The following is a 57,671-nucleotide window of genomic DNA, read 5'->3' on the forward strand; positions in this document are numbered from 1 at the left end:
CGATTTGCGCTGGTAAAATCAATGTAATATTGCCAAGGTTGATTTAACTGCTCTTTGCCTTCGAGTGATAAGACCGAAATATCTGTTGTCATCTCAAGTCCATCTATCGAAAGCGAGTAACGATTCAGCGGGGTGGTTCTGGCAAGTGAATCAAGATGACTGGCTAACTGATCTATTATGCCCATAGTTTAATCCTTTTCCTTGTTTTATATTGATAATCTAGGTTATCTAAAATAAATCATAAAATGATCTGTATAATTAAAATACGTATTTTTTTTGAACAGTCAATGATTTTTTATGATCAATAAAACATTTACGAGTTACAACTTTATTTATGCTGCTTGTTGTTTTCGATGGTTTAGATTAGTCATTCATTGGTGTTTTTATTTAAGAACAGGTTGGCATAAAAATGACTTAGTATGATTCGGTGAGGATATATAATTTATTACATTACAAACAAATTTGCTTACGATAATAAAGACGTTTCGATTTTTTTATTAACGTTAATCATTTATTACATTTAAGTTAAAAGACTTTCCACGTGCATAAGTCTATATGTAACACGTGGAAAATCATGTTGTAAAGCGTTATTATTTATATAAGTTAACAAAAACAGTTTGTGCTGTGCTTGCTGAGTTGGATGATACTTCTTTTACATAATAAAAATGTGCGCCATTAGCAATGGCATGTTTTTGTGCTGCAGCACTAATGTCGGCAGTGTTGTTAAATACACCATGGAAGCTAATCATGTTATATGGGGTCATGTTTTTAAACGCTTCACTACTGATTTCGTAGGCATCTTGACCTTCTATTGCAGTTGTGACGATATAATTCCTAACAGGTGCATCTTGTTTGTATAAAGAAACTTCGATATCTTCTGCTTGGTTTTTGATATCAGCAGGCGATATTGAATCAATATAAAACGCATAGGCATTTTTTTCAGCGGCTAATTTACTCGCAGCTTCGGTAATTTCAGAAGTGTTATTGTAATTACCTTTAAATTTAACAATTTCAAATGGTAAATAGTAAAGGGCTTTTGAACGTTCATAAGAAACCACCCCATTATATGTAGTTTCATCTTTCTGTACGGCTATTGGTGCGTTAGATTGATAAATATTGGCATAAACGATAGCGCGATCAGACGAAGTCCCATTAGCCGGGCTTTCCATTGCTGTAATATGATAATATTTAGCACCTGCTTCGTCGGCAGCACGCGAAATATCATCAGCAGCATTATCGGCTTGTAAATAGCTCCCAGTCACCGAGATTTCTTTAAGTGGTACTAAAAGACTGCTTTCTTTAGCTGTTAACGGCTGAGCAGCATAAAGGTTGGCAACAGGTAAAGATAATAATACAGCTAAAGCAATAGATGTTTTGGTAAAACGTTTCATGATTGAGTCCTTCACTTTTTGATTATTAAAATAGAAAATCACTGTTTAACGCTTATTTAATTCACAGATTAGTGGTATTGCTTCGAGATTATTCGAACTTGTGGAGCTCCAGAATGCCTTGTCCTTGTCTACTTGTTAAAAGCGTTAAGACATCATATAGTTGTTTTGGCAGGAATGAATTGTAAAACAACTAACTACCTTTATAAGACGTTCCGTAATAATCCTCAAGAGCTTTTAATCAAATGGCAGATTGTCTAGCACAAATTGCTTAAAATGAAATAAATTGTTAAAAAAAGTGTTAATTTCGTATTGATTAAATCTGTTATCATTTTTTAATTATTTAGTCGATATAATTATTTGCCAATTGTTTCGATAAAACGTTTAAGGATCTGTGCGGTTAATCCCCAAATTACCCAATTATGATACTGATAAAAATAGATGGAATGTTCGGATCTTTTTTGCCAATTTGGTGAACGGTTAGTTATGATATCAAAAGGGAAATCATCGGCAGGTTTATGTCCAACAAACATTGTTGCACATTGTGGTGGATTATGAATAAACCACTCGATAGGCACGGTAAAAATTTGTTCAACTTCGGCATGGTTTAGTTGTAAATCATCCAGTGAGTTGATTGTGCCTACAAATGGATAAATAATCATGCCTAATGTGGCAATGAATTTGGGTAATTGTCCTAAAATTGTTATTTGATTAAGGGCTATACCTAATTCTTCAACGGTTTCACGTTTGGCGGTGTATTCAGGGGTAATATCAGTTAATTCAACTCGCCCTCCAGGGAAACAAATATCTCCCGGTTGCCATTTTAGTTTTTTCGATCTCACTTGGAATAAAAGATGCAATTGATGATCAATATCCACGATAGGCAATAACACAGCCGCTTTATTATCGACAAACTTAGTGCGTTCTTGTTTTTTAATCTGTTTAACTATATTTTCAATTGTGATCATCATTATTCATTTTATTTAGGGTTTAAAATTTTGTTCTATTTACCTTACACTAATAACATGCTAGATTTACCAAAGGCGTTAGTTTAATACGCGTGTTTTACCTAATTGAAGCTATGCAATATTATATCAATAACATTAAAAAAGAACTTGAAGATCTTGCCAATTTAAAACGTGAGCGTGCACTTATTGGAATGCCTGATGAATTTCAACAGGTATTTTTGTTACTTCCTGCTCTTTTTCATTATCATACTCCTGAATTGCCAGGATATATGGAAGGGAATATACCTTCAGGTATTGCTTGTTATCAATTATCTGCTGATGCGAATAAACTGCTTAAAAGCAAATTCAATTTTTTAGCAACTAAAAACGAAACTACAGCCATCACCTCTCCAGCAATATCAGCTTTATATTCGATGGGCAGTACTTGTTCTATTGGGCAATCGGTTCAATCTGATCTTGATATTTGGATATGTATTGAGAACAGTTTAACCGATCAACAAAAAAAAGTCTTACAACAAAAATGTCGTTTAATCGAAAACTGGGCTGCCAATTTGCAAGTCAAATTAACGTTATTTGTGGTCGATGCTGATCGTTTTATTAATAAGCATCATGAGTGTCTAATGGGCGAAAATTGCGGATCTGCGCAGCATATTTTGTTGCTTGAAGAGTTTTACCGTTCAGCAAATTTATTAGCAGGTAAGTTTTTACTGTGGTTTGCGGTACCTTACAATTTCACCGTGAATAACGTCACTTATCCTACTTATGAAAAGTGTGTTAATGCCATGGTTGATCTTAAGTTAATCGAACGAGATCAATGGATTGATTTTGGTCCGCTAACCAGTTTATCGGCTGAAGAGTATTTTGGCGCAAGTTTATGGCAACTTTATAAAAGTATCGATTCACCCTTTAAAGCAGTTCTTAAAACCCTGTTATTAGAAGCGTATTCATGGATTTACCCACAAAATAAACCAGTTGCTTATCAAATGAGAGAACTTATTCAAAACGGTGAAATACATAAAGGCATGTATCTAGATTCGTATTACATGCTGTTAGACAGAATTAGTAAATATCTCATTGAAATTAATGATTTTCAGCGACTTGAGTTAATCCGTAACTGCTTTTATTTAAAAGTGAATGAAAAACTGTCCATTCCAATACAATCACCGTCATGGCGTCGCACTATTTTGAGTGATTTAGTGAAAGAGTGGGGATGGAATGAGCAACAAATTGCAAAATTAGACGCTTGTCAAACGTGGAAAATAGGGCAAGTACGAGAAATACACGAGATCTTATTGCATACCATGATGACAGGTTATCGAAATTTACTCAATTTTGGTCGTCGTAATAATTTAGATTCATTGATTAGTCCTCAAGATCTGGCGATCTTAACGCGTAAGCTCTATGCCGCTTTTGAAGTATTACCAGGCAAGATCACAACGTTAAAGCTTAATATATCTGATAATTTGCAAGAAGATGCATTAACATTTATTCATGTGTCTGAAGATCGCATCAATCGATCGGGGTGGTATGTTTATAATCAAAAACCCATGATGCAAACAATTATTGGTCATCAATATTTAGAATATAGCAAATACTTAGTAAAACTGGTAGGGTGGTGTTATTTTAACGGCTTAATTGCGAATTCTACCGTATTTTATTATCACGCCGGCGAGAATCGTAATAACGCAAAAATTAATCAACTGATCGCAGATCTCAAAAATTACTTTCCTATTGACGTGCCAGCAGCAACTGAAGAACAGTTATATGGTCCATGCGAAATCCGTCACTTAGCCATTATTTTAAATATAGAAGACGATCCGACAGTTAACATTGAATTAGATGATGAAGTGGCCAATAGTGTTCTTAATTATGGCAAATACGAACGAAGTTTGGTAGGATCGATTGATCTTCTGTATCGCAATTCATGGAATGAAATTCGCGTACTCCATTTTAGTGGCACACTATCAGTACTTGAAGCTATTAAGGCATTATTAAATCGCATGCACAAAGATGCAGACTTGCCCAATTCAATCGAAATTTTTTGTTATAGTGAACATTTAAGCGGTGAAATCAAACAGCAAATGAAAAAGCTTATGGATGAATGTATTGATCTACGTTTAACGACGACCGAAAACAACTCAACGCAAGTCAAACCATTAAGAATAGGGGGCTTTTCGTGGTATCTATTTTTTGAGCGATTAGGCGTTTCATGTCATCAATTTGAAAATGCGATCGATTTTTATGGAGCGGTGTCAAATAACAAAGTACAAGGCAGACCGCTGAACATTTTAGACGAAACCAATGAATTACCGACAGAAATTGATAGCATTGCCTATGCAGGGATCATTCAATTCTTTTTTGAAGATACTGAGTCAGGTTTTGATCTTTACATCCTGAATGAACATAACCAAGTCGAAATTTACCGTAACTGCAATGGATCAAAAGACAACATGGTTAAAGATATCAATGAATTTTATGCTTTATCAGACGATCGCTTTACATTTACGACTAGTAGCTCGGTGAATTTTAATCTACCTCAATTTTATCAAATTACTTATAATAGCTGTAACGAACGTGAGATCATTCCGCTCAATTAAAAGATCGAAAACGATCTTATTTGAAAATAATCATGTCAAAAAGTTTCAGGAAAGTATGTGTTTTAGTATAAAAAGAGTAAAAATTTACAATTAATAAGTAAAATAATTAAATTTTTATTAAAATAATGGGAACTTTTTTTTAATTTAAGAATCTAACTGTATGTCAGCGCAAATTTTGGGGGCGATTGACAGTTATTAACATAATAAGGAAAGGCCTTTAATGGGGGAGCAAATAACAGACCAAGTATTAGTTGATCGCGTCCTTAACGGAAATAAAAACGCATTTAATTTGCTTGTGGTTCGTTATCAAAATAAATTGGCTCATTTGGTTTCTCGTTATGTCTTAGCATCTGAAGTCCCCGATGTTGTGCAAGAGACTTTTATTAAGGCCTATCGGTCATTAAGTCTGTTTAAAGGTGAAAGTGTTTTTTACACATGGCTGTATCGAATTGCGGTAAATACGGCAAAAAATTACTTGACCTCTCAAGGACGAAGGCCACCATTATCAGATATTGATGCTAGCGAAGCTGAAAGTTACGAAGGTGCGGATTCATTAAGGGATCTTGATAATCCCGAAAATTTAGCACTTTCAGATGAAGTAAAAAAAACCGTATTTGCAGCGATCGAAGCGCTACCTGATGATTTAAAAACCGCAATTACCTTGCGCGAAATCGACGGTTTAAGTTACGAAGAAATTGCTGAAATTATGGATGTACCCGTTGGAACAGTGCGATCACGTATTTTTAGAGCACGTGATGCGATAGATGAAAAAATTAAACCATTACTCAGTTGATGGCTACAAAATCATTGATAAAGAGTAGTCATAAATTTAAGGTATTTACTATGCAAATAGAACGCAAAGAACAACTTTCATTACTTATGGATGGCGAGTTTACAAACGATCATATTATCGATGAAATATCGCATGATGAAAGTTTGCAATCATACTGGCATCGTTATCATATTGTAAGAGACACAATGCGCGGTCAGTTGCATAGTAGTTCATTAACTATAGATATCACTAATCAAATCGCACAAGCGATCGCAACCGAAGATTTATACAATCAACTTGCTGATCAACCTGATATTAACACAACCACGCCACCAAAAGCTGAAAATCTAATTTGGATTCACGTTAAAGATTTTTTTGCCAAAGTAAGCCAAGTCGGACTTGCAGCGTGTGTAACGCTTGGCATTATTGCAAGTGTACAATACCATCAAGGTCAAACAGATAATACCAGTACAAGCCCTACACTAAATACCGTACCTGTTGGTGTGAATGTGGCTCCGGTGGGGGGGATTCATCAACAAAATGACCAGCAATTACTTGAAAAACGACAATATGACAAAATCAGATTGCTGGTGCAAGATTATGAATTGCAAAAAAGATTAAATGCTCGCTAATTCGAAATGAAATTCCCCAATTATTTCGTTGAACATTTTATAAAACAGAGTAGAAATATTATATTCGCTCTGTTTTTTGCGTTTTTTTCAGTATCCATTTATGCTAACGATACTGAGGATACCTTAGCGTTATTAAACAAAATGAATCATGCAGTACAGACACAAGATTATCGAATTTATTTCTTGTCGCAAGATAAAAATCAGTATGCAACCACATTCGAATATTACCATTTAGGTGCTACCACAAAGGAAAATATTAACGCCTATTTGCGCTATCTTGAAGGTTCTGATAAGGAGATCATTTTGCATAATGGTGCAACTAGTTACTTTCAACCTGACAGTCCTGCATTTTCTATTACTAGTTCGCGCATTGTTGAGGCTTTTCCTGATGTTATTTATAATAATTTTAACGAACTTAAAAAGATTTATGACTTTATTACATTAGGCAAAGCAAGAACCGCTAATCGCAGCGCGCAATTGGTCAAAATCATTGCTAAAGAACAGGATCGTTATAGCTACGTGATTTGGATTGATGATGACACCTATTTACCGATCAGGATCGACTTATTAGATCAAAATAGCGATATTATCAACCAGACAAAAGTGCTCAACCTTGACAAAAATTTTGACAAAAAAGGTCTGATGAACAACATCAATAGCCGAGCGTACCCGATTTTATTATCGATTGAAAAACAAAATAATGTCCTCGACCAATGGCGACTAGCTTGGTTGCCTAAAGGATTTAAAGAAATAGCCGCCTATAATTTAAATTTTTACAGTTCTGACATTGCGACTAAACTATTTTCAGATGGTGTATTTTCGTTTACAGTTAACATCTCGTCTGAACAAGCTAAGCAATCTCACCAAATTATTCAACAAGGTGGGCAGACCATTTATTCAACTAACTTAGGTCACAAAAATATTATCGTCATTGGTAATTTACCACGTAACACGGTTGAACGTATTGCACAAAATATCATCCAGAAATAAGCGCAAACTTCTCGATATCGCTATGCTTAGTTGCGATAAATGTGTAAAATGTTCCTCTTTCTGACTATATAATTATTTGCAATGCTGGTAATAACCAAAAGGCATTTTAGGTAGTTAATTAGATAGTTAACCGTTAATAACCAAGATACTAATTATAATTTATTAATATGAATAAAAATATCCGCAATTTTTCAATCATTGCCCATATTGACCATGGTAAATCAACGCTTTCAGACCGCATAATTCAGATTTGTGGTGGACTGTCAGATCGCGAAATGGAAGCCCAAGTGCTCGACTCAATGGATCTCGAGCGTGAGCGAGGGATCACCATTAAAGCGCAAAGCGTCACGCTTGATTATCATGCTAAAAATGGCGAAACCTATCAGCTCAATTTTATCGACACGCCAGGTCATGTTGATTTTTCGTACGAAGTCTCGCGCTCACTTGCTGCTTGTGAAGGGGCATTATTAGTTGTGGATGCAGGGCAAGGCGTTGAAGCGCAAACACTAGCAAATTGCTATACTGCGTTAGATATGGATCTTGAAGTTGTCCCTGTTCTTAACAAAATTGATTTACCCGCTGCCGAACCAGAGCGGGTAGCGGCCGAAATTGAAGACATTGTTGGCATTGATGCAAGCAATGCCGTTCGCTGTTCGGCTAAAACTGGTGTTGGTGTTATTGATGTGCTTGAACAATTAGTTAGCGACATCCCTCCACCAGAAGGTGACTCAACAGCGCCATTACAAGCCCTCATTATTGATTCATGGTTTGATAACTACTTAGGTGTTGTCTCATTAATTCGCATAAAAAATGGCGAATTAAACAAAGGCGATAAAATCAAAGTTATGAGCACAGGCATGACTTATAACGTTGATCGACTTGGCATTTTCACGCCTAAACAAGTTGACAAACAATGCCTACATTGCGGTGAAGTGGGCTGGGTTGTTTGTGCTATCAAAGATATATTAGGCGCCCCAGTCGGCGATACTTTAACCTTGGCAAAAGCACCTGCACAAACCCCATTACCGGGATTTAAAAAGGTCAAACCGCAAGTTTATGCTGGGTTATTTCCAACCAGTTCTGACGATTATGAAGCTTTTCGTGACGCCCTTGGCAAATTAAGTTTAAACGATGCTTCGTTGTTTTATGAACCTGAAAATTCTGGCGCTTTAGGTTTTGGATTCCGCTGTGGTTTTCTTGGCTTACTGCATATGGAGATCATCCAAGAACGTTTAGAGCGTGAATACAATCTTGATCTCATTACCACTGCACCAACGGTAGTTTATGAAGTGCTAACCACATCGAACGAAACAATTTATGTTGATAGCCCGGCAAAATTACCTGCAGTGAATAACATTCAGGAGTTACGTGAACCGATTGCCGAATGTAACATATTAGTTCCGCAAACTTATTTGGGTAACGTTATCACACTATGCGTTGAAAAACGCGGTGTACAAACCAACATGGTTTATCATGGTAATCAAGTTGCCTTAACGTACGAAATTCCAATGACTGAAGTTGTATTAGACTTTTTTGATAAACTAAAATCGACTTCGCGTGGGTATGCCTCATTAGATTATAGTTTTAAACGATTCCAAGCTGCTGACATGGTAAGATTGGATGTATTAATTAACGGTGAGCGAGTGGATGCATTAGCCTTAATCACCCATAAAGATAACGCACCCTATCGAGGGCGGGAACTAGTTGAAAAGATGAAAGATCTGATCCCTCGTCAACTATTTGATATCGCCATTCAAGCGGCTATCGGTAATCATGTCATAGCACGATCAACCGTAAAACAGCTACGTAAAAACGTATTGGCCAAATGTTATGGTGGTGACGTAAGTCGTAAAAAGAAACTTTTACAGAAGCAAAAAGAAGGTAAAAAACGCATGAAACAAGTGGGTAATGTTGAATTACCACAAGAAGCGTTTTTAGCGATTTTGCATGTAGGAAAAGATTAACTAATTAAAACAAATCCATAAAAAGATTTATATAAAGAGGAAAAAAAATGGCTGGAACATTTGCCATCATATTAACATTAGCAACTTTCATTACGGGTATCTTCTGGTTTTTAGAAAAGTTCAAATGGAAACCAGCAAGACAGCGCAAGGTTGAAGAAATTCGCACCCAAAGTAATGGCGAAGTAGATGGAAAAATACTTGCCGAAGTTGGTAAACCCAAAGGTTGGGTTGAAAACTTAGCGTCGTTTTTTCCCGTTTTGTTTGTGGTATTTGTTATTCGCTCATTTATATATGAACCGTTTCAAATTCCATCGGGGTCAATGATACAAACACTATTAATCGGTGACTTTATTGCGGTTGAAAAATTTTCGTATGGTATGCGTGATCCTATTACCAACACCGTTATCATTCCAACAGGGCACCCAAAACGTGGTGATGTAGCGGTATTTAAACACCCAACTATTCCCCAAATGGATCTGATTAAGCGCGTTGTCGGTCTGCCCGGCGACAAAATCGTCTATCTGATTAAAGAAAAGCAAATTTTAATCTATCCAGCGTGCCAAACAACGGATAGCAATTGTATAGGGCAACAATCACAGCCACTTGATTTACATTACAGTGAACCCAAAGCAAGTAACTGGAAAGAAGTTCACGAACAGTTCAAATCAAATCCAAGTTTTTATACTTTAGACCAATATGCCGACAAAGGCATTGTTGATTCTAACTCTATTGTGACATTGAATATGAACATTCAACAAGAAACCCTAGGCGACACACAGCACGATATTTTAACAACGCAAGGTTCGCAAGAAGATCCAAGATATTATTATCATCAAGAAGGTCAACCTATAGCGACTTGGGTTGTACCACAAGGTCATTACTTTATGATGGGTGATAACCGCGATAACAGTGGCGACAGTCGATACTTTGGTTTTGTGCCCGAAGGTAATTTTGTTGGTAAAGCAACAGCGATTTGGATCAGTTTTGAAAAGCAGCCCAACGAATGGCCAACTGGAATCCGTTTTAGTCGTATTGGCAGCATACATTAATAACTATAATCATGAAAAAATTTAGTCAAATTCAACAATCAATCGGCTATCAGTTTCAAGATATTTCCCTACTTGAATTAGCACTTACTCATCGAAGTGCTAATAAACTACATAACGAACGTTTAGAGTTTTTAGGGGATTCTATTTTAAGCGTTGTCATTGCCGACGAACTCTATCACCGTTTTGTCAAACAAGACGAAGGTGATTTAAGCCAAATGCGAGCAACGTTAGTTTGCGGGCAAACACTTGCCGAAATTGGTAAAGATTTCAAATTAGGCGATCACCTTATTTTAGGGCAAGGTGAGCTAAAAAGTGGCGGATATCGTCGCGAATCAATTATTTCTGATGCCGTTGAGGCCATTATTGGTGCCATTTACTTAGATAGCAACATCGATACTATTCGTCCGCTAATTTTATCGTGGTATCAAAGTCGCTTAAACCAAATCCAACCAGGCATTAAACAAAAAGATGCCAAAACAAGATTGCAAGAATATTTACAAGGAATTCATCGTCCACGCCCATGTTATTTAATTGTCGAAGTAACTGGTGATAACCACGAACAAGAATTCTTAATTCAATGTAAAATCGACAACGATAGCCACGAATATTTAGGTCGTGGTTTAAGTCGCCGAAAAGCAGAACAAGCAGCTGCACAAGAAGCTCTCAACCAATTAGGTATAAAATGACAGAAACAATACAACATTGTGGATTTGTCGCCATTGTTGGGCGACCAAATGTAGGTAAATCAACACTATTAAACCAATTACTTGGTCAAAAGGTCTCGATTACATCACGCAAGGCACAAACGACTCGTCATCGTATCGTCGGTATCGACACACAGAATAACGACCAAATTATCTATATCGACACACCTGGGCTCCATATTGAAGAAAAAAGAGCCATTAACCGCTTAATGAATCGTGCTGCAAGCAGTTCAATTGGCGATGTGGAGCTAGTGATTTTTGTGGTTGAAGGAACTCATTGGAATGACGATGATGAAATGGTCGCCAACAAACTAAAAGACTGCAAAAGTCCAGTTTTGCTAGTCATTAATAAGATTGATAATGTCAGCGACAAAACACAATTATTACCGCATATTCAAGCGATAAGCCAAAAAGTTAACTTTCTAGATGTTGTGCCAATTAGCGCTGAAAAAGGAGAGGGTGTTGAGATTATCAAAGATATCGTCAAAAAACACTTACCTGAAGGCGAACACCATTTTCCTGAAGATTACATAACCGACCGCTCGCAACGCTTTATGGCATCGGAAATCATCCGCGAAAAACTTATGCGTTTTTTAGGCGATGAATTACCTTATTCCGTGACCGTTGAAATTGAACAATTTAAAGTTGACGAACGTAACGGAATGTATCGTATTAATGGATTAATCTTAGTTGAACGCGATGGACAAAAGAAAATGGTCATCGGCAATAAAGGCGAAAAAATCAAAAAAATAGGCATAGAAGCCCGCAAAGATATGCAGTTATTTTTTGACAACAAAGTGCATCTAGAGCTTTGGGTAAAAGTCAAAGCTGGTTGGGCGGATGATGAGCGAGCATTACGGAGTTTAGGTTATAGTGATGATTAAAGATCTTATTTGATCTTTTGTGATTAATCAGGCATGTTTATGCCTGATTTTTTTGATTCTATTTTAAATTTTTATTTAAAAATTAAATAAAATTAATGCTTTGATTTGTTTTTCTATTTTTCTGTTTTTCAAAGCTTTTAAATCTAGCCTATGTTTTGTCGGGAAAAAATCAAAAATGGTGCATTAAAACTGCATTCAAATAGACTTTAAACAAAACATCAAATCCCTGAAAATATCTTATAAGTACTTGATTTTATTAAAAGACTATTAAGAAGAAATTTTAATAAAATCAATACTATAACTCAATTGTTTTGAAGTTTCTTCAGGTTTTTCTACAAAGCTATTTGGGATTCGGTTAGATTTCGGACTTTATTATTGTTGCTATTTATTTCATCAAAAGGTCAAAATCTTTGAAAACCTTCAGCTGCAAAATTAGTTCTATCAAAACAGAAATCTTTCAATCCTTTAAACCTTTGTGCAAAGCTTAACAAGATAACCTTTAAAAAAATTTTTAAAAAATTCCTCCAAAAAACTAGCCAAGCTTTTTTTAAACGGTTATACTTTCACCAATTTAAAATAATAGCTTATTTAATAAGCAATCGGAAACATAAAAGACAAATAAAACAATAATTTACTTGACAGGTGAACCATAATGCATTATCATTTTAAACACCAAACACCAAACACCAAACACCAACGCTGGCAAACCTATGGCTTGAATTTCGTAAATAATCCCATTAGACGAGTTTTTTCTCTCATCTCGTTGATATCCTCGAAGTTATCCCGCAATCTATTTTCAAAATTATCTTCAAAAGTTCCGTTGGTATTGTTCTTGTTATTGTCGTCTTCATGGTATTCACAGGCATTGGTTGGCAAAAAAGGAAATCGTAGTGATGCAATCATATTATCGCCATCACCATTCATAAACTTCGTTAGGCCAAATCTGATTTGGGGCGTAGGTGACAATGCTGGTCCCGGTGACATATGGAACTCACAAAAAGGATTCCTTGTTCAGTCAATCAACCCCTACTCATATGAACTTAATTTTCCGACCACGGGGGCTGACGGATTATATTTTGATTTAGATATAGAAGGGGTTGATACAAGTCAGTTGACTTGGGAACCCGTCACGCATGAGGGTATAACTGCTACAGTACAATTGCAGCATATAACAGCAGCGGAAGGGTGGGATATGTGGATGGATGGTCCAGAAGATGTGACGCGAGTTACTTTAACAGGTCCTAGAGCAGATGGTTATATCGTTGATGCGAATGGTAATTACCTTGATATAAGCGAACATCCAACATATCCAGGTCTCATTTATAAGCCTAAATTACCGCAGACATTCGAGTTAGTGGGTAAAGATAAAAATGGTAATGAGGTTGTAACATATGGATTTGTATTACAGAAATGGTTCCTCGGTCGCGATACAGATAGCAGAGGCCCTGGCGTTCCATCCCACGCAGAGTGGTGTAATGGTTTAGGCTATCGACTTCCGAAAGTAAAAGATCTCACCAATGCAGTCTGTCGTCATAATGATCCAGACAGCGGCGAATGTTATGGTGCTGTTGGCGCTAAACCGTCATCAAGTGGTAATTACTATCAGCGTCGAATCGGGGCTGGATTCTTTACCGAGTGGGGAAAAATGGTGTTTTACTTTGGAAGAACAAGATACAGTGACGACGGCTACCCAGTAAGTGACCCAACAGGTGACAATACGTTCTTTGCTGTGGCTACGTTTGACGGCCAGGTATTTCGCAATCCTTCGCATGCTAGATATGAGGGGCTTTGCGTCACGCCTTAGCTTTTGTTTTTTATTCTTAATTTTTAGTCATGGTGCTAATCAAGAATAATCTATCAAAGATCAAAGCTCCTGCGTTATGCGGGGCGCCGAATAGGTTAGAGCCTGCTAGCCTGCACTTTAATGACAGAAAGTCACAAAATGCTCATGACTTTTAACAGCTCTGATTCAGGGTTACCTTCTATTCTTGATTAAAAAGCCGTTAAATCGGCACTAGTGCATCTTGATAATCTTTTTCGTTCTTAGTTGATTTAATTAGTAGCTTTAGCATACCATCAATACATAAGCAAAATTAACTAGTAAATAATTTAGATTAGCTAGCAAAGTACTATTAGCTGTTTGAATGATATATCATATTATATGGTATGCTAAGAAATATTTATTTTCTATCTTGTGGAGTTTTAATTGATACATAAAGAAGATGGCGGAAGCGCAGAGATTCGAACTCTGGGAGGGTCGCCCCTCGCCGGTTTTCAAGACCGGTGCTTTCAACCGCTCAGCCACACTTCCGCAATGGCTGTGAATATTAAAGGAGACTTGCTGATTTGTAAATAGCTATTTTAAGATTTTTTATCGTTTGCTTTAAATTTCGTCAAATTTTATGGGAATTAAGCAATCGATGAGGTATTTGCCTGCAAAATTAGTGTTGGATTTTGATTAATTGGGTATAATACAACATAAATTAAATAGCGTACTTTGAAAAATGTTAGAACAGATAGAAACCGATGATAAAGGTTATTTAAAAAATTGGCAGGATTGGAGTGTTGATTTGGTTCCTAAATTGGCAGCCAAAGAGTCCATTGAATTAACCGATGCACATTGGGAAGTGATTTTATTTGTTCGTGATTTTTACTTAGAATATAAAACCTCACCAGCTATACGCGCGTTAGTTAAAGCGATGGAAAAAAAGTTTGGTGCAGAAAAGGGTAATAGTCGTTATTTGTATAAGTTATTTCCCGAAGGCCCAGCTAAACAAGCGACTAAACTTGCTGGCTTACCAAAACCAGTTAAATGTATATAGATAAGGGATAAGACTAAATTCATGAGAAGATGGAAGCTCCCTTTATTGCTATTGGTTATACTAGGTTATCTACAGTATTCTTTATGGTATGGAAAAAATAACGTGTACGACTATCAAGGCAATGTAGAAATGTTAGTCAATTTGCGAGCTGATAACGAGAAGTTAAAGGCTCGTAACGAACAGATGTTTGCTGAAATTGATGATTTACAACGTGGCTATGAAGCAATAGAGGAGCGTGCGCGTAGCCATTTAGGGATGGTTAAATCTAATGAATATTTTTATCGAATTATAATTGATTCGGATACAAAAAAACGATAATGCATAACATAAATAATCTTCATGATATCATCGCTATTGTGCCGGCAGCAGGAATTGGTTGCCGTATGAATAGCCAAACCCCCAAACAATACCTAGAAATTGGTTCAAAGACGATTTTAGAACATACACTGAATAAATTATTAACGCACCCTCAAATTGCGAAAGTTATTGTTGTAATCAGCCCGGAAGATAACTTATTTAATACCCTTTCGATCGCCTTACACGATAAGATTAAAGTTACTTTAGGTGGCAAAACTCGCGCTGATTCTGTGTTAGCCGGATTACAACTGTTAAATGATCAGCAGTGGGCTTTAGTTCATGATGCAGCAAGGCCTTGTGTTGATCATGATGATATTACGCGCCTAATTGAAATGGTAACAAATAAAAAACAAGGTGGCATATTAGCCACCCGTATTAGTGATACGATAAAACGAGCGTATCAAAATAATGACACTGTTATTGATTATACTGAAGATCGAACTTATTTATGGGGCGCAGCAACGCCTCAACTATTTAATGCCGGTGAATTAAAATCATGTTTGCAACAAGCTTTAAATCATCATGTTGCCATTACAGATGAAGCTTCAGCGATTGAATATTGTGGCGGGCATCCTTTATTGATTGAATGTCGCCGAGATAATATAAAAATAACGCGTCCTGAAGATTTAGCATTGGCTACTTTTTATTTGACTAAGCAGATTCCAAATAGGTGAAAATATGAGAATAGGTCATGGATTTGATGTTCATAAGTTTGGTGGTGAGGGGCCAATAACTCTTGCTGGCGTAAAAATTCCTTATCAATATGGCCTTGTTGCGCATTCTGATGGAGATGTCGTATTACATGCAATAACCGATGCCTTAATTGGTGCATTAGCATTAGGTGATATTGGTAAGCTATTTCCAGACACTGATCCTAAATATAAAGGCATAGATAGCCGTATATTATTGACAGAAGTATACAGCCTAGTTCAAGCTAAAGGTTATGAACTTGTGAATCTGGATACTACTATCATCGCACAAGAACCCAAAATGCGGCCTCATGTAGATCAAATGCGGGTTAATATCGCTGAAGATCTAAAAGTGCATTTTGATCAAATTAGTGTAAAAGCGACAACGACTGAGCAATTAGGCTTTACAGGACGTAAAGAGGGCATCGCGTGCCAAGCGGTTGTTTTATTAACCAAAAAGTCCAAAGCAGATTAAATTTAAATATAGGCAATACAAGTGTTAGCAAAACTTAATTATTTATATGGAAAACCAACCACGACAGGGCAGTATAAACAGCAACATGAAGATTTTATGGTTACAGAAGATCTTGGTTTTGAGTTGACTGGCGATGGTGAACATGTTTTAGTTTTTTTGCAAAAACGTGATTGTAATACTATTTTTGTGGCTGAGCAGTTAGCTAAATATGTTGGTATTTCAGCCAAGCTTGTGAGTTATGCTGGATTAAAAGATCGTCAAGCGATAACTACGCAGTGGTTTAGCTTACATATGCCTGGTCAGCAAACGCCTGATTTTTCGGCATTTGATTTAGCTGGTTGCCAGATACTAAAAGTCACTCGGCATAATAAGAAATTAAAAATAGGTGCATTAAAGGGTAATTATTTTAAAATTAGATTAAGAAATTTAAATACCCAATCTGAAATCGAATCTAAATTAGTCTTAATCGAACAACATGGCGTGCCTAATTATTTTGGTGAGCAGCGTTTTGGTCGAGATGAAAATAATATTACCCAAGCCATAAAATGGGCTAGTGGCGAGATTTCGGTTAAAGATCGTAAAAAGCGTAGCTTTTATCTTTCTGCTGCACGTAGTGCGATTTTTAATGATATTGTCAGCCAACGAATAGCTCAAAATTTACATCAAATTGTGTTAGATGGCGATATATTACAACTAGCACAGCGTGGTAGCTGGTTTGTTGCACAAGAAGATGAACTCGATTTATTACAGCAACGACTTGAAAATGGTGAAATTAATATTACCGCACCAATGGTGGGTGATTCACCACTCGGAACACGCTTTAAAGCATTTGATTTTGAACAAAAATGTTTAGAAAGTTGGTCTGAATTTAATAATCTATTTAAAAAAGAACGTGTCGAAACAGCAAGACGGTCAATATTATTACGAGCAGATCAGCTTAATTGGCAATGGTTGGATGATAGCACTCTTGAGATCGATTTTTATTTGCCATCAGGTTGTTATGCAACAAGTGTGATACGTGAATTAATAATGGAAAATGAGTAGCCCAAATGCAAAATCTAAAAATGCAATCCCTAATTAAATTCTTGCGTCAGCAAGGAATAAAAGACGAGTATGTTTTAGATGCTATCGCTTCAATTCCACGGGAGCATTTTGTTGATGAAGCCCTTTCGCATCAAGCTTATGATGATCGTCCACTTCCAATAGGCAATGGTCAAACTATTTCTCAACCCTATATTGTAGCGAAGATGACGGAACTATTAAAATTAGAGCCTAATTCTAAAGTGCTTGAAATTGGGACTGGCTCTGGGTATCAAACCGCTGTTTTGGCAAAGTTAGTTGAGCATGTTTGTTCAGTGGAAAGAATTAAAAGCCTACAGTGGAATACGAAACGTCGTTTAAAGCAACTTGATATTCACAACATTTCAACGCGTCATGGTGATGGCTGGTTAGGTTGGCCTGAACGAGGACCCTTTGATGGCATCATCGTTACCGCAGCTGCATCCGAAGTGCCACAAAGCTTGTTAGAACAATTGGCAGATAAAGGACGATTAGTTATTCCTGTTGGTAAAAATACACAGGCTCTACAATTAATTGAGCGTGATGGCAATAACTTTGTAGCCAAAAATATGGGCAAGGTGATATTTGTACCTTTGGTTAAAGGCGATATAGAATAATTGCTGTTGATGTCAAATAAAAAATAGAAAATAAAATACTTATTTTCTATTTTTATACTGAAACATAGTGTTTTCTGAAACTTTTTGACAAAATCTGGTATATTTATTCTTCCTGTTCAGAACGTTTCCATTCACAAATCCCATAAATAGCATTAAACAGATAAATTAAGTACTGTGTTGCGATAATGATATTGTCGGTATAGATATTTAAACCAATCACCAATACGTTTAATATGACCCATAAATACCAGTTGAAATAGTATCTCAACATTAATAATAACTGAGCAACAACGCCTAATCCAAAAATGAAACAGTTAGCCATGAGTTGGTAGCTTGTATTGGTTGCACCTATTTCATTGGTTAAGTAAATATTGAAAAAAGCAGCAACAATCAAAAAGATGAGTGCATATAAAAATGCAGTTTCATTGAGTGAACGGACTTTAACATTTTTATGGTTATCAAGATTTTTTTGCCAAGTGAATAAACCGTAGATGTGTGAACAAAAATAGTAAACAGGCGGTAGTCCTGCACCAATATTGCCTCCAAGAACATTAGCACAACATTCTGCAACTACGGCAAACATACCTAATACATTGCCCATATTTTTACGTTTTGCTAATAAAATGACACAGAGTAGGCCACAAAAAGCGCCTATGTAAGAAGCCGTATAGCGTAAATTAAATTGAGTAAATGGATCGGTATATAAGAATGCTAGCGTGACACATAATATACAAAAAAATGGATAAAATTTATTGCGTCCGATTGAAATGGTAAGATCGTTTAATTTATTCATAATTTATTACTCTTCATCGTTGATAAGTTGATTAACTAGTTCAATACAGCGTAAATAACGCACTTCGTAATCAGGAGAATCTATTTGTATATAGTTAATGTTGTTTTTTTCTAATAATGTTATCAATAACTGTTGAAAATCTTTGCGCTGTTTGGGACTGCCTAAATGGCGTAAACCATCGGCAACCCATGGTGTGTTATTACCTAACAAAATAACCAAATCAAAACGATAATTATTGATCATCGCCTGTAAAAAAGGATGTTCTTTACCCTCGTATTTTTTACAAAAAGCTTGAGTTGTGACAAAATCAGTATCAATAAACGAAACTTTATTGGCATGTTTTATCGCAAAATCAATATATTGAGCATGTCCTAGTGCAATTTTGTCATAGTCGGCATATTGTAAGGCGCGCTCATCACCGCCTAAGTGTGAAAATACATAATCGCGTCCATACTCCCACGCACTAGTAGTATTAAATACGTTCGCTAGTTTATTTACTAACGTCGATTTACCACTGGACTCGCCACCTAAAATGGCGACAGTTCTGACAAAAAATGGTCTAACTTCAGTTGGAATGTACTGCCAGTTTTTCAGTGGTGCTTGGCGAATTTGAGTGCCACTGACTTGCATAAATTGTCGTTTTGGATCAATGAGCATTGTGTCTAAATCAAATAAATCTTTATACATCTTAACGTCTTGTGGTTCACTTGAGTAAACGCAATCTGGCTTGATGCCTTTTTCTTGAAACAGTTTTTTAACTCGTTCACTCCACTCATGCCACCCATTAGGATAAGTAGGAATGCCGTCTTCTTCTAATAATTCAATATGGATATTTTTTTGATATTTAAAGGTTTGCAGTAGCCAGCGAATTCTATCATTGATCGTGGGCTGGCGAGACATTGCACTTTGTTCAAATAATGCCATATCACGAATGGTATCGGAACAAAGCACGACATACAGTTCATCAACTTGGCTAATTGCGCGCTGAATAAGATAGATATGTCCAGTATGTAAAGGATAAAATTTGCCAAAAATGATGCCTACTTTCTTATTTTTGGTGGATTCTTCGATTTGTAAATATTGGTGGAGCGATTGTAATTTTTGTGCGCTAGGGTTTTTAATTTTATCATTAATGAGCTGACTTAAGTAACCCTTAGTCATTTGGCAAGCATCGGCAACTGTCTGCAATGATATATTTTTCCGTTTTATTGCTTTTTTTAGATAACTGAAGCTATTCATAATAGTCTCCTTATTTTGGTGTTTTTTATTTTAAACAAAATATAAACCATTTTAATCTATTGTTCAATATGCTAAACATAAAATAATTTATTTTTATTTAGCTTTATTAAAATTTATAGCAATTAAGCTGAAAATAGTGAATACTCTTTTACCATTAATGATTTTAGGTAGTGGCTGTTTGTTGTTTGCTTATAACCTAAATATATTCCAATAATTAACTTTCTAATTCGATTGAAAAGAAAATATGAAAATTCAAAAATTAGCTTTTTTTATTGCATTTACCTCTAGTAGTGTCTTAGCAAACAATAATGTCACACTCAATAAAGTAACGCTTTTTTTACGAGGAGCTGAATTGCAGGGGCAATCAACGGTATTACTAAGTAAAGGGGAAAGTGAAATTTTATTGACTGGCATTGCCGATGGTGTCAAAGCAAATTCAATTAATGTAGGATTTGGTAATGATGCTAACGTGAAAGTATTATCAACGTCATTAAATGATAACTATGCTGGCGATAATAAACCAAGCGCAGATATTAAACCTTTACTTGACGAGTTAAAGCAATTACAAGAAAAACATGATACCGTCGAAATACAATTAAAAGCCGTATCTGAACAAGTTACCCTTTTACAGGGGAATCGCTTAGATTTGTTAGTTAAAAATTTAAATAACGATTTAGACGGAATGAAAAATGCGTTGGAATTTGTTAAAACAAATTTAGTGACGGCCTTAAATGAACAAAACAAACTACAGAAAGAAGTCGATCAGATTGATGCACAAATCGCACAATGCCAAGATAAGATTGATAAACAAAAAGCGTTGACCAAGCCTTTGACCAATGCAATTACCGTAAAAGTTTATTCTGATAAAGATATTAGCTTGCCAGTAACTTTATCGTACGTCACCAATAAAGCTGGTTGGGCGCCTGTTTATGATGTGCGCGTTGCGGATATCAATTCTCCATTACAACTCACTTATAAAGCAGACATTTATCAAAATAGTGGTTTAGATTGGCAAAATGTGGATTTTAGTTTATCGACATCTAATCCTAGTGATGGAATAACTGCCCCTGATTTAATGCCTTGGTATATCGATTTGTATACCACAAAAGGTGGATTCTTTTTTTCTAAGAGCGAAAAAGATTATGATGAAATAAGTGCAAAAGCGTCAAGATCAGTGCGTCCTGATGATAATGTATTAACTAAAACGTTAGGTATCAATACCCGCTTTGAGGTCAAATTGCCTTATACCATTAAATCCAATAGCCACAGTAATATTCTTACTTTACAAAACAAAGAAGTGGAAGCGAAATATCATTATATTGCTATTCCTAAATTAGATAGCAGTGTGTACTTACAAGCGCAAATTGCTGATTGGGATAAACTTAACCTTTTGCCAGGAAAGTCTACGGTATTTTTTAACGGTAATTATATTGGCGAAAGTTTTATTACTACTAAAGATATAAAAGAAACACTAGATATCTCTTTAGGAAAAGATAACAATATTTTTATTTCACGTAATCGTAATATTAATGAAACATCAAAACCTTCGTTATTTGGCAATGATATTTCACAAAAATATGCCTATACCATTGATGTAAAAAATGCCAAATCGCTACCCATTGATATTGTTGTTTATGATCAGCTACCAAATATTATCAATAAGACAGTAGTACTTGATGAGGCTAAATATGATAGTGCAAACTATAATAAAGAAACCGGTCAATTAATGTGGCAGTTTAAGTTGAATCCAAATGAAAATAAAAATCTTAGTTTAAGCTTTAAACTGACTTATCCAAAAGATAAAGTTAACGATATAATTGGATTATAAATGAGTGAATCACAGAAAATACAGTATGTTAAACGAATGGTTAAACCAATTTAAACAAGACAATCAAATTAGTTTGCTGGATATTCATTTGTCAGTATTTTTAACGAATAAAGCAAAGCTAAATGATGATATTACGATCAAACGATTCAGTTTTTTAGTGATAACGCTAAGTAAAGAAGTAAGATCTGGTCATGTTTGCTTGGATCTTAGTTACCTAAACCAACCTACGATTGAACCGCAGCTTTGGTTAGCCTTAGGCTCGCCAAACGAGCAAGATTGGATAAACGCACTTAAACAAGCACAAAATAGTCAAATTGTGAGTGATGGAACAAATTTATCTCCGCTTATCTTTATTGAAAATAAACTCTATTTTCAAAGAATGTGGATGGATGAAAAAAATGTTGCTCAATATTTCAATCACACAATCCTTAATAAAAAATCAAATTGCGATGCTGATTTAAATACTATACTTAATCAGCTTTTTACCGATAATCACGCTGAAATTGATTGGCAAAAAGTGGCGGTTGCTGCGGCATTAACGCGTAAAGTCGCGATTATTTCGGGCGGACCTGGTACAGGTAAAACAACCACTGTCGCTAAAATTTTAGCCGGAATTTTGTTAACTGCGCCGAATGCGCGAATTATTACGGCGGCCCCGACAGGGAAAGCCGCATCAAGATTAACCGAATCATTGAGTCGCACAATTGAACAACTCGCTTTTGTATCACTCAATATAAAAGCAGAAGCAATCACTTTACACCGTTTATTAGGTGCAAAAGCAGATAATCGTTCATTCAAGCATGATAAAAATAACCCGTTGCATGTTGATGTGTTAGTCATTGATGAAGCCTCAATGGTGGATTTAAATATGATGGCAAGAGTCATTGAAGCCTTACCCACGTCTGCGCGTTTAATTTTGTTGGGCGATAAAGATCAGCTCTCATCGGTCGAAGCTGGTGCGGTATTTGGTGATCTGTGTACCTTTATTACGCATGGTTATAGTGAGCCACGAGCAAAAGAGCTAAGTCAATTAACGGGCTATGTTGTGCCTGCTTGCGAGCAAACAGCGACAATCACTGACAGTATTTGCTTATTACAAAAAAGCTATCGTTTTAACAAATCGTCTGGTATTGGATTGTTGGCTAATGCAGTTAAAGAGGGGCGCTCAACTGTCGTTAAAAAATTATTAAACGATGAGTCATTAAGTGATATCCAATATCATGCACTTTCATCCCAACAAGCTTATGAAGATGTTTTACATGATAGTATTAATCACTATAAACATTATTTAAATGTCATTAAGCAATATGGAACTAATGATATTGCGGCAGTTTTAGCTAAATTTGCCGAATATCGCTTACTTTGTGCCGTAAGAGAAGGATATTTTGGTGTAGAGGGTTTAAACAAGCAAATTGAGTTGCTATTAGCCAAAAATAAATTGATTCACTTAAAAAGCAAAGAAACTTGGTACGTTGGTCGGCCAATTATGATTTTACGCAATAGTGCTTCACTAGGGCTGTATAATGGTGATATTGGCATTACATTAATGGCCGAAAAGGATAGCGCAAAATTACGTGTATATTTCCCGTTTGCTGATGGATCTATTAAAGGATTTTCGCCATTTCGATTACCTGAGCATGAAACAGCTTACGCTATGACAATCCATAAATCGCAAGGTTCAGAATTCGATGATGTGAATATTATCTTACCGACTGATTATTCGCCGTTGCTTAACCGTTCTTTGCTTTATACAGCAATTACCCGCGCTAAAAAAGCCGTTTCAATTTATGCGACTGAAGCAATCTTGTCACAAGCAATTAAATCACAAACACAAAGGCATAGTGGTTTAGTTAGTTTATTGCAGAACAATGGTTGAGTTGATTTTCTAAATGCGCTAATACAGATAATTCTTTATAAAATGATGGATAAATCAAGGAAGAAACACTAAAACAGGGCGATAAGCCCTGTAATAATTAACTTAATGAATAATCTTAGCTAAAAAGTCTTTAGCTCGATCTGATTGTGGATTAGTAAAGAACTGCTCTTTTGACGTATCTTCAATAATTTCACCTGCATCCATAAAGATAACCCGATGTGCAACTTTACGTGCAAAGCCCATTTCGTGCGTAACAACCATCATGGTCATTCCTTCATAAGCAAGCTCAACCATCACATCTAATACTTCATTCACCATTTCAGGATCAAGTGCTGAGGTTGGTTCGTCAAACAACATTACAATCGGATCCATACATAGCGCACGAGCAATGGCAACACGTTGTTGTTGACCGCCTGAAAGCTGTGCAGGGTATTTATCTGCATGAGCAAGTAAACCAACGCGCTCTAACAAGTTAAGCGCTTTTTCGCGAGCTTCTTCATCGGCTCGACCTAACACTTTAATTTGTGCAAGGGTGAGATTTTTTAAAATAGTTAAATGTGGGAATAGTTCAAAATGTTGAAATACCATACCCACTTTAGAGCGTAACTTTGCTAAGTTAGTCGCTTTACTTGTAACTTCAGTTCCATCAATAATAATTTTGCCTTTTTGTACAGGCTCTAAACAATTTACTGTTTTTATCAAAGTTGATTTACCTGAACCTGAAGGACCACAAACCACCACAACTTCGCCTTTACCGACTCGAGTTGTGCAGTTTTTTAATACTTGAAATTGTCCATACCATTTTGATATATTTTCTAAGGAGATCATCGACTTATCCCTTTCTTGAAATAATTAACTAAACATGAAGCAGTGAAACAAATTATAAAATAACTTGCAGCTGCAAAAATAATCATAGAATACTTGACGGTACCACCTTGTGTATTACCGATTTGCGACACACTTGCGCCAAATAGATCAATTAAGCTCATGACATAAACCAAAGAGGTATCTTGAAATAAGATAATACCTTGTGTCAATAACAATGGCACCATAGATCTAAAGGCTTGAGGTAAAATAATCAAACGCATTGCTTGGCTTTTGGTCATACCTAATGCATAAGCTGCATGATATTGACCTTTAGCAACAGCATTGATACCCGCACGAATGATTTCAGAATAATACGCAGCTTCGAACAGCGCAAAAGCAATCATCGCTGATGCAATACGCACATCTGCATATGGTGGCAAGTTAAACAGGTATTTAATGACCTGAGGAAGTGCTAAATAGAACCATAACAACACTAATAATAGTGGAATGGAGCGGAATAAATTGACATAGCATTTAGAAAAAACGTTAAGTACCTTATTATTTGATAAACGCATTAATGCCAGTACTGTTCCCCAAATAATACCGAAAACCACAGCTGTAAGGGTGATTTTAGTTGTTAACCATAATCCACTTAATAATAAGTGATAATTATCTAATACTAGTGAAGGTATATCGGCAATCCAATGAAATAACTGCATTTTATCCTCCGTGATTCATATTAGGTAAACGAGTATGTTTTTCGACAATTCGCATGACAGTAATTACCACATAGTTAATCAGCATAAAGGCAATCGTGACACCGCATAATATTTCGATAATGCTATTGGTTGACTCATTAATGCGATCAATTTCACCAATTAAATCAATTAATCCTATCGTTGAAGCAACCGATGAATTTTTAATAATATTGGTCATTTCTGACGTTAATGGCGGAATAATACGTCGATAAGCATTTGGTAATAATACGTACATATAAGCTTGTCGATTAGTTAAACCAAGTGCAATAGCAGCATATCGTTGACCTTTAGGTAAAGTTTGAATACCTGTTCTTACTTGTTCTGCTATACGCGCAGATGTAAATAGCCCTAACGCGATTGCGGCAGTGATAAATGCGCTTATATTCGGTGATAAGTCAGATGTAAACCAAGTTCGTACACTACCACTTAATATTACTGGTAGTATCATATACCACAAAAACATTTGCACAAGTAACGGAATATTACGAAATAGCTGAATATAACTTGCCGCAAAGTTATTTAGAAATTGATTTTCTAAAGTTCTACATATCCCTACCAGTGACCCCAGTACAAAAGCGATGATCCAAGCAGTCACAGCTAATGAAACTGTCACAACAATGCCATCTAATAGCCAATTTAAGTAAACTCCATCACCATAAGGGGTGGATTGAAAAAATAACATCCAATTAAAGCTCATAATGGAGTCTAAAAAACTCCTCAATAAAGCTGTAATAGGTTCAAAAGAGAGTGTCCAATTAAAACTCATAATATATTTAATTCACTAAATTAGATCATGTACTAAATGTAATTCATTTAGTACATTGGATTAGAAAGATAAGAAAAGTATTAATCTAATGCTTTATCATTAGGATTGGCAAATAGCTCAACCATTTTTGGCGAAATTTCAAGACTCATATTTGCGCCTTTTGGCGGAACAGGTTGAGTAAACCATTTGTTATAGGATTCTAAAGCCTTTCCTGATTTTTGCGCATCAGCAATTGTCTTGTCCATCAATTGTTTAAATTGAGTATCGCCTTTTCTCAACATACAACCATAAGCTTCATAAGAAAGCGGTTCACCAACAATTTTCCATTCAGCAGGATTAATTGCACGAGAACGTTCGCCTGCAAGTAGCGCATCGTCCATTAAAAATGCTGCAGCTCGACCTGTTTCTAACGCATTAAACGCATCACCATGATCTTTTGGTGTAATGATTCGAATACCTAAGTTATCTTTATTGTTGATTTGGTTTAAACGGATTTCAGAAGTTGTACCTGCTGTCGTTACCACATTTTTACCTTTTAGATCTTCGATACTATTGATATTGCTATCCGCTTTAACTAGGAAGCGCGTACCAACAATAAAAATACTGTCTGAAAAATCAACTGTTTTTTGACGTTCAAGATTATTAGTTGTCGAACCACATTCGAAATCATAGGTATAGTTGTTAAGTAGTTGAATACGCGTCTTAGAAGTAACTGGTAAATATTTTACTTTAAGATCAGGTAAGTTTAATTCTTTTTTAACCGCATCGACGATTAAATTAGAATAATCTTGTGAGTAACCAATAACTTCTTGATTATCACCATAATAGGAAAATGGAATAGAAGATTCTCGATGACCAACAACAATAACACCACTATCTTTAATTTTTGCTAATGTACCACTCAGTTCTTCTGCAACAGCCGAACCAGTCATTAGTCCTAACATTGCAAATGATAATACTAATTTGGTTAATTTTGTCTTTTTGTTCATGCTTGTCTCCTACTGTTTAGTTTGTATCATATTAAATAATTTTAATATTTTTACAAAGGGCGTATATTATAACTTATTTTTTACCATAAAAGTACTTTTTACTGTTTATTTATCTATCATTGGAGCTAGATGTAACCAATAATTAACGCAATATTACGATGATTGATTACACCAATACTTAGTTAAATCCAATTATATTTAAGCAATAATTATGCCAGTATCGTTAATTATGAACGTTTTTTTATAAAAAGTGAGATAAGCATTAGTGCCATCATAGCAAAATAAGGCCAATTTCCCCATCTTGCATAAGGCGTTAAACCCGTTGTGGGCGATACAGTTGCCGATAAAACCGCTGTTTTAAATTGTGGTAACTGTTTAACAATATTGCCGTGTGGATCGATAATTGCGGTAATGCCTGTGTTTGTGCTACGGATTAAAGACCTACCAAATTCTAATGCTCTAGCTTGCGCCATTTGCAGATGTTGCTTAGGACCAATACTATCACCAAACCATGCATCATTTGATACGGTCAGTAAAAAATCGCTGTCTGCGGTAAAATTTTGCCACATTAAATGTGATAAAATCACTTCATAGCAAATGGCCGTGGTAAATTTAAAGTCTTTTATTTGTAATTGAGGCTGTTTTGCTTCGCCAGATTTCATCGATGACATAGGAATATTGAGCAATTCAGCAATTGGTTCAAGTACTGATTCTAGTGGTGTAAACTCTCCAAAAGGCACTAAATGGTGTTTTTGATAACGATTAGTTGTTGGATATTGATAAGGTTCTTTTTCACCTAATACCAACAAAGTATTGTAGAGATCTCCGTTAGCTTGATATCCTGTTTCACCAAAGCGATAATCTATAATGCCTACAGCGATTTCAGTATTATGAGCTCTAGCTTCATTATCGAGATATTGTAAAAAAGATTGCTGATTTATTTCGTAATCGGTGATACTGGCTTCTGACCAAATGATAATTTTATCTTTTTCAATGTTTTCTTGAGTTAGTTTTGCATAGGTTTGTAACGTGTCATTGAGTTGCTCTTTTGTCCAACGAATTGACTGCGAAATATTTCCTTGAATTAAAGCAAAATTAGCCGAACGAGTGTTATCTATCGTAGTCCAATTAATATTATCGAATGAAATTGGTGCAAAAAAGATCGTAAACAGTGCAATAATTGCACCAATTGCGTGCCGCTTTGGTGTTTTGCTGGTTATGGTCTTTATACAATAAACGAATAACCCACATAAAATAGTTAACAATAAATTAACGCCATCTATCCCAATTAGAGGGAAATAGGCTCGTAAAGAACTATCAAGCTGGCTATAACCAAGTTGCAACCAAGCAAATCCGGTTAAGATATAACCACGTAAAAATTCGGTTACTTGCCAAAGTACTGGAGATACAAGCACAAGCTGTTTAAATGAAAATTGCCCAGTAAAACGATTTGCTATGCTTAACAAAACAGTAAATAGCATCGGGTAAAGCGACAAATATACAATTAAAAGGCCTAAAACGATAATGGCAACCAGAGTAGGTAACTCGCCATATTGTTGAATACTAACATAAACCCAGTGTATCCCTGCCGTAAAATAGCCAATGCCCCAACTTAATCCGAGTAACATGGCTTGTTTTTTCGTTTTGTCGGCAATAAGCCATAAAAGCCCAGCAAACGAGACAAAAGCTAAAGGCCAAATATGAAATGGGGCATAACTAAAAACCGCTATACCACCAAAAATTAGGCTTAATAAGATTTGTTTAAACATTTTCAGGTAGCTCTAAATTGGGCACAGTTGCTCCTTCAGGAATAGTTACATGCAATTGGATGATTCGCCTTCGGTCTGCAATGGTGACTTTAAATTGATAACCATCAATAGTAATGCTTTCACCGCGTAAAGGTAACCGTCCAAAATGTTGCATCACCAGCCCGCCAATGGTGTCCATTTCGTCATCACTAAAATCAGTGGCAAAAATTTCATTAAAATCTTCAACTGGTGTAAGGGCTCGCACCGTATAAACTGAAGGTGTTAAGCGGCGAATATCCCGATCTTCTACCTCATCATATTCATCTTCAATATCGCCAACAATAAGTTCTAAAATATCTTCGATAGTCACAAGTCCTGACACACCGCCAAACTCGTCGATAGCCATCGCCATATGGTAACGCTGCATACGAAACTCTTTCAACATATGATCGACACGCTTACTTTCTGGTACGACAACGGTTGGTCTAAGGATTTTTTTGAGATCGAAATTATCAACACCTTGGCGAATAAAAATCAAAAGATCTTTAGCTAATAAAATGCCTTCTATATGATCTCTATCTTCACTAATGACAGGATAACGTGAGTGGCCATGTTCAGAAATAATATCAAGACATTCATCAAGCGAATAATTATCTTTGATCGTCACAATTTGAGAGCGGGGAATCATAATATCGCGAACGCGCTGCTCTGCTATATCCATTACGCCTTCAATCATATCAAGGGTATCTGGATCGATAAGTTCGTTTTCTTCGGCTTCGCGAATCACCTCGATAAGTTCTTCTTTATCTTTTGGCTCTGAATTAAATAACTGACTTAACCATAATGCAAACCCTTTTTTAGGCCTCCGGTGATTATCATCACTCATTTGCTCTTTTCCTTTCTTGCTTTGTTATTAATGTAACTTATTTTATATGCTTGTTGAGTTAGTTTAATTGCCATTTAACTAAACGGTTAATTGCATATTTTTATTCGTCAATCGGTTGATAAGGATCTTCAAATCCTAATTGCTGCATAATAGCAATTTCAATATTTTCCATTTCTTCGGCTTCTTCGTCAAGAATATGATCATAACCCAGTAAATGTAAACAACCATGTACAATCATATGAGCCCAGTGTGAAGTTAATGATTTATGTTGTTGCTTGGCCTCGGCTTCAACAACTTGTTTACAAATAATGAGATCGCCCAATAAAGGGACATCAATCTCAATGGGAGATTCAAAGGGAAAAGATAATACATTGGTGGGTTTATCTTTATGACGATAGGTATTATTTAATTGCTGGCTTTCTTGTTCATCAACAATACGGATAGTGAGTTCGGCATTATCCATAAATTGAGGTATAATAACATTTAACCACTGCAAAATTTGCGCTTCGGTTGGTAAATTTAGTGTATCTTCTGTAGCAATTTGCAAATCTAAAATAATGGCGCTCATTTTATTACCTTAATTATTCACGATGATAAGGATGATTAGTGGTTAAACTCCATGCACGGTAAAGACTTTCAGCCACAATGACGCGTACTAAAGGGTGGGGAAGGGTAAGTGGCGACAGCGACCAACTCTGCTGTGCTGCCGCTTTGCAAGCAGCAGATAAACCTTCAGGCCCGCCGATTAATAAACTCACATCACGTCCGTCTATTTTCCAACGTTCTAATTGTTCAGCTAAATTATGCGTTGTGTAAGGTTTACCTGGAATATCAAGAGTCACAATGCGATTGCTTTTACCGCAAGCATTTAACATCAATTCGCCTTCTTTATCCAAAATTCGGGCAATATCAGCATTTTTAGTGCGCTTACCTGCGGGGATTTCAACAAGTTCTAAAGGCATATCTTTAGGAAACCGTGACTGATAATCATCAAAAGCAGTCGTAACCCAGTTTGGCATTTTATTGCCAACAGCAATAAGCTGTATCTTCACGCAATTAACTCCAAAGCTTCTCAAGTTCGTAAAGCTGACGGCTTTCTTCTTGCATGATATGCACAATCACTGAATCCATATCAACCACGACCCAATCAGCATCACTTTGCCCTTCACTGCCTAACACCAAATGGCCCTGTTTTTTGGCTTCATCAAGCAAATGCCCTGCGATAGACGAAACATGACGGTTTGAAGTACCCGTACAAATAATCATATAATCGGTAATACTTGATTTACCGCGGACATCAAGGGTGACAATGTCTTTGCCTTTTAGATCATCAATCTTATCAATAATAAAATCTTGTAACGACTGCTGCAAAATAATCTCTCTTTTTATTAAAAATAAAGCACCATTATAGCATATATTTCAAAAATAACGGCGATGAAAAATTTACATGTAGGAAAACGTCGGGTTTTTACATGTCATGATTAAAATAATCTTCTAAAAACTCATAAGATGTTTTACCGAAAATGGTTTAAATTTTTGTTTTTTTATCTTTTTAATCACTAATGATTTGCTGATTATGCTACATTGCCATTAAAGTACATATTACTCTTTCGGCTTACCCATTCATTTGAAGGCTGGCTGTTTTCGTGAATTTTTGCTGAATAAGATAGTGATCACTCTGTTTTCTCAAATAGCTACTGTGAAGTTTCAATTAATGACCAAACGGTATAGATTCCTGAATATTTTTTACAAAAAATATAACCTAAAAAGTGAACCGTTGTGTAAATACTTCATAGTGAATACACGATTCACGTACCAAATTATGCTATCAGTTTTCGTGTTTTATATGCAATGGGAGTCATGCAATTTAATGTCTCATAGGCCTTTCGGTGCTATAAATGGTTGGACGACTGAACATAAAATGTTTAGACAAATCGGTAACGGTTATTTTTTTTATGATATAAACGCTATATTTATTGTCTGTGATAGGGCGTTAGTTTTGTTTTTTTTATGTATATTCATTGCTGTCGTTTCTCAAATTACTGTAAACAACGCGAGTAATTCCTACACTTAATAAAAATGGATATATTGGGTTGTCACTTACAGACAGATAGATCCTAAATGATGCAGCTTCCGTAATATTTGCTTTAAACAAAGAACAAACATTTCAATTAATTAAATCTTTTTATAAAACTTAATCAAAGTTACGCCTAACAAATTTTTCCAAAAAATACCCCAAAAAACTAGCCAAACTTTTTTTAAACGGTTATACTTTCATCAATTTAAAAAATAGCTTATTTAACAAGCAGGTAAACAAGCAAAATATAAATAAAACAACAATTTACTTGACAGGTGAACCATAATGCATTATCATTTTAGACACCAGACACCAGACACCAGCACTGGCAAACCTATGTCTTAAATTCCCAGAATAGCCCTATTAGACGAATTTTTACTCTCATCTCGTTGGTATCCTTGAAGTTATCCCCAAAAGTTCCGGTGATGTTGGTACTGTTCTTGTTATTGTCGTTTTCATGGTATTCACAGGCATTGGTTGGCAAAAAAGGTAATCGTAGCGATGCAATCATATTATCGCCATCACCATTTATCAACTTCGTTAGACCAGATCTGGTTTGGGGCACAGAAGATTATTACGCAGGTCCCGTTGACATATGGAACCCAAAGAAAGGATTTTTTGTGAAATCAATCAATCCCTCATCATATGCGCTTAATTTTCCGACCACGGGTGCTAATGGATTATATTTTGATTTAGACATAGAGGGCATTGATGCAAGTCAGTTGACTTGGGAACCTGTTACGCATGAGGGTATAACTGCTACAGTAGAATGGAAGATAGGAATACGGGATGAGTGGTTTGATGGTCCAGAAGATGTGACGCGAGTTACTCTAACAGGTCCTAAGCTGAATGATTCTTTGCTAGCAGAGAGTCCATCATACCTAGGTCTAGTTTATAAGCCAAATTTACCGCAGACATTCGAATTAGTGGGTAAAGATAGCGAGGGTAATGGAGTTGTAACATATGGATTTGTATTACAGAAATGGTTCGTTCTCCGCGATGCAGATGACAGATGGCCTGGTGTTCCATCACACGCAGAATGGTGTGATGGTTTAGGCTATCGACTTCCGAAAGCAAAAGACCTCACCAATGCCATCTGTCTTGATTACGATCACAACCCAGACAATGATTTATGTAGAGGTGTTGTGGGCGCTACGCCGTCATCAAGTGGTAATCATTATCAGCGTCGAATTGGGGCAGGATTTTTCACAGAGTGGGGCAAAATGTATTATTACTACGGGGCAAGATTCGGTAACGATGGCTACTCGGTAAGTGATCCTTCAACAGATAACAAAACGTACTTTGCTGTGACCTCGTTTGACGGTGAAGTGTTGCGTACCCCTTTGAATGTTGGTTATGAGGGGCTTTGCGTCACGCCTTAGCTTTTGTTTTTAGTTCTTGATTTTTTGGGCTTCGGGTGGGATTATGGTGCGAATTAAGGATAATTTAGCAAAGAACAAAGCCCTTGCGTTAGGCGGGGCGATGAGGCTAGCTATGCGCTTTTGCTACTAGATAGTAAAAGCGCTTATTCCAGAAAAATAAATCCCACCGCAATAATAAACAGAAATAGCCTGTAATTTATTGATTTTATTAAAAAAATAACAAGAAAAACCTAAATAAAATCAATTTTCTACCTGAAAGAATTCGAAAAGATTCTAAGGCTTCTTTTCGCCCGCTTAGTTTAGCCGATTAAGTTAATTTACATAGAGCATTTAGCTAGCAGCCAAATTCGCTTTGGCTGCACGTTAATGAATTACATTATTGAAGTTCAATATAGAAATTTGTTTAAATAATCCGTAGTTCTTTTAAAGATAATTTAATAAATGCATAAAAAATAGGTGCAAAAATTAAACCAATAACGCCAAAAAGAGTCTCTAAAAATAGCATCGCAATTAATAATTCACAGATACCAGCGTGAATTTTTGTTCCTACTATTTTAGCGTTAAGTACATATTCCATTTTATGAATTAAAATTAAATAAACAATAATTACCATTGCAACGGTGAATGATACTGTAAATGCAACAAAAAAGATTAAGACATTGACAATTAGATTGCCAATAATTGGAATAAGGCCAAAAATAAATGTTGCTAGCACTAAACTTTTGCTAAACGGTAAATGAATACCAAACACAGGCAAAATAATAAATAACAAAATGGCGGTCATGATAGTGTTAAACAATGCAATCACAACTTGAGACATCGCTACATATTGGAATACTACCACTAATCGATTTAAACTGGTTTTTAGGGCTTTAGTTAATGCTCTTTGTTTAATTTGATTATCACTGCTACTGCGTTGATTTTCTTTATAACCTAAGATTAATCCAATAATCATTCCCACAATTAATATAACTAAATCATGGAATACTTTTTTGATGATAGATTGTAGATAAAAGACATGATCTTTAAGATAAACCATTATAGTTGATTCAATTTCATCAATATCATTAGGTAAATAATGGGTCACGCTTGACGGCAGACTGTTTACTACATTATTTACTACTAATTTCATATTTGTTAATGTTTCGGTAGGGTGCTTCGCCATATCAACAAACCAAGCAAATAAATACCAAAAACCACCAATAAAAATACTCATAATCAGTGTTGTGAGTACTAGTACCGAAACTAATTTTGATTGATGGCTAAAACGTATCATTTTTCGCGATAAAAATTCATCTAATTTTTGCGTTAATGTATAGGTTAATAAACCAGCAATCACAGCTGGCATTAAATGAACTTGCATTAAAATAATGAAAAAAACGGAAAACAGCGTGAGGCAAAATAGACCTAATTTTTGATTATTACTTAGTGGCATAAAGAAAATTTTCCTTTAATAAAAAATTTATTTAATTAAAACACGATACGTGGTAACGGTAAAAATTGACAGAATTATAGCAGATAGTTCATTGTTTGTCCTTTTTTGTTACTAATTAAACATGAAGTGTTCATAATTTAGTTAAGACTTTTTAACAGGTTAAAAAAGACTCTTATACAACCTAGGCAAAACGCTAACAACTAACAAACCAGCAAACTCAAGAATAGCGAGCCTTAATAATTGTCATCTAATCAACCAAAAATATGTCATAAAAGTTATTGATTTAATTAGAATTTTATTGTTTTTTGTTCAAAAAACACTATCAAAACTATTCCCAAAAATACACCAACAAAAGCTTAACCTTACCTATTTAATAAAAATTTACAAAATTTTAGCAAAAAAAAGTAGCACATTATTAATCAATAGTTTATGATTCAAACGCCATTTAAAGCAATGGAATGTTCGCTAATTGAGCAGATAATTTTAAAAAATTAAATAAAGACATAAATTTACTTAACGGTGCAATCGGAATGCGTTATCATAACTATCATAGCTGGTATAAGGTCTGCCAAACCTACGCCTTAAATTTTTTTCATTTTGGTCATAGTCAAAATCAGACTCATTTCTTATTTTTATCACCAAAGCTCTTGAAGTTGTCTAAATTACCTAAATTTTCGTTGTTGTTATTGTCGTATTCGGAGGGTTCACAGGCATTAACAGCGCATACATCAAAGATAATTGAGGGTAGTGCGCCGTATTTAACGTTTGATGAGGGGCTGACAAAAGAAACTTCAACGGATAGTTTATTGTTTATCAAGTTGCAGAATGGTCGAGTTATTACGCCGTCGACAAATACATCAAGTGCGACAAGTCCAATAAGTTTGCCTTATGTGGGAAATACTTTGGGGGATATAGATATGTTAATTCCATCATCAGTCAGTTCAGTGAGTTTAAATGATTTAGTGAATAGATATAATTATTGGCGGGATGATGATGGAGATGGGCAGGGTACAAATGGAGTAACGGCTACTGGGAATATATCGGTATCATTTACGGATAGAGATGGTAGTGCCGTTAGTCGTAGTGATGGATTAAGTATATGTAGTGCGCCTTATAGGGTAAGGTTAGAAAGTTCTGGTGGAACTTTAACAACACAGTATGGCGTGCCAAGGAGTATTAGTTTCAGTGGAGGGACGGTAGATTATTATATTAATCCGAACTCACCGCAGCCAGTTATTTGTTCAGTAAGGCCGAATCTAAAATTTGGTACAGACGACTACGCAGGTCCATCTAATATATGGAATCCTACTAAGGGCTTTTTAGTTCAGTCAACGAGTTCATCATCTTACGACCGAAATTTTCCTACAACGGGCGCTGATGGGTTGTATTTTGATTTGCTCATAGATGGAGTTGATGCAAGTCAGTTGAGTTGGTCAGTTATCACGAGTGGTGATATAACGGCAACGGTGAGTTGGACAAGGCCACGTTCTGGTACATTCACATCCCCAACAGGAAAGACCATACAAGCTGATGAATGGATTATAGATAAATCTAGTTATGTAACACGGATAACATTAAGAGGTCCTAGTGCGGATAGCACTCAAATGCAGTCAGCTGATCCTAGTCCGCTTATAAAGCCATCTTTGCCGCAGACATTTGAATTGGTGGGAAAGGATAGTCGTGGTAATAAGGTGAGCTATGGATTTGTGTTGAGGCAGTGGTTCGTCAATCGGGGTAGTGAATTCAAAAAATCTTCAGCTCATAAAACATGGTGTAATCGGTTGGGGTATAGCATGCCAAAGGCAAGGGATTTAAGCAATTCGGTACGTGGTGTCAGCCGGTACAAGCGCTACATAGGAGCAGGGCTTTTCACGGAGTGGGGCTACATGAAAGGTTACTCTGATGCGGGCTTCGTCGGCTCATCCTACTTTGCGGACGGTTACTCAACTGTCCACTCGAGCACCGGCATCATCGGTAAAGACCACAGCAACATGATAGGCATAAGGCGCAGCGGCTATGGTATTTGCACCGCACCTTAGCTTTTGTTTCTTAATCCTGGGCCACGGGGGCGGTTATGGTGCAGATAGAGGACAATCTAACAAAGAATAACGCCCCCGCGTAAGTTGGGGCATTTTCCCTTAGGGTTGCGCTGTTGGAGCGAAGCCACAATCGCGCCTCCCTCCGCCGCCAACGCTAAAAGCGTGGCTGGCAATCCTAGTGATTAAGCTGTGGCGGTTTAAATTTGTAGTCTATTTATAGTAAGGCAAGGTTTCGGACGTTTTGACCTTAGGTGAACAAAATAGCCACAGTGACTACGTCCGAGCAAAGGGAATTAAAGCGAATTCCCTTTGCAATCCCACGCTTTGGCTACAGAATGTGGCCTACGGCTGCCCTCCGCAATTACTTGTATCATCCTGATACTCGCCTCTTAGAGGCCATCTTCGCTTTGCTAAGATGTTCAAATTTGTTCCAGACAAATTTGTCAGACGCAGCACAAACTCGCCAAACATCCTTGTTTGGCGTGCTAACCTCACTCTGTTGTCGGCACATTCCGACGCCGGAACAAGACAAATAACATAATCTTAGGTGTTTTTTGTGAGTTGTTTTTGTGTTAAAAAGCAATGAAATTGCATCCAAAAAGTGGTCAGGAAAGGTATTGATTTATTGAAGTTTTTATTTTGTGTTTTCAAAGAAAATCAAACGCTTACACAACCTAAGCAAAGCACCTGCATGCAGCAAATCAACAAAACCACGAATAGTGCCTTAATAACAGCAATTTAACCGCTCCAAACCCTTTTTTTACGATAATTTAAAATTAAATAAAATCAACATATTAAAAAACAGCTCAAAAAAAGGGTTTTCAAAGATGAAATTGTTGTTTATCTTTATATAGCAAGATTTATCAAATCTTGAGCTCTACCTTAACGCCGTGCAGGCGGTTTAGAAAAGTGCATAACTTGATTAAGTGAATCGATCGGACCTTAACGCCGTATAGGTGTTTAATTTAAATAAAATCAACCATATAATTATAAAACCACAATATCCCATCCCAAAAACAATGGTTATGTTGTTTGTCTTATTCCGGCGTCAGAATGTGCCGACAACAGAGCGAGGTTAGCACGCCAAACAGGGATGTTTGGCGAGTTTGTGGTGCGCTTGGAGCGCGTCCACAAACGGTGCGTTAAGACCGAGCGCCGGCGTCGGGCAGCCGTAGGCCACATTCTGCAGCCTTGCGAGGGGTTTTTAGGGGATTTCGCAAAAAATCCCCTAAATCGGACGTGGTCGCAGTAGCTATTTTATTCATCCAAGGCCAAAACGTCCGAAACCACCACACCCAACCCATCCTATTCAGCAACCCAAAAAGGCCTGATTTTCCGCTCAAAAATAGGTCAATAAAGGTATTGATTTTATTAAAGTTTTAATTTAACAACCTTTACTCAAAAACAAAAAAAAGGCTGCAAAGCAGCCTCTTTCCAGTAAAATAATACCACCAATACTATTTAATTACATAAAAGTTCACATCACGAGTATTTCTGAGAGCATCAACAAATTGCCTCAATTCTTTTCTATAAGTTTTCTCAGGATCGTTTTTTTCTGTACATTTGTCTTCTGAACCATAGCTTTTAGCCATTGCATCATTTGATGCCAAATTGTCGTACGGTTTTGTAAAATCACTACCTTTTAATGTCATAAGGTGATTCCAATCATTTAACAGACTTTCCATATATTGGCGACCTTCTTCGCATTTTATGCTATTTAAGTCAATCTTAGGAATAACATATTGGTTTATCTCACTGAACTTTTTAGGTTGGTAAGGGAAACTAATGTCGCCTTGCTCATCTTCTTTTAATAACTCAATAAAGTCACTTTCACGATATAATTTTCTTAATCGTTCTTGATAAGATTGGTTTTTCTTTAATCCTAGTTCTTGAGTTATTTCTTTTGGGAAAGGTTGATCATAAGAATAATCCCAATGATATTGGCTTTTTTCAATAAATACATCATTGATTAATTTTGCTGGCATCTCTATTTCTTGCTCTTTACCATCAATAATGGCTGGAATGTTATTGATTTCTCTGTTTTCTCTTAGGATCTTTTCGTATTGTTCATTATTCATCTCAGACGTTGAATAGATGACTGTGTATAAGTAGTAGTTGCTTTGTGTTGGGTTAATCAGACCTGATTCTCCAAATTGAGCCGGTTTTACGACAAAATTGAAGTTGTCATTATTATACGATAAGGTATGTTTGCCATATTCAAATGTATAATTAACACCTGATTTAGCTGGAATAGTTAATTCATTGCCATCAATTGTGACTTTTATTTCGTTAGCGGTAGGGTTATCAATCCAACGGTCGATAGAACTAGGTTCAGAACAGCCAACAAGGATTAAACTGCAAACTAACAATAAAGAATATTTTATTTTTTTCATCATAATATTTTGTTATAAATATAAAAAGGAAGTAAATATTATCATGTTTGTGAAAAAAATTAAATGTAATCAAATAAAATAGTGTTATAAATAGGCATATTACTTGGTTATTTATTAAATATACGTTAGAAATAGAGAGATTTTTATGAAATTAATAGTCGATAATATGAGTTGTCAGCATTGTGTGAAAATGATAACAAAAGCGATTAATGATATTGATCCAAATGCAAAAGTGACCGTTGATTTAACCAAACGAGAGGTTGATATCGAAAATAGTTTTATTTCGCAAGAAGCTGCTATCACTGCTGTTAATGAGGCTGGTTATAAGTTTGTTAGGACTGCATACTGACTATCTCTATATTTGATGACACTAGGTTTTTTGGGGACTTCTTTGTTATGCTACCTTATTGAAATTTCAATTTAAAACAGAAATAACAAAAAATTTGTTTAAGATATTGGCATATTTTGGGGAATGCTAGAATGCTTTTATCTGTTTATTAAAAAGCTATTGTTAGAAGGATATATTATGAAAGGTAAAATATTGAGTGTTACTGTGGCTATTATGACTTGGTTTGGTGCGGTTTTTTTTGTTAATGCTTATCAGATTGATTGCCCACAAAAAATCAAGGTTAAAGAAGAGGTTGAAAACATGCCTGATGGGTGGGAGGTTTCTGATGATATAAATAGTTTGACTGTACCGTTTAGCAGCATGATTGTTTATCACGGTAAGCCTTCTAAAAAGGTGAGTTTAAAACCAGCAAAAGGAACGGTTGATGGTAAGAAACATGAGTTAATATGGGAAGTCGATTTTAAAGCAGATGTTGAACCTTATTATGTTGTTTGTTCTTATAATGTAAGCAGAATTGAGTTAATAAAAAAAATTGATTTATCAATGAAAAGTTGTTGGGCTGACTACTCTAAAAATGAACAAGGAAAAAAAGGAACACTTACCTGTAGCACAAGTGAAGCAAAGGACTTGTATTAGTTAAAATATGGGATTTGTTGTTATATGTAATAGCCGATAACTCAAATCCCACTAAAATTTTGAACCATAGTTTATTTTTTCAATACATTATTTTAATTTAAGTTTTAATGCGCAATTGCGGTAGGGTGTGTGCAATCCGTTCCGTAGATATTTTGAGTTTGAATTGCGTATGGTCGTGATGAGTCTTATTTTATGGTACAGGGCTTTTTTGGCGACACCTTCGTTATGCCACATTATTGAAATTTCACCTCAAAACAGAAATAATAAAAAAATTGTTTAATTTAGTTAACATGGTGAAAATAGCTTAATTACTTATAACTAATTAATTATAATTGGTTTTATTTAATATATTGGCATGATTTTTGAAATTTTAGAATGCTTTTATCTGTTTATTAATAAGCTATTGTTAGAAGGATATATTATGAAAGGTAAAATATTGAGTGTTACTGTGGCTATTATGGCTTGGTTTGGTGCGGTTTTTTTTGTTAATGCTTATCAGATTGAGTGCCCACAAAAAATCAACGTTAAAGAAGAAGTTGAAAACATGCCTGATGGGTGGGAGGTTTCTGACGATATAAATAGTTTGACTGTATCGTTTAGCAGCATGATTGTTTATTACGATAATCCTTCTAGAATGGGGGCTTTAAAACCAGCAAAAGGAACGGTTGATGGTAAGAAACATGAGTTAATATGGGAAGTTAATCACTATACGGAAGTTGAACCTTATTATGTTGTTTGCTCTTATAATGTAAGAAGAATTGAGTTAATAAAAAAAATTGATTTATCAATGAAAAGTTGTTGGGCTGACTACTCTAAAAATGAACAAGGAAAAAAAGGGACACTTACCTGTAGCACAAGTGAAGCAAAGAATCTGCATTAGTTAAGGTATGGGATTGGTTGTTATATACAATAGTTGACAACTTAAATCCCATTTAGTTTGTTTATTGTGCGATTACCACCAACGGTAAAAATGGTGTGTTGGTCCAATTCCTTTCCCTATATTTAAATCGTTAGCATGACTAATTGCGCCATGTAGATAATTTTTGGCTTGGGCTATTGTGTCTGGTAAGCTGTTTTTAGGTAATAATGCGGCAATCGCTGCGGATAATGTGCAGCCTGTACCGTGGGTGTTTTTTGTTTGAATGCGTGGAGCGGTTATTTTAACTATGTTATTTTGAGTGATTAAATAATCAGGGCTTTCATTGCTGGGCAAATGTCCTCCTTTCATTAATACCGCTTTACAGCCTAACTTGAGTAATTCATGCCCTTGCTTTTGCATATCATCTTCGTTTTTTGCTTCGTCACAATCAAGTAGTGCAGCGGCTTCTGGTAGATTGGGAGTGATGATGGTTGCTAGGGGGAGTAAAAGTTCACGAATGGCTGTGATGGCGTCAGGTTTTAGTAGTGAATGTCCCCCTTTGGCGACCATGACGGTGTCTAAGACGATGATCGGGATTGGATTGGTTTTTAGCAGGTGGTGGACGGTTGTGACTATTTCTTTATTCATTAGCATTCCCATTTTTACGCTATCAATTTGAATATCTTGATAAAGCGTATTAAATTGGGCTTCAATAAATTCGGGCGAGATCGCTAATACCGCATCAACCCCTTGTGTGCTTTGTGCCGTTAGGGCCGTGATGACCGACATGCCATAGGCGCCAAGTACAGAAAAGGTTTTTAAATCGGCTTGAATACCTGCACCACCGCTAGGATCAGATCCTGCAATGGTCAATGCAATTGTTGTCATAATAGTATTTCCTATTTAACCTGCTTGATTTTATTAATAAGCGATAACGTTGCTTGTTGAATATCTTTTTTGCCACAAATAGCCGAAACTATCGCAACACCGTCAATGCCTGTTTGAATAACATTAGTTACATTTTTTTCATCAATGCCACCAATGGCAACAGCAGGGCGCTGCTTTAGTGCTACTAACTTGGTTAACTGTTCGATTCCCAGTGCTGCCGTTGCATCTTTTTTGGTTGTTGTTGGAAAGATAGGGCCAATACCAATATAATCAATTAGTTGCCAAGGAGTGGTATCAAGTTGTTGGCGATTAGATATTGAAAGCCCTAACCATTTATCTTTGCCGATGAGTTGGCGAGTGACATCGGCAGGTAAATCACTTTGTCCAATATGTACGCCATCGGCCTTAATTGCTAAAGCAATATCCACATGATCATTTATAAATAGCGGGACAGGCGTATCACTTAGTATTTCTTTCAATGCTAATGCTGCTTGATACCAATCTTTACCTGCTAGTTCTTTTTCTGATCTTAACTGTATAGCGGTTACGCCGTTTTTGACAGCAATTTTTGTTGTATTGACCATACCACTAATACCACCACAGAGTAGTGGATCGAGCACTAAATAAAGGGTTAAATCCAATTGTTTTTTCATCTTCTATCCTTATTCAAGTGATGGATTAAATAGTGAGAGTTGATCTAATAGAGATACTGCAAAGGTGCCTAATCCTTGCTGTTTATTGGCAAGTTCAGCGGCCTTTTTCATCATAAAACATGCCGAGGCGGTAGCAGATAAAATGTCAGGTGAATTGGCTATAAAGGCTGCTACCATGGCAGATAACGAACATCCTGTTCCAGTCACTTTTGTTAACGCTATATCACCACCTATTATGCTATAGATGATGTTGCCATCGGTGATGTAATCGATATCTCCTGTCATTGCAACGATAGTTTGATATTTTTGCGCAAGCTCTTGGGCAGCGGTTAAAGCTGATTGGGTTGAGTCTTGACCGTCAGGTCCTTTTGCCGATGAGTTTTGACCGTTTAGCGCTAATATTTCTGAGGCATTACCACGAATTACCGTTGGTTTTAACGACAATAATTGATATGCAAATTCAGTACGATAATTAAGCGCAGATCCTATAGCGACAGGATCGAGTACCCATGGGGTTTGTGTTTGCTGAGCTTTAGCTGCTGCTAATAACATACTTGTGGCTATGCTGCTGTGAATCGTGCCAATATTAATCAGTAAACTATCGGCAATGGTAACAAATGCCGCAACTTCTTGCTCGGCAATCACCATTGCCGGTGATGCACCAATAGCAAGTAGTACATTGGCGGTGAAATTTTGGACTACATCATTAGTTATGCAATGCACGAGTGGGCGTTGTTGTTTAATGTGATGGATAAAAGCGGTTGCTTGGTTGGTTTTGAATGATTTGACTGCTGGCATATTTCTTCCCTCCTTATATTTTATATATGTTGGGAAGAATTGACCAATTTAGTGAATTTATGGCTTAGACTTCCCTACGCTGGCATAATCCAGATCAGGTTCAACGGGTAAAATCTCAGTTTTTTGTTGAAACAAAAAACACCCCGAGTCAAAATTTATTTAATTATTATGAACTGATTATCTATTTTTAACAAGTTATTGTAATAATTTTTCAATGTCCGTAATTGCTTTTCTATCTGGCAAAAATATGATTAGATGATCATTGTCTTCTATCATTAAATCGGTATTAACGATAATGACATCTTCACCGCGCACTACAGCTCCAATGGTTGCACCAGAAGGCAGTTTTAAGCCATTAATATTTTTGCCAACGAGTTTTGATGTTTCACTACGACCAGTGGCAACAATTTCGACAATTTCGGATTCACCTTGCCTTAATGATACGACTTTAACAACGCCTGTTTGTCTTACATGACTTAACAGCTCTGAAATCGTAGCGTGTTGTGGTGAAATTGCAATATCAATCACACTATCATTAATCAGTTCAAGATAGGCTTGGCGTTGAATCAATACAATCACTTTTTTAGCTCCCATCCTTTTAGCAAGCATGGAGGACATGATATTGGATTCATCATCATTGGTAACAGCAATAAACAGATCAGTAAGTTCGACTTGTTCTTGTGAAAGTAATTCTTGATCTGATGATTCACCATGTAATACTGTTGTATTAACGAGTTGCTCAGCGATTAATTCGGCTCGCTCAGCATTTCGCTCAATTAATTTGACGTGATAGTCATTTTCTAAACGTTTTGCTAAAGCGACAGCCACGCCACCACCACCACTAATAATGATACGTTTATAGGGCTTTTCTAACCGTTGTAACTCACTGGTCACCGCTTTGATATTGACGGGTGGGGTTATAAAGTAGACCATATCACCGGCTTCAATAAGGGTGGAACCAAGCGGGCGGATAAAGCGATTTTTACGATAAATTGCCACGACACGAGCTTCAACATGTGGTAAATGCTCTTTAAGTCCAGATAATTCACTGCCAACTAACGCACCGCCATAATAGGCAGTCACAGCCACTAAACAGACACGATTACGATAAAAAGACGCAAATTGTAGCGAACCAGGATATTGTACTAATTGACTAATATGATTAGTGATAAGGTTTTCTGGGGCAATGATATGATCGATATTAATACAATCTTTATTGAACAGCGGGTAATTTTCGTCATTGTATTCAGGCGCTCGAATGCGTGCGACCTTTTGTGGGATTTTAAACATAACATGACCAATTTGGCAGGCCATCATATTGACTTCGTCAGAATTCGTTACAGCGACAAGCATATCCGCTGATTCAGCACCGGCATTTTCTAATACTTGAGGATAGGATGATTTCCCACAAATCACCTGTAAATCGAAACGTTCTTGTAGAGATTGTAATTTGTCATGGTTTTCATCAACCACAGTAACATCGTTTTGTTTTTCGGTAACGAGATATTCAGCAAGCGCACTACCTGTTTGTCCGGCACCAAGAATAATAATCTTCATAACTAACCTGTATAGTTAAATGGCTTTAATTGTTGCCAATTTATTTAGTCTATTAAAGCCATTGCATACTGTTTTATTTTTAGTAATAATCAATTATTGATTTGGCAATTATACAAAACCGATTGCATCATAAACTTTTTTCAAAGTTGGTTCGGCCTTTGAACGTGCTTTTTCGGCACCTTCTTGCATGATTGAAAACAGATAACTTTCGTCATCCCGGTACTGATGATACTTGGCTTGTAAAGTAGTTAGCATATCGATGACTTGCGTTGCAACTTCGGTTTTGAGATGGCCATACATTTTGCCTTCAAATTCTTTTTCAAGCTCGGCAATCGGTTTACCTGTCACGCCAGTTAAAATATCAAGTAGGTTTGAAACACCAGCTTTATTTTTTATGTCGTAACGTACCACTGGCGGTTCGTCAGAATCGGTCATCGCACGTTTGATTTTTTTCTCAATATCTTTAGGATTTTCGAGTAATCCAATCACATTATTGCGGTTTTCATCTGATTTAGACATTTTTTTAGTTGGCTCTTGCAGTGACATAACGCGGGCGCCCACTTTGGCAATAAATGGCTCAGGAACAGTAAATATATCGCCATAAAGTGCATTAAAGCGCATAGCAATATCACGCGATAATTCAAGATGTTGTTTTTGATCGTCGCCAACAGGTACTAAGTTGGCTTGATAAAGCAAAATATCGGCAGCCATCAGCACTGGATAATCAAACAAACCGGCATTAATGTTTTCAGAATGACGAGACGATTTATCTTTAAATTGAGTCATACGACTGAGCTCACCAAAATAGGTGTAACAATTTAATGCCCAGCCTAATTCGGTATGTGCTGGGACGTGTGATTGTACAAAAATAGTGCTCTTTTGGGGATCAATGCCGCAAGCTAAATAAAGCGCTAATGTATCTAATGTGGCTTTGCGTAGTTTGTCGGGATCTTGGCGTACAGTGATCGCATGTTGATTGACGATACAATAAACGCAATCATATTCACCTTGCAGAGCCACCCAATTTTTTAACGCACCTAAATAGTTGCCAAGTGTTAATTCTCCTGAAGGCTGAGCGCCACTAAATACAATCGGTTTACTCATAATTTGTTCCTAATTTATGCTAATTATTTTTTTGCATCAGCTTTTGGCTGAGGTAATAATGTTAATATGTCTTTAAAATCATCTAATAAAAAATCAGGGTTGCTGGTTGCGATCGAAATACCATAGTTATAGCCATAGCTTAAGGCGATGGTTGGACAGTTAGCATTTTGAGCGGCGGTAATATCATTTTTAGAATCGCCAACAAAAAGTAACTGATCACTAAACAATCCAAATGTAGCCATTACTTGATACAACGGCGCTGGGTGTGGTTTTAATTTAATCACATCACCACCACCAAGTACTAACGAAAAGTACTCTTTTATACCTAAGGAAGTCAGCAAGGCCGGTAAAAATTGAGCAGGTTTATTGGTCACTAATGCCAGCGGATAATGATTATCATGAAGCACTTTTAGGGTTTCTTTAACATTGGGAAACAGTTTCGTTTCTGCATCAATAACTTTATCATAATGCTGGTTAAATAGATTTTTAGCTTTTGCAAGTAGCTCAGTTGATGGATCAACTTGAATTGCTTGAAATACTCGCTCGAGCATGATATCAATACCATTACCGACAAAATTTTTGACTTGTTCATTGCTAATTGTCGGTAGATTCAGCTCTGCCAACATATTTTGTGTAGCCAGTGCCAGCCCCGGTACACTATCAACCAATGTACCATCTAAATCAAATGCGATTGCTTGAATATCTTTTAGTTTATTCATGTATAACTCCTGCTAACTCTTTACGCATGGCATCAATGACGGTTTTATAATCAGGCTGGCTAAATATGGCGGAGCCTGCAACAAACATATCGGCACCTGCTTTGGCTATTTCCGCAATATTTTCAACTTTTACGCCACCATCAACTTCTAAACGAATATCGCGCCCAGATTCAATAATACGCTGTTTGGTTTGTTGTAATTTCTTAATTGTGGAAGGTATAAACGATTGTCCTCCAAAACCTGGATTAACACTCATTAATAAAATAATATCAATTTTATCAATAATATAATCTAAACAATCAAGCGGTGTGGCAGGGTTAAGCACAATACCTGCCGTGCAGCCGTGATCTTTAATTAATTGTAAAGAGCGATCCAAATGAATAGTCGCTTCTGGGTGGATAGAGATATTGGTTGCGCCAGCTTTGGCAAAAGCGGTGATGAGTTCTTCAACCGGTGATACCATTAAATGGACGTCAATAGGTGCGGTAATGCCATAGTCTCGCAGTGCTTTACAAAACATAGCTCCCATGGTTAGATTTGGTACAAAATGGTTATCCATGACATCAAAATGGATAACATCAGCACCAGCATCAAGCACTTTTTGAGTGTCCTCACCAAGACGAGCAAAATCAGCTGATAATATTGATGGGGCAATAATAAATTTTTTCATAACCTACCTCTAATAACTCACCTTATATTCAAGCCTGATTATGACTTTTTATATAATGCTAAGATCTCGTCGATTTTTTTACGACCTTCACCTGCACAGCTAATTGAACGTCGCATTTCTGCTTGATAAAGATGACTTGCTTTACTATAAAGGCTCATTGTGTAATCAGTATAATGATTAGACACTAATACCGGTATATCTTTTTTATATGCCATGGTTTCAGCCAATTGTGACAAGTTTTTATGTTCTTCAAATCCAAAAATATTTGAATAATAAGCAGTAAAACCCGCTGATTCATTTGGAGATACATAGGGCGGATCACAATAAATGACCGAATTTTTTTTCGCTTTCTTCATCACCTCGTGATAAGGTGCGCAAATAAACTGTGCTTTTTGCGCTTTTTCCGCAAAAAAATAGAGTTCTTTTTCAGGAAAATAAACGGTCTTGTAACGCCCAAATGGTACGTTAAATAGTCCTTTGTTGTTATAACGACATAAGCCGTTATAACCATGCCGATTTAGATAGACAAATAATAGTGATCTAAAATACTGGTCTTGGCTGCGATTAAATACTTCTCGAAGCTGATAAAACGCTTCAGGTTGATTATTTTGAGCGACAAATAGCAATTTCAAGTCATGGATAAATTGATCAGGACTTGATTTTAGCAATTTGTATAATGAAATTAAATCATGATTAATATCCGCTAAAATATAACTTTTGTAGTTGGTATTCAAAAATACGGAACCAGCGCCGACAAAAGGTTCAATCAGTTGATCACCTTCTGGCAGATATTGTTTAATTGTTTCCACTAGCTCATATTTTCCTCCAGCCCATTTTAAAAAGGCTCGGTGCTTCTTCAACGGATGCTCCTATTTGTCGTTGATCGGATAAATAAACGATATTCTTTGCTATTTTGATGCTTTTTCTTTATTAATCGTTGCACCCGATTTAACCCATGGTTTGTCTTTTTGTAGTGCACTTGGTAAAGCCTTGATTGCTTTATGTGCTTCATCTACTGATGAATAGTTGCCTTTGATTAAAATAAACCATGAACCATCTTTATGTTTAGTTTCATAAATATGGTAATCCGTTATATTGTTTTGTTTAACGAATTTTTTTAAACCTTCAACTGATTTAGATGCACTAAGCTGAATGACATAACGATCATTTTTTATCTTAATGTTTTTTCCTAAATCACTATTTTCATCTTTACGACTAGCTGAGTTTTTATTATGGCTATTTTTTTTTGTATTGGTTGATTGTGTAATATTTGTATTACTAGACTTATTAGTATTAGCTCTGCTATTTAATATTGTCGCAGAATGACCATTTACTCTATAACCCCTATTTTGATTATTTGCTGATGAAGTTAGGCTATCATTTGTCTCATCATCGGATTCAAGTGGCTGTTGCATATTCGCTTGATTTAATGCATTGTCTGAAAGCACTTCCTCTATCGAATCAGCAATTCTAGTTTGATTTTCACTAATCCCAACATTATTGGTTTCTTCTGTTGAAGTGACACCATTAACCTCTGGTGGCGTTAATGGTGTTGCTTCTTTTTTACGAGCAGAATGAAAGATAATCAAGCTAAGCAATAAAAGCATCACAATTGCTAAACAAAAAATAATTAATTTTTTCTTTGGAAAATCTTTAAAAAGGTTTGGCAATTTTAATGAGAGCGTAGAGTCCTTACTAGGTTGTTCTGATATATAACGGTCATCTTTATCTACACGCATACTTACTCCTTAACCTATCAAAAGATTTATTGCTTTATGATTAGCCATTATCCCTAAAATAAATGACTTAAATCTGCTCTATTTTATCAATAATATAACTTGCAACACCTTTAGCACTTTGTTCATCGGTTTTAATTGTAATATCGGCAATTTCTTCGTAAAGTGGTTCGCGCTCACCGGCAAGCTCTTCGTAAAGCTCTCGAGGTGTGTTACCACCTTGTAATAAAGGTCGACGTTTATCTTTTTGTGTTCTTGCCATTTGTTTTTCAATGGTTGTTTCAAGATAGACAACAATTCCTCGAGCGGATAATCGATTGCGTGTCTCTTTAGATAAGACAGAACCTCCGCCAGTTGCAAGAACGACACCCTGTTTTTCAGTCAATTCATTAATGACTTTTTCTTCTCTGGCACGGAATCCGTCTTCCCCTTCTAGGTCAAAAATCCATGCAATATCGGCGCCGGTACGTTTTTCAATCTCTTGATCCGAGTCAAAAAAATCCATACCTAGTTGTTGTGCAATTTGTCGGCCTATTGTGCTTTTTCCTGCCCCCATAGGGCCAATTAGAAAGATATTTCGCTTTTCTGCCATTGTAGTTTCATCATCTATTAATTTTGGTTAAAATATACAACACAATATCAATTTGATGTGATTCAAAAAACCAAACCAGAATTCAATTGTGTAACTTTTCTTTGATCTCCGTCTAACGACAAAAATTTAGGACGGTAATTATCTCAATAGATAGCACCTTTTGGCAATAGGTATTTATCAATAGTTTTAGCTAATACCAGCTTGATGCAAATCATGGATGTTTAACGCGCCTACTAATTCACCTTCACTGTTAACCACTGGAGCGGCGGTAATATTATGATCATTAAATGATTTTAACGCTTCAACCGCTTTCCATTTTTCAGGGATGCGATGCCCTGGGCTGGTCATAACGTCCATAATGCTATCTTGTAATGTACCATTTTTTAATAATAATCGGCGTAGATCGCCATCGGTAAATACACCCGTTATTTTATTATTATCCTGACAGATTGCAACTAAACCTACACCTGTTCGACTTAATTCTAGCATGGCATCTAACACCGTTGCCGTTTGTGAAACTTTAGGAATTCGTTCGCCGGTTCGCATTACATCGCTCACATGATTGAGTAATTTGGCACCTAAGCTACCAGCAGGGTGAGAGCGTGCAAAATCTTCTTCTTTAAAGCCTCGTGCGCGCATGACAGCAATTGCTAGCGCATCGCCCATTAATAACGTGTTGGTTGAACTTGATGTTGGTGCAAGCCCCATTGGACATGCTTCTTTTTCAATTGAAATATCAAGAATGGCTTGGGCTGATTTAGCCAGCGGTGAATCTAATCCTCCAGTAATAGCAATAACGGGTACTTTCATTTCGGCAAGAATAGGTAAAATTAAATTAAATTCCTTGGCTCGGCCTGAGTAAGAAATTAAAACAGCTACATCGTTTGGTGTTACCATTCCTAAATCGCCATGCAAGGCTTCTGATGGATGCATAAAAAATGCTGGACTGCCTGTACTGGCTAATGAAGCCGCAATTTTTTTACCTATATGCCCAGACTTGCCAATACCTGAAACCACAACTTTACCTTTGGTGCTTAAAATAAGCTGACATGCGTTAACAAAATCGTTGCCTAGTCGATCTGGTAATTTTTGTGCTTCGTGTATCTCTAATTCAAGAAGCTCTCGACCATATTGTAATAATTTATCCATTTCAATTAGCCTATTGAATAAAAAAGTGAACGGTTAATCTATAATCGGTAAATAAAGGCAAAATGATTATAAAGCTAAATTAGTATCAGTTTAACAATTAACGGGGGAATATTCAAAGAAGAAAGCCTATTTGTAAAAAACTTTCAGGAAAGTATGCTTTTTAGTATGAATATCTATCCCTCCCTTAAACTTTAATCATTTAAACTCCCAAAATAACTTTAATTCCCAAGATAATTAAAATGATCCCAAGTAATTTATCAATTATAAATTGAATTCTAAAATAACGCCGTTGCACGCTTTGCGTTTGAAAAATAAACACCACAAAAGGCCACCAAAAAACGGCTTCAATCCCAATAATCATTGCAACGATAAGCTTATCCATCGTTGAGGATTCGGCATCAAGTACTTGAGTAAAAATAGCTAGAAAAAATAAGGTTGCTTTAGGATTAAGTAAATTACATAAAAATCCTTGTATAAAGGCTGATTTAGCCGAAATTGACGGTTTGTTTTGTTGCTTACCTATATAGGTCGTATTTGGTTTTGAGGTAATTAATGCCTTTATACCAAGCCATATTAGATAAGCAGCACCTGCATAACGTAAAGCATTATAAAGTAGCGGTGTGGTAGTGATGAGTACTGCAATGCCTGCAACACAGTAGCTCATATGAACTAAAATGGCTGTGATGACACCTAAACAGGTGAGTAAAGCCAATTTACGGTTATAACTCAAACTATTTTTTAGTATTAAAAAGAAATCAGGTCCAGGTGAAATCATTCCTAAAAAGCTGATTGTTATGACTAAAATGAATGTATCAGACGTCATTTTGTTTGCCTATTTGAACACTTGGGCTGAATTATTGATTGTTGCAATGGTGGATTTATTTTGTTCAATAAACTGTTTTTTATCAAAATTAGGCTCGGTTAAATAGTCTGTCAAAAATTTGGCGTTACTTTCAACTTGTGCGCCGTTTAAAATTAAACGCGGCAAATCTATTTGATAAATGGTTTGATCAGACGTTTTTTGTAGATCTTGTGTGCGTGCATTTGTTAATAAATAAAGTTTGCGCTCTTTTTTTGAAAGACGATTGATTGTTGGTGTGCCAGAACCCATCATTAAATGATCTGGAAAAATGTAAAATACCGTATTTTCCAATAATCCTTTATCTTTTAATTGTTGGATAAAAAGTCCTAAGTTATGATCTAACGAAGCTGCAACAAACGACATATTATCCGTCTTTGGTGAAATAACCGATCGCATTCTTTCATCAGCAAAACCATTTGGTGCATGGGTTGAAACAGTTGAAACAAACAAAGCAAAGGGTTTGTTTGTTTGGCGCATTTCGCTAATTTGTTTTTGTGCAACATCAAAAATATCTTTGTCATACAACCCAAAAGGTGCCGGTGGATATTGTCCAACATAGTTTTTTTCGGAAATAACTTGCATACCAAACAGCTCAGCAGTATGACCAATGCCAGCAAAATCAGGGCTTGCCATGACATAACGGGTTTGATATCCCGCTTGTTTAAGTACATCCCCCAAACTGACTAAGTTTGTTTTATCTGCACGCATTAATGGTGATGTGGTATAGCCGCCAATTAAAAAAGGCATACCGGTCATATAAGTGTACATTGATGCGGTAGTCCAAGTGCTACCAGAACTCATTGGCATATTAGCGAAAAAGGTATAATTTTGACGTAGTTGTCGTAAATTTGGCGTTATATCTTCAACATCAAAAAAGCCTTGTTCAAACGATTCCAAAGATAGCACAATAATATTTTTACCCTGATGGCTAACAAGCTGATTTTTGTTGGTATAGTTAGTCATATTGAGTGATTGTAACGCTTGTTCAAATGGCTTACGAGGTGCGCTCGTGACTTGATAGATTTCGTATAAACGGCTGAATGGGCCATTGTGATAACTAATTGATGCTATTGCTAAAAATGCTAATAACAAGCGGACTGCTAAATGACATTTGCGTTTGCACAAATCAGCGAGTTTTGTTAGCAAAAATATAAGGGTAAAAAAGACAACAATAACCAATACAGCTTGCAATTTAAAAATAAATAACCCTTCGATGATGTCATTAATGTTTAAATTTACATAAAACTGATAATCAATAAAGCCACCACTAAAGTAGATAGAAGTGAGCTCCATTACAATAAAAACCGTCAGCAAAGTTATGGTTAAAAGTTGCCATTTTTTCTGTTTAAAAAGCGAGGCAAAAACAATTGTAATAATAAAAAGGGGTAAAATAATTAATGTCGATAATGGCATACGATCTGTTACTCAATCTATTCAAAAATCAATTTTGCCAAAGTATATACTTAATACACAAAAAATAAAAATATCGGCTAATGTGTAGAAAAACACCGAGTTGTTTACGCTGCATGATTAAAATAATTTGCTAAAACTGCATAAGGCATTTTACCAAAAATCGCTTTATGCGTTTTTATTTAATTATGATTATTAATAAATAACTTAAGTTTTAATTTCCTATCTTTTGAACCGCTAAATATTTGCGGATAATGCCATATAACTATTAAGGGAAGTATTACGCTTTCTGCTTTTCCCCAGTTGTGTGAGTGAGTTTTTCATTTATATAAGAATTATCCCTTATTTTATTGGTGCAAAATTAGAGTAATTTTTGTAAAAAATATTCAGGATTCTATACCGTTTCATTGTAAAATTATTTTAAATTTAACTAGTTATAGATTTTAATCGATAAAGCATCAGGTTGCTTAAATGACTTGTTTAGCAAAGGTGTTTAGCCGCTATCAGTTACTGGTTTAAATAACATAACTAATTAATATTAAACAATATTTATTTAACAATTTTTTAAAACAGGTTAAATTTTACATTAAAACAGGGTATACTTTAAGGCAGCAATTCACTACCTAATTTAATGGCACTTGACTATATCCAATCACTCTTTTATCTAATCAAATGCCCAAATCAAACTAGCTTAAGTGAGGCAAAAAGTCTGCTTGAAAAAGCTAAAATAAGTCACCGACAAGATGCCTATCCTGTCATATGTCTGGTGGTGAAATGCGCCGTATTGCGATATTGTGAGCACTAATTTGTAGACCTCAAATAATTATTGCCGATGAGCCAACCAGTGATCTTGATGAAGAGAGTGCAACCGAGATTATGCAATTACTTACTCAAATTCATCAACAAGGTACAGCGTTATTGATTGTTGCTCATGATCATGATATTGCTGGTTATAGTCAAAAATTGATGAAAATATCAGCCGGACAGTTTGTTGATTGAGTTAGTAATTTATTAATTCAATTTATCCTATATTAACAGCGGATTGCAACCCATTTCGATCATAATTTTATTGAGTTTTAGTAATGGCAAGCCAACCAATGAATTAATATCATCGCCTTCTAGTTTATCAAACAGAGTAATGCCCAGTTCGTCACATTTAAAACTGCCTGCGCATTGTAGTGGCATCTCTTTAGCAATATAAGCATCAATTTCCGCATCGTTTAATGAACGAAAGGTCACTTTAAATGGTTCGCAAATGCTTGTTGATTGCATTGATTGCGTATTAATAACGGTCATTCCCGTATAAAAATAAAAGGCTTTACCACTGCTGTTTTTGAGTTGTGTGCGTGCGTTTTCAACAGTATGTGGTTTGCAAACGATTTGATTATCTAAGACACCAACTTGATCCGATCCGATAATTAAGCTATTCGGGTAGTCTGTCACTAATGATTGTGCTTTAAGTTTTGCTAGCCGAACCACCAATTGCTGAGCTGATTCGCCGACTAGCGGTGTTTCATCGCATATAGGTGGCACACAATCGAAAGGGATAGCTAATTTTTCAAGTATCTTTTTACGTGATGGTGAAGTCGAGGCTAATATGATTCTCATTTTAATTATCTCTTAAAATCCAAGCTGAAGGATGCGCATTAAAACCGATATGGGCATAATAATCAACTGCCTGTGGTGCAGCTAGTAGAGTAATTGAACATGATTTGTCAGTATTGTTTTTCACTTCTTTAATTAATTGCTTTCCGATGCCTTGTCGTTGATAATTTTCATCCACCGCGAGATCTGCCAAATAAGTGATATAAACAAAATCCGTTAAACAACGCGCAATGCCAATCAATTTATCATCATGCCAAGCAGTTACCACCAAATTAGCATTATCTAACATAGCTTGAAAGCGTACGGTATCGGTAAGTGGACGACGCTTGCCTAATGAACAATGACAATAAAGGGTGGTGGCTTGTTCGAGTGTCGGTTTGACATCAGAACGATAAATAATGCAATTCATGTTGATCTCCATCATAAAACGAATAAAAATAATTAAGGATTACATTTAAAATTAGTATCATACTAGCTAGGTAAAACCTATTCTAGTTTCGCTGAATATATAATCTAATCTATAACAAAGCAAGGAGGGGGTTATGTACAAAAAAATTTTAGTTCCTATCGATGTGCTTGAAGATGAATTAACTAAAAAAGTCATTCCACATGTAGAGTGCTTAGCCAGATTGTCTAATGCTGAAGTCATCTTTTTTCATGCCTTGCCTGTTTCATCGGCTATTATCAATGCTTATTCTTTTGGATTTGATGAATTTAAAGATCATGCAACAGTACAAACAGAACAATACCTCCATCAATTAATGGATTCGATTAATTTGCCGCATGAACATTTATCTTTTTCTATCGCATTTGGTCATCCAAGGGATGAAATCCTTGCATTAGCTGACGAAATCAAACCAGACTTAATTATTTTAGGATCACGCCGTCCTAATATTTCAACGCATCTTTTAGGATCGAATGCTGCTGGGGTGGTTCGTGGTGCTCAAACTTCGGTATTGGTGGTCAGATAGATTTTAGCTTATATGTTGAGTATGATTTTGGTTGTTATTTGCTGTTGTAATCTAAATTATTTTTAATCAGTATAGCTAGGCAAACGGGGGGAATGTACAGTAAAAATGACCCCCGTGAAAATGATTAAGTTTTTAATTTTTAGTCAATTAACGTTTAATGTTTAAAAAAAATAATCAACCAATTCACTTTATAAGGCGCTTATATCACTGCAAAAGAATTTCAATATGCTTTGAATTTTCAGGTGGTGAGTCGGTTATTAACGACGTTTGATGTTAATAGATAATTGAAAAAATAAATTAAATAAAAATATTAACTAAATTTTTGTGTGACTTTGGGTTGATATTTTATTAAGTTAGTATAAAACTCTGATATTTTTTAGTATTCAAAACCGAACTACAATAAAAAACACTAAAGCAGCCACGATGTTGATCCTTTTCTTTGATATAAATTAAAAAATTTTATAAAAGCTACATTTACAAAACCATGGCAACTTATTTATACTTTCCATAGATTTGATGAACAAAAAATTTCCATAAAATAAATATAGATTGTAATCAAGGATTGAAAGCATGCGAAGGAATAGCCGTTTGATGGCCTGTCATAAATTACAGGTAATTACAAAACAAAAACTATCCGTTTTAAGTTTTTCTAATTCGCAAATATTTTGCGATTGCCATTGCTCAAAATCAAGGTTTCTATCTTTCCTTATCAGACGACAATTTATCGGTATTAGCTTGTTATTAATTTTTAATAGCAATGTTGTAAGTGCTGTAAATACGGAAAATACCTATGTTGTAGAAACAGCTAATGTTATTATGGGTAGCGCACCTTATATAAGTTTTGATGGAGGTAGAACCAAAATATCAAGCACTGAAGATACGCTTTGGATGAGTTATAAAATGGGTAATAAAACTTTTCGATATACCCCAGCAAACAATCCCTCGTCACCACAAAATCCTATTTTATTACCAGAGTCGTTCAAAACGTTTGCCGATATTGATTCGGTCGTGCCTAAAAATCAATCAATACCGGATTGGGCAGAACTTCATGAGCAAGAAATACAATTTAATAGCCGTGACAATAGAGAATATTTTTTTGATGATGATGGCGACAAGATTAAGTCAGGAGCCGGCGAGCTAACACTAATCATAGCTGATAACGGAGATCATCTAGTTGATGAAGATTGGTGGATAAGTGAGCCTCAATTTGGTTATAAGCGTAGTGATCCTATTGATCCTTGCCGTTATAGCTATAGATTGATTTTAAAGTCTAGCATTTCATCAGTTACGACCGAATTAGGGATACCATCTGAGTCTTCAGGGGTGCCTGAAAATGTCTGGAAGCAGGACAGATGGTCTTTTGAGAAACTATTTATTGTACATGTTAAACCTACAGTTTCTAATCCCTACGTCTGTTGGGCATTTCCAATATACCAAGATCCAAGAGCTGATCATATAGGAAAGGAGTGGAAATCAGGCACTATTGATATTGACGATCCAAACGATATTTATTTGTATAGAGGGCGAAAGAGAGGGTTTTTACTGCAAAATATTAACCAGCCTTCGTCTAACTTTCCAACCATTGCCGGCGATTCTTTACAGTTTACTTTAACCGTTGCCGGTATCTTGCATAACGAACTAAGTTATAGTAAACAGCCAGCAAATTCGAATATTAATTTAACTATTAATGGCGTGGGTGAATATGATGATATTACGTACTATGGTCGATTCCCTAATGAGGCTATAATTACTCTATTAGGACCCAAAGAAGGGCAATCAGACACATCTTTCACCCCTACAACTTTTATAATTTATGCTGATAAAGCTAAAACTAAACCTATATATAGTTTTACAATCAGTCAATGGATCATTAAATCAAATTACAATCAGCCAACATTTAAAGAAAGTAGTGCATACTGTGAACGTATAGGGTATAGACTTCCGACTATACCAGAGTTAACCAATATGAAAAATCCTAAACTGGATTGGAATCAAGGTTATCCTCCTAGTCGTGAGGAATATGTGGCTCAAGCTCAACTTAAAGGGGGATTCTATCCTGAATGGGGGAGTCGAGAATTATGGCGACTTCCTTGGGGATCAAATACTGAGGTTTGGGTAAGCAATCATCAT

56 protein-coding genes, 1 tRNA gene and 1 riboswitch (1 of these 58 running past the window's edge) are annotated in these 57,671 nt (G+C 36.0%); of the genes, 25 read left to right on the forward strand and 32 right to left on the reverse strand.

Annotated elements, in window-relative coordinates; genetic code table 11:
* The 3 genes from GYY69_RS10195 to GYY69_RS10205 form a co-directional block, all read right to left on the reverse strand.
* Positions 1-185: hypothetical protein (locus GYY69_RS10195; protein ID WP_174796578.1), on the reverse strand; the 185-nt coding region annotated here is incomplete at its 3' end.
* A gap of 405 nt (positions 186-590) precedes the next feature.
* Entirely contained in the window at positions 591-1,391 is an 801-nt protein-coding gene (locus GYY69_RS10200) for a YdgH/BhsA/McbA-like domain containing protein (RefSeq protein WP_174797571.1), read from the reverse strand.
* Between the two features lie 353 nt (positions 1,392-1,744).
* Positions 1,745-2,359, reverse strand: a complete 615-nt coding sequence (locus GYY69_RS10205) for an NUDIX hydrolase (RefSeq protein WP_174797572.1) — start codon at positions 2,357-2,359, stop codon at positions 1,745-1,747.
* Between the two features lie 89 nt (positions 2,360-2,448).
* Here GYY69_RS10205 and GYY69_RS10210 point away from each other — a divergent pair, with 89 nt between their 5' ends.
* The 9 genes from GYY69_RS10210 to GYY69_RS10250 all read left to right on the forward strand — a co-directional run bounded on the left by GYY69_RS10210 (position 2,449) and on the right by GYY69_RS10250 (position 13,752).
* Positions 2,449-4,953, forward strand: coding sequence for a class I adenylate cyclase (locus GYY69_RS10210; protein ID WP_174797573.1), 2,505 nt, complete (start codon positions 2,449-2,451; stop codon positions 4,951-4,953).
* Positions 4,954-5,173: 220 nt separating this feature from the next.
* Entirely contained in the window at positions 5,174-5,746 is a 573-nt protein-coding gene (rpoE, locus tag GYY69_RS10215) for an RNA polymerase sigma factor RpoE (protein ID WP_174797574.1), read from the forward strand.
* 50 nt (positions 5,747-5,796) lie between these two features.
* Complete coding sequence (locus GYY69_RS10220; RefSeq protein WP_174797575.1) at positions 5,797-6,357, forward strand: RseA family anti-sigma factor; 561 nt, start codon at positions 5,797-5,799, stop codon at positions 6,355-6,357.
* Between the two features lie 6 nt (positions 6,358-6,363).
* Positions 6,364-7,347 (forward strand): MucB/RseB C-terminal domain-containing protein, encoded by a 984-nt coding sequence (locus GYY69_RS10225; protein ID WP_255458451.1) that lies wholly within the window; start codon positions 6,364-6,366, stop codon positions 7,345-7,347.
* Positions 7,348-7,514: 167 nt separating this feature from the next.
* Positions 7,515-9,311, forward strand: a complete 1,797-nt coding sequence (lepA, locus tag GYY69_RS10230) for a translation elongation factor 4 (protein WP_085247418.1) — start codon at positions 7,515-7,517, stop codon at positions 9,309-9,311.
* Between the two features lie 47 nt (positions 9,312-9,358).
* Positions 9,359-10,360: a signal peptidase I gene (gene lepB, locus GYY69_RS10235; RefSeq protein ID WP_174797577.1), complete on the forward strand. Its 1,002-nt coding sequence runs from the start codon at positions 9,359-9,361 to the stop codon at positions 10,358-10,360.
* A gap of 8 nt (positions 10,361-10,368) precedes the next feature.
* Positions 10,369-11,046 (forward strand): ribonuclease III, encoded by a 678-nt coding sequence (gene rnc / locus GYY69_RS10240; protein WP_446718901.1) that lies wholly within the window; start codon positions 10,369-10,371, stop codon positions 11,044-11,046.
* Positions 11,043-11,948 carry a GTPase Era gene (gene era / locus GYY69_RS10245; protein WP_174797579.1) on the forward strand — a complete coding sequence of 302 codons (906 nt, stop codon included), beginning with the start codon at positions 11,043-11,045 and terminating at the stop codon, positions 11,946-11,948. The genes rnc and era overlap by 4 nt, the downstream gene beginning before the upstream one ends.
* An 832-nt stretch (positions 11,949-12,780) precedes the next feature.
* Positions 12,781-13,752 (forward strand): hypothetical protein, encoded by a 972-nt coding sequence (locus GYY69_RS10250; protein WP_174797580.1) that lies wholly within the window; start codon positions 12,781-12,783, stop codon positions 13,750-13,752.
* A 419-nt stretch (positions 13,753-14,171) separates the two neighbouring features.
* On the opposite strand, the gene GYY69_RS10255 is transcribed toward GYY69_RS10250, so the two are convergent.
* Positions 14,172-14,259: transfer RNA gene (locus GYY69_RS10255), tRNA-Ser, on the reverse strand.
* 193 nt (positions 14,260-14,452) lie between these two features.
* On the opposite strand from GYY69_RS10255, the gene GYY69_RS10260 reads away from it, so the two are divergent.
* From GYY69_RS10260 to GYY69_RS10285, 6 genes are read left to right on the forward strand one after another with little or no spacing between them, the layout of a single operon-like run.
* A complete protein-coding gene (locus GYY69_RS10260) occupies positions 14,453-14,770 on the forward strand; it encodes a TusE/DsrC/DsvC family sulfur relay protein (protein ID WP_174797581.1) in 318 nt (105 codons plus the stop codon).
* Between the two features lie 21 nt (positions 14,771-14,791).
* Positions 14,792-15,088: a cell division protein FtsB gene (gene ftsB / locus GYY69_RS10265; protein ID WP_174797582.1), complete on the forward strand. Its 297-nt coding sequence runs from the start codon at positions 14,792-14,794 to the stop codon at positions 15,086-15,088.
* A complete protein-coding gene (ispD, locus tag GYY69_RS10270; RefSeq protein ID WP_174797583.1) occupies positions 15,088-15,801 on the forward strand; it encodes a 2-C-methyl-D-erythritol 4-phosphate cytidylyltransferase in 714 nt (237 codons plus the stop codon). Before ftsB ends, ispD begins: the two co-directional genes overlap by 1 nt.
* Before the next feature lie 4 nt (positions 15,802-15,805).
* A complete protein-coding gene (ispF, locus tag GYY69_RS10275; protein WP_174797584.1) occupies positions 15,806-16,291 on the forward strand; it encodes a 2-C-methyl-D-erythritol 2,4-cyclodiphosphate synthase in 486 nt (161 codons plus the stop codon).
* A gap of 21 nt (positions 16,292-16,312) precedes the next feature.
* On the forward strand, positions 16,313-17,335 hold the full coding sequence (gene truD / locus GYY69_RS10280; RefSeq protein ID WP_342354078.1) for a tRNA pseudouridine(13) synthase TruD: 1,023 nt from the start codon (positions 16,313-16,315) through the stop codon (positions 17,333-17,335).
* A gap of 5 nt (positions 17,336-17,340) precedes the next feature.
* Positions 17,341-17,967 carry a protein-L-isoaspartate(D-aspartate) O-methyltransferase gene (locus GYY69_RS10285; RefSeq protein WP_174797585.1) on the forward strand — a complete coding sequence of 209 codons (627 nt, stop codon included), beginning with the start codon at positions 17,341-17,343 and terminating at the stop codon, positions 17,965-17,967.
* Between the two features lie 103 nt (positions 17,968-18,070).
* Here the strand turns inward: GYY69_RS10285 and pnuC are convergent, their stop codons facing one another.
* Positions 18,071-18,760 carry a nicotinamide riboside transporter PnuC gene (pnuC, locus tag GYY69_RS10290; RefSeq protein WP_174797586.1) on the reverse strand — a complete coding sequence of 230 codons (690 nt, stop codon included), beginning with the start codon at positions 18,758-18,760 and terminating at the stop codon, positions 18,071-18,073.
* Between the two features lie 6 nt (positions 18,761-18,766).
* Positions 18,767-19,999 (reverse strand): multifunctional transcriptional regulator/nicotinamide-nucleotide adenylyltransferase/ribosylnicotinamide kinase NadR, encoded by a 1,233-nt coding sequence (gene nadR / locus GYY69_RS10295; protein WP_174797587.1) that lies wholly within the window; start codon positions 19,997-19,999, stop codon positions 18,767-18,769.
* A gap of 244 nt (positions 20,000-20,243) precedes the next feature.
* Here nadR and GYY69_RS10300 point away from each other — a divergent pair, with 244 nt between their 5' ends.
* Positions 20,244-21,827, forward strand: a complete 1,584-nt coding sequence (locus GYY69_RS10300) for a DUF4139 domain-containing protein (protein WP_174797588.1) — start codon at positions 20,244-20,246, stop codon at positions 21,825-21,827.
* Positions 21,828-21,852: 25 nt separating this feature from the next.
* A complete protein-coding gene (gene recD / locus GYY69_RS10305; RefSeq protein WP_174797589.1) occupies positions 21,853-23,703 on the forward strand; it encodes an exodeoxyribonuclease V subunit alpha in 1,851 nt (616 codons plus the stop codon).
* Between the two features lie 102 nt (positions 23,704-23,805).
* Here the strand turns inward: recD and GYY69_RS10310 are convergent, their stop codons facing one another.
* From GYY69_RS10310 to rsfS, 9 genes are all read right to left on the reverse strand, one after another.
* On the reverse strand, positions 23,806-24,531 hold the full coding sequence (locus GYY69_RS10310) for an amino acid ABC transporter ATP-binding protein (protein ID WP_174797590.1): 726 nt from the start codon (positions 24,529-24,531) through the stop codon (positions 23,806-23,808).
* Positions 24,528-25,229 (reverse strand): ABC transporter permease subunit, encoded by a 702-nt coding sequence (locus tag GYY69_RS10315; protein ID WP_174797591.1) that lies wholly within the window; start codon positions 25,227-25,229, stop codon positions 24,528-24,530. The genes GYY69_RS10310 and GYY69_RS10315 overlap by 4 nt, the downstream gene beginning before the upstream one ends.
* Before the next feature lies 1 nt (position 25,230).
* The gene (locus GYY69_RS10320; RefSeq protein WP_174797592.1) at positions 25,231-25,965 is read right to left on the reverse strand and encodes an amino acid ABC transporter permease; all 735 of its coding nucleotides are present in this window, start codon (positions 25,963-25,965) and stop codon (positions 25,231-25,233) included.
* A 149-nt stretch (positions 25,966-26,114) separates the two neighbouring features.
* Positions 26,115-27,023, reverse strand: coding sequence for a glutamate/aspartate ABC transporter substrate-binding protein (locus GYY69_RS10325; protein ID WP_174797593.1), 909 nt, complete (start codon positions 27,021-27,023; stop codon positions 26,115-26,117).
* A gap of 227 nt (positions 27,024-27,250) precedes the next feature.
* Positions 27,251-28,792: an apolipoprotein N-acyltransferase gene (gene lnt / locus GYY69_RS10330; protein WP_174797594.1), complete on the reverse strand. Its 1,542-nt coding sequence runs from the start codon at positions 28,790-28,792 to the stop codon at positions 27,251-27,253.
* On the reverse strand, positions 28,785-29,657 hold the full coding sequence (gene corC, locus GYY69_RS10335) for a CNNM family magnesium/cobalt transport protein CorC (RefSeq protein ID WP_174797595.1): 873 nt from the start codon (positions 29,655-29,657) through the stop codon (positions 28,785-28,787). The genes lnt and corC overlap by 8 nt, the downstream gene beginning before the upstream one ends.
* Positions 29,658-29,757: 100 nt before the next feature.
* Complete coding sequence (ybeY, locus tag GYY69_RS10340; RefSeq protein WP_174797596.1) at positions 29,758-30,225, reverse strand: rRNA maturation RNase YbeY; 468 nt, start codon at positions 30,223-30,225, stop codon at positions 29,758-29,760.
* A gap of 13 nt (positions 30,226-30,238) precedes the next feature.
* Positions 30,239-30,709: a 23S rRNA (pseudouridine(1915)-N(3))-methyltransferase RlmH gene (rlmH, locus tag GYY69_RS10345; RefSeq protein ID WP_174797597.1), complete on the reverse strand. Its 471-nt coding sequence runs from the start codon at positions 30,707-30,709 to the stop codon at positions 30,239-30,241.
* A gap of 4 nt (positions 30,710-30,713) precedes the next feature.
* Entirely contained in the window at positions 30,714-31,031 is a 318-nt protein-coding gene (gene rsfS, locus GYY69_RS10350) for a ribosome silencing factor (protein WP_065585972.1), read from the reverse strand.
* Between the two features lie 1,101 nt (positions 31,032-32,132).
* Between rsfS and GYY69_RS10355 the strand changes: the two genes are divergently transcribed.
* Positions 32,133-33,116 (forward strand): hypothetical protein, encoded by a 984-nt coding sequence (locus tag GYY69_RS10355; RefSeq protein ID WP_174797598.1) that lies wholly within the window; start codon positions 32,133-32,135, stop codon positions 33,114-33,116.
* Between the two features lie 403 nt (positions 33,117-33,519).
* Here the strand turns inward: GYY69_RS10355 and GYY69_RS10360 are convergent, their stop codons facing one another.
* Positions 33,520-34,551, reverse strand: coding sequence for an AI-2E family transporter (locus GYY69_RS10360; RefSeq protein ID WP_174797599.1), 1,032 nt, complete (start codon positions 34,549-34,551; stop codon positions 33,520-33,522).
* A gap of 653 nt (positions 34,552-35,204) precedes the next feature.
* On the opposite strand from GYY69_RS10360, the gene GYY69_RS10365 reads away from it, so the two are divergent.
* Complete coding sequence (locus tag GYY69_RS10365) at positions 35,205-36,590, forward strand: hypothetical protein (protein ID WP_174797600.1); 1,386 nt, start codon at positions 35,205-35,207, stop codon at positions 36,588-36,590.
* Between the two features lie 1,457 nt (positions 36,591-38,047).
* On the opposite strand, the gene GYY69_RS10370 is transcribed toward GYY69_RS10365, so the two are convergent.
* A complete protein-coding gene (locus GYY69_RS10370) occupies positions 38,048-38,986 on the reverse strand; it encodes a hypothetical protein (protein WP_174797601.1) in 939 nt (312 codons plus the stop codon).
* Between the two features lie 142 nt (positions 38,987-39,128).
* Between GYY69_RS10370 and GYY69_RS10375 the strand changes: the two genes are divergently transcribed.
* The 3 genes from GYY69_RS10375 to GYY69_RS10385 all read left to right on the forward strand — a co-directional run bounded on the left by GYY69_RS10375 (position 39,129) and on the right by GYY69_RS10385 (position 40,848).
* On the forward strand, positions 39,129-39,332 hold the full coding sequence (locus tag GYY69_RS10375) for a heavy-metal-associated domain-containing protein (protein ID WP_174797602.1): 204 nt from the start codon (positions 39,129-39,131) through the stop codon (positions 39,330-39,332).
* Between the two features lie 177 nt (positions 39,333-39,509).
* A complete protein-coding gene (locus GYY69_RS10380) occupies positions 39,510-39,968 on the forward strand; it encodes an STY0301 family protein (RefSeq protein WP_174797603.1) in 459 nt (152 codons plus the stop codon).
* A gap of 421 nt (positions 39,969-40,389) precedes the next feature.
* On the forward strand, positions 40,390-40,848 hold the full coding sequence (locus GYY69_RS10385; protein ID WP_174797604.1) for an STY0301 family protein: 459 nt from the start codon (positions 40,390-40,392) through the stop codon (positions 40,846-40,848).
* A 72-nt stretch (positions 40,849-40,920) separates the two neighbouring features.
* Here the strand turns inward: GYY69_RS10385 and thiD are convergent, their stop codons facing one another.
* The 13 genes from thiD to GYY69_RS10450 all read right to left on the reverse strand — a co-directional run bounded on the left by thiD (position 40,921) and on the right by GYY69_RS10450 (position 52,968).
* Positions 40,921-41,715, reverse strand: coding sequence for a bifunctional hydroxymethylpyrimidine kinase/phosphomethylpyrimidine kinase (gene thiD, locus GYY69_RS10390; protein WP_174797605.1), 795 nt, complete (start codon positions 41,713-41,715; stop codon positions 40,921-40,923).
* 11 nt (positions 41,716-41,726) lie between these two features.
* Positions 41,727-42,368 (reverse strand): thiamine phosphate synthase, encoded by a 642-nt coding sequence (thiE, locus tag GYY69_RS10395; RefSeq protein ID WP_174797606.1) that lies wholly within the window; start codon positions 42,366-42,368, stop codon positions 41,727-41,729.
* A 9-nt stretch (positions 42,369-42,377) separates the two neighbouring features.
* Positions 42,378-43,166, reverse strand: coding sequence for a hydroxyethylthiazole kinase (gene thiM, locus GYY69_RS10400; protein WP_174797607.1), 789 nt, complete (start codon positions 43,164-43,166; stop codon positions 42,378-42,380).
* A 54-nt stretch (positions 43,167-43,220) separates the two neighbouring features.
* Positions 43,221-43,322: riboswitch (TPP riboswitch) on the reverse strand.
* A gap of 39 nt (positions 43,323-43,361) precedes the next feature.
* Entirely contained in the window at positions 43,362-44,723 is a 1,362-nt protein-coding gene (trkA, locus tag GYY69_RS10405; protein ID WP_174797608.1) for a Trk system potassium transporter TrkA, read from the reverse strand.
* Between the two features lie 108 nt (positions 44,724-44,831).
* Complete coding sequence (gene trpS / locus GYY69_RS10410) at positions 44,832-45,827, reverse strand: tryptophan--tRNA ligase (RefSeq protein ID WP_174797609.1); 996 nt, start codon at positions 45,825-45,827, stop codon at positions 44,832-44,834.
* A 23-nt stretch (positions 45,828-45,850) separates the two neighbouring features.
* Complete coding sequence (locus tag GYY69_RS10415) at positions 45,851-46,546, reverse strand: phosphoglycolate phosphatase (protein WP_174797610.1); 696 nt, start codon at positions 46,544-46,546, stop codon at positions 45,851-45,853.
* On the reverse strand, positions 46,539-47,216 hold the full coding sequence (rpe, locus tag GYY69_RS10420; RefSeq protein WP_174797611.1) for a ribulose-phosphate 3-epimerase: 678 nt from the start codon (positions 47,214-47,216) through the stop codon (positions 46,539-46,541). Before rpe ends, GYY69_RS10415 begins: the two co-directional genes overlap by 8 nt.
* A 38-nt stretch (positions 47,217-47,254) precedes the next feature.
* A complete protein-coding gene (locus GYY69_RS10425) occupies positions 47,255-48,076 on the reverse strand; it encodes a Dam family site-specific DNA-(adenine-N6)-methyltransferase (RefSeq protein ID WP_174797612.1) in 822 nt (273 codons plus the stop codon).
* Positions 48,077-48,124: 48 nt separating this feature from the next.
* Complete coding sequence (locus tag GYY69_RS10430; protein ID WP_174797613.1) at positions 48,125-48,955, reverse strand: SPOR domain-containing protein; 831 nt, start codon at positions 48,953-48,955, stop codon at positions 48,125-48,127.
* Positions 48,956-49,022: 67 nt separating this feature from the next.
* Entirely contained in the window at positions 49,023-49,544 is a 522-nt protein-coding gene (aroK, locus tag GYY69_RS10435) for a shikimate kinase AroK (RefSeq protein WP_065638066.1), read from the reverse strand.
* 186 nt (positions 49,545-49,730) lie between these two features.
* Positions 49,731-50,693: an arabinose-5-phosphate isomerase GutQ gene (gene gutQ, locus GYY69_RS10440; protein ID WP_174797614.1), complete on the reverse strand. Its 963-nt coding sequence runs from the start codon at positions 50,691-50,693 to the stop codon at positions 49,731-49,733.
* 199 nt (positions 50,694-50,892) lie between these two features.
* The gene (locus tag GYY69_RS10445; protein WP_174797615.1) at positions 50,893-51,516 is read right to left on the reverse strand and encodes a LysE family translocator; all 624 of its coding nucleotides are present in this window, start codon (positions 51,514-51,516) and stop codon (positions 50,893-50,895) included.
* Positions 51,517-51,525: 9 nt separating this feature from the next.
* Complete coding sequence (locus GYY69_RS10450) at positions 51,526-52,968, reverse strand: LTA synthase family protein (protein ID WP_174797616.1); 1,443 nt, start codon at positions 52,966-52,968, stop codon at positions 51,526-51,528.
* Positions 52,969-53,841: 873 nt separating this feature from the next.
* On the opposite strand from GYY69_RS10450, the gene GYY69_RS12880 reads away from it, so the two are divergent.
* Positions 53,842-53,964 carry a hypothetical protein gene (locus GYY69_RS12880; RefSeq protein ID WP_255458453.1) on the forward strand — a complete coding sequence of 41 codons (123 nt, stop codon included), beginning with the start codon at positions 53,842-53,844 and terminating at the stop codon, positions 53,962-53,964.
* Between the two features lie 27 nt (positions 53,965-53,991).
* On the opposite strand, the gene GYY69_RS10455 is transcribed toward GYY69_RS12880, so the two are convergent.
* Positions 53,992-54,573, reverse strand: coding sequence for a Maf family protein (locus GYY69_RS10455; protein ID WP_174797617.1), 582 nt, complete (start codon positions 54,571-54,573; stop codon positions 53,992-53,994).
* A 1-nt stretch (position 54,574) separates the two neighbouring features.
* Positions 54,575-54,979, reverse strand: a complete 405-nt coding sequence (locus GYY69_RS10460; protein ID WP_174797618.1) for a GNAT family N-acetyltransferase — start codon at positions 54,977-54,979, stop codon at positions 54,575-54,577.
* 133 nt (positions 54,980-55,112) lie between these two features.
* Between GYY69_RS10460 and GYY69_RS10465 the strand changes: the two genes are divergently transcribed.
* Together GYY69_RS10465 and GYY69_RS10470 are read left to right on the forward strand one after the other, a co-directional pair.
* Positions 55,113-55,541, forward strand: coding sequence for a universal stress protein (locus GYY69_RS10465; protein ID WP_174797619.1), 429 nt, complete (start codon positions 55,113-55,115; stop codon positions 55,539-55,541).
* 735 nt (positions 55,542-56,276) lie between these two features.
* Positions 56,277-57,671: the 5' portion of a hypothetical protein gene (locus GYY69_RS10470; protein ID WP_174797620.1), read on the forward strand. It continues 96 nt past the right edge of the window; the window shows 1,395 of its 1,491 coding nt (coding positions 1-1,395); its start codon is at positions 56,277-56,279; the stop codon falls past the right edge of the window.

Origin of the sequence: Gilliamella sp. ESL0250 (assembly GCF_013345045.1) — a bacterium.
GTDB classification, from domain to species: domain Bacteria; phylum Pseudomonadota; class Gammaproteobacteria; order Enterobacterales; family Orbaceae; genus Gilliamella; species Gilliamella apicola_H.

Excerpts from the sequence above, each read along its gene's own strand:
- GYY69_RS10200 (WP_174797571.1), bottom strand. The coding sequence starts at position 1,391 with ATGAAACGTTTTACCAAAACATCTATTGCTTTAGCTGTATTATTATCT.
- GYY69_RS10205 (WP_174797572.1), bottom strand. The coding sequence starts at position 2,359 with ATGATGATCACAATTGAAAATATAGTTAAACAGATTAAAAAACAAGAA.
- rpoE (WP_174797574.1), top strand. The coding sequence starts at position 5,174 with ATGGGGGAGCAAATAACAGACCAAGTATTAGTTGATCGCGTCCTTAAC.
- GYY69_RS10220 (WP_174797575.1), top strand. The coding sequence starts at position 5,797 with ATGCAAATAGAACGCAAAGAACAACTTTCATTACTTATGGATGGCGAG.
- GYY69_RS10225 (WP_255458451.1), top strand. The coding sequence starts at position 6,364 with ATGAAATTCCCCAATTATTTCGTTGAACATTTTATAAAACAGAGTAGA.
- lepA (WP_085247418.1), top strand. The coding sequence starts at position 7,515 with ATGAATAAAAATATCCGCAATTTTTCAATCATTGCCCATATTGACCAT.
- lepB (WP_174797577.1), top strand. The coding sequence starts at position 9,359 with ATGGCTGGAACATTTGCCATCATATTAACATTAGCAACTTTCATTACG.
- era (WP_174797579.1), top strand. The coding sequence starts at position 11,043 with ATGACAGAAACAATACAACATTGTGGATTTGTCGCCATTGTTGGGCGA.
- GYY69_RS10260 (WP_174797581.1), top strand. The coding sequence starts at position 14,453 with ATGTTAGAACAGATAGAAACCGATGATAAAGGTTATTTAAAAAATTGG.
- ftsB (WP_174797582.1), top strand. The coding sequence starts at position 14,792 with ATGAGAAGATGGAAGCTCCCTTTATTGCTATTGGTTATACTAGGTTAT.
- ispD (WP_174797583.1), top strand. The coding sequence starts at position 15,088 with ATGCATAACATAAATAATCTTCATGATATCATCGCTATTGTGCCGGCA.
- ispF (WP_174797584.1), top strand. The coding sequence starts at position 15,806 with ATGAGAATAGGTCATGGATTTGATGTTCATAAGTTTGGTGGTGAGGGG.
- GYY69_RS10285 (WP_174797585.1), top strand. The coding sequence starts at position 17,341 with ATGCAAAATCTAAAAATGCAATCCCTAATTAAATTCTTGCGTCAGCAA.
- pnuC (WP_174797586.1), bottom strand. The coding sequence starts at position 18,760 with ATGAATAAATTAAACGATCTTACCATTTCAATCGGACGCAATAAATTT.
- nadR (WP_174797587.1), bottom strand. The coding sequence starts at position 19,999 with ATGAATAGCTTCAGTTATCTAAAAAAAGCAATAAAACGGAAAAATATA.
- GYY69_RS10300 (WP_174797588.1), top strand. The coding sequence starts at position 20,244 with ATGAAAATTCAAAAATTAGCTTTTTTTATTGCATTTACCTCTAGTAGT.
- recD (WP_174797589.1), top strand. The coding sequence starts at position 21,853 with ATGTTAAACGAATGGTTAAACCAATTTAAACAAGACAATCAAATTAGT.
- GYY69_RS10310 (WP_174797590.1), bottom strand. The coding sequence starts at position 24,531 with ATGATCTCCTTAGAAAATATATCAAAATGGTATGGACAATTTCAAGTA.
- GYY69_RS10315 (WP_174797591.1), bottom strand. The coding sequence starts at position 25,229 with ATGCAGTTATTTCATTGGATTGCCGATATACCTTCACTAGTATTAGAT.
- GYY69_RS10320 (WP_174797592.1), bottom strand. The coding sequence starts at position 25,965 with ATGAGCTTTAATTGGATGTTATTTTTTCAATCCACCCCTTATGGTGAT.
- GYY69_RS10325 (WP_174797593.1), bottom strand. The coding sequence starts at position 27,023 with ATGAACAAAAAGACAAAATTAACCAAATTAGTATTATCATTTGCAATG.
- lnt (WP_174797594.1), bottom strand. The coding sequence starts at position 28,792 with ATGTTTAAACAAATCTTATTAAGCCTAATTTTTGGTGGTATAGCGGTT.
- corC (WP_174797595.1), bottom strand. The coding sequence starts at position 29,657 with ATGAGTGATGATAATCACCGGAGGCCTAAAAAAGGGTTTGCATTATGG.
- ybeY (WP_174797596.1), bottom strand. The coding sequence starts at position 30,225 with ATGAGCGCCATTATTTTAGATTTGCAAATTGCTACAGAAGATACACTA.
- GYY69_RS10360 (WP_174797599.1), bottom strand. The coding sequence starts at position 34,551 with ATGCCACTAAGTAATAATCAAAAATTAGGTCTATTTTGCCTCACGCTG.
- GYY69_RS10370 (WP_174797601.1), bottom strand. The coding sequence starts at position 38,986 with ATGATGAAAAAAATAAAATATTCTTTATTGTTAGTTTGCAGTTTAATC.
- GYY69_RS10375 (WP_174797602.1), top strand. The coding sequence starts at position 39,129 with ATGAAATTAATAGTCGATAATATGAGTTGTCAGCATTGTGTGAAAATG.
- GYY69_RS10380 (WP_174797603.1), top strand. The coding sequence starts at position 39,510 with ATGAAAGGTAAAATATTGAGTGTTACTGTGGCTATTATGACTTGGTTT.
- GYY69_RS10385 (WP_174797604.1), top strand. The coding sequence starts at position 40,390 with ATGAAAGGTAAAATATTGAGTGTTACTGTGGCTATTATGGCTTGGTTT.
- thiD (WP_174797605.1), bottom strand. The coding sequence starts at position 41,715 with ATGACAACAATTGCATTGACCATTGCAGGATCTGATCCTAGCGGTGGT.
- thiE (WP_174797606.1), bottom strand. The coding sequence starts at position 42,368 with ATGAAAAAACAATTGGATTTAACCCTTTATTTAGTGCTCGATCCACTA.
- thiM (WP_174797607.1), bottom strand. The coding sequence starts at position 43,166 with ATGCCAGCAGTCAAATCATTCAAAACCAACCAAGCAACCGCTTTTATC.
- trkA (WP_174797608.1), bottom strand. The coding sequence starts at position 44,723 with ATGAAGATTATTATTCTTGGTGCCGGACAAACAGGTAGTGCGCTTGCT.
- trpS (WP_174797609.1), bottom strand. The coding sequence starts at position 45,827 with ATGAGTAAACCGATTGTATTTAGTGGCGCTCAGCCTTCAGGAGAATTA.
- GYY69_RS10415 (WP_174797610.1), bottom strand. The coding sequence starts at position 46,546 with ATGAATAAACTAAAAGATATTCAAGCAATCGCATTTGATTTAGATGGT.
- rpe (WP_174797611.1), bottom strand. The coding sequence starts at position 47,216 with ATGAAAAAATTTATTATTGCCCCATCAATATTATCAGCTGATTTTGCT.
- GYY69_RS10430 (WP_174797613.1), bottom strand. The coding sequence starts at position 48,955 with ATGCGTGTAGATAAAGATGACCGTTATATATCAGAACAACCTAGTAAG.
- aroK (WP_065638066.1), bottom strand. The coding sequence starts at position 49,544 with ATGGCAGAAAAGCGAAATATCTTTCTAATTGGCCCTATGGGGGCAGGA.
- gutQ (WP_174797614.1), bottom strand. The coding sequence starts at position 50,693 with ATGGATAAATTATTACAATATGGTCGAGAGCTTCTTGAATTAGAGATA.
- GYY69_RS10445 (WP_174797615.1), bottom strand. The coding sequence starts at position 51,516 with ATGACGTCTGATACATTCATTTTAGTCATAACAATCAGCTTTTTAGGA.
- GYY69_RS10450 (WP_174797616.1), bottom strand. The coding sequence starts at position 52,968 with ATGCCATTATCGACATTAATTATTTTACCCCTTTTTATTATTACAATT.
- GYY69_RS12880 (WP_255458453.1), top strand. The coding sequence starts at position 53,842 with ATGCAATTACTTACTCAAATTCATCAACAAGGTACAGCGTTATTGATT.
- GYY69_RS10455 (WP_174797617.1), bottom strand. The coding sequence starts at position 54,573 with ATGAGAATCATATTAGCCTCGACTTCACCATCACGTAAAAAGATACTT.
- GYY69_RS10460 (WP_174797618.1), bottom strand. The coding sequence starts at position 54,979 with ATGAATTGCATTATTTATCGTTCTGATGTCAAACCGACACTCGAACAA.
- GYY69_RS10465 (WP_174797619.1), top strand. The coding sequence starts at position 55,113 with ATGTACAAAAAAATTTTAGTTCCTATCGATGTGCTTGAAGATGAATTA.